Source organism: Candidatus Blochmannia festinatus (nom. nud.), assembly GCF_059936355.1.
Map to the genome: position 1 here is coordinate 606,128 of NZ_CP012116.1, position 57,671 is coordinate 663,798.

Annotated in this window: 42 protein-coding genes, 7 tRNA genes, 2 rRNA genes and 1 other RNA gene (2 of these 52 running past the window's edge); 11 read left to right on the top strand and 41 right to left on the bottom strand. The window is 29.7% G+C overall.

All coding sequences use genetic code 11. The features are described from left to right. A protein-coding gene (gene grpE / locus Bfest607_RS02750; protein ID WP_500838216.1) for a nucleotide exchange factor GrpE crosses the window boundary here: on the bottom strand, positions 1–529 show its 5' portion. It extends 62 nt beyond the left edge of the window; the window shows 529 of its 591 coding nt (coding positions 1–529); the start codon lies at positions 527–529; the stop codon falls past the left edge of the window. Between the two features lie 124 nt (positions 530–653). Here grpE and nadK point away from each other — a divergent pair, with 124 nt between their 5' ends. Continuing rightward, complete coding sequence (gene nadK, locus Bfest607_RS02755; RefSeq protein WP_500838217.1) at positions 654–1,529, top strand: NAD(+) kinase; 876 nt, start codon at positions 654–656, stop codon at positions 1,527–1,529. Between the two features lie 173 nt (positions 1,530–1,702). Further along, positions 1,703–2,011, top strand: a complete 309-nt coding sequence (bamE, locus tag Bfest607_RS02760; protein WP_500838218.1) for an outer membrane protein assembly factor BamE domain-containing protein — start codon at positions 1,703–1,705, stop codon at positions 2,009–2,011. Positions 2,012–2,074: 63 nt separating this feature from the next. Here bamE and Bfest607_RS02765 read toward each other — a convergent pair whose 3' ends face one another. Continuing rightward, complete coding sequence (locus Bfest607_RS02765) at positions 2,075–2,509, bottom strand: type II toxin-antitoxin system RatA family toxin (protein ID WP_500838219.1); 435 nt, start codon at positions 2,507–2,509, stop codon at positions 2,075–2,077. 142 nt (positions 2,510–2,651) lie between these two features. Here Bfest607_RS02765 and smpB point away from each other — a divergent pair, with 142 nt between their 5' ends. The 4 genes from smpB to pssA all read left to right on the top strand — a co-directional run bounded on the left by smpB (position 2,652) and on the right by pssA (position 5,607). Then, entirely contained in the window at positions 2,652–3,110 is a 459-nt protein-coding gene (gene smpB, locus Bfest607_RS02770) for an SsrA-binding protein SmpB (RefSeq protein WP_500838220.1), read from the top strand. A gap of 48 nt (positions 3,111–3,158) precedes the next feature. Further along, positions 3,159–3,572, top strand: a transfer-messenger RNA (tmRNA) gene (gene ssrA / locus Bfest607_RS02775). Positions 3,573–3,790: 218 nt separating this feature from the next. Then, positions 3,791–4,120, top strand: coding sequence for a DMT family transporter (locus Bfest607_RS02780; RefSeq protein ID WP_500838596.1), 330 nt, complete (start codon positions 3,791–3,793; stop codon positions 4,118–4,120). Between the two features lie 107 nt (positions 4,121–4,227). After that, positions 4,228–5,607, top strand: a complete 1,380-nt coding sequence (pssA, locus tag Bfest607_RS02785) for a CDP-diacylglycerol--serine O-phosphatidyltransferase (protein ID WP_500838221.1) — start codon at positions 4,228–4,230, stop codon at positions 5,605–5,607. A 95-nt stretch (positions 5,608–5,702) separates the two neighbouring features. Here pssA and Bfest607_RS02790 read toward each other — a convergent pair. From Bfest607_RS02790 to Bfest607_RS02800, 3 genes are all read right to left on the bottom strand, one after another. Beyond that, positions 5,703–8,747, bottom strand: a 23S ribosomal RNA gene (locus tag Bfest607_RS02790). A 257-nt stretch (positions 8,748–9,004) separates the two neighbouring features. Then, a tRNA-Glu gene (locus tag Bfest607_RS02795) sits at positions 9,005–9,077 on the bottom strand. A gap of 139 nt (positions 9,078–9,216) precedes the next feature. After that, positions 9,217–10,841, bottom strand: a 16S ribosomal RNA gene (locus Bfest607_RS02800). The 16S and 23S rRNA genes sit together here with 1 tRNA gene alongside, the layout of an rRNA operon. Before the next feature lie 486 nt (positions 10,842–11,327). Here Bfest607_RS02800 and purH point away from each other — a divergent pair. Beyond that, on the top strand, positions 11,328–13,010 hold the full coding sequence (gene purH / locus Bfest607_RS02805; RefSeq protein WP_500838222.1) for a bifunctional phosphoribosylaminoimidazolecarboxamide formyltransferase/IMP cyclohydrolase: 1,683 nt from the start codon (positions 11,328–11,330) through the stop codon (positions 13,008–13,010). A gap of 224 nt (positions 13,011–13,234) precedes the next feature. On the opposite strand, the gene rpoC is transcribed toward purH, so the two are convergent. The 17 genes from rpoC to aroK form a co-directional block, all read right to left on the bottom strand. Beyond that, complete coding sequence (rpoC, locus tag Bfest607_RS02810) at positions 13,235–17,506, bottom strand: DNA-directed RNA polymerase subunit beta' (protein WP_500838223.1); 4,272 nt, start codon at positions 17,504–17,506, stop codon at positions 13,235–13,237. A 98-nt stretch (positions 17,507–17,604) separates the two neighbouring features. Next, the gene (gene rpoB / locus Bfest607_RS02815; protein WP_500838224.1) at positions 17,605–21,636 is read right to left on the bottom strand and encodes a DNA-directed RNA polymerase subunit beta; all 4,032 of its coding nucleotides are present in this window, start codon (positions 21,634–21,636) and stop codon (positions 17,605–17,607) included. Positions 21,637–21,839: 203 nt separating this feature from the next. Next, positions 21,840–22,220 (bottom strand): 50S ribosomal protein L7/L12, encoded by a 381-nt coding sequence (gene rplL, locus Bfest607_RS02820; protein ID WP_500838225.1) that lies wholly within the window; start codon positions 22,218–22,220, stop codon positions 21,840–21,842. A gap of 84 nt (positions 22,221–22,304) precedes the next feature. After that, positions 22,305–22,814: a 50S ribosomal protein L10 gene (gene rplJ / locus Bfest607_RS02825; protein ID WP_500838226.1), complete on the bottom strand. Its 510-nt coding sequence runs from the start codon at positions 22,812–22,814 to the stop codon at positions 22,305–22,307. 236 nt (positions 22,815–23,050) lie between these two features. Beyond that, complete coding sequence (gene rplA / locus Bfest607_RS02830; RefSeq protein ID WP_500838227.1) at positions 23,051–23,743, bottom strand: 50S ribosomal protein L1; 693 nt, start codon at positions 23,741–23,743, stop codon at positions 23,051–23,053. A gap of 17 nt (positions 23,744–23,760) precedes the next feature. Further along, positions 23,761–24,207 (bottom strand): 50S ribosomal protein L11, encoded by a 447-nt coding sequence (rplK, locus tag Bfest607_RS02835; RefSeq protein ID WP_500838597.1) that lies wholly within the window; start codon positions 24,205–24,207, stop codon positions 23,761–23,763. 136 nt (positions 24,208–24,343) lie between these two features. Further along, positions 24,344–24,898, bottom strand: a complete 555-nt coding sequence (gene nusG / locus Bfest607_RS02840; protein WP_500838228.1) for a transcription termination/antitermination protein NusG — start codon at positions 24,896–24,898, stop codon at positions 24,344–24,346. After that, on the bottom strand, positions 24,898–25,269 hold the full coding sequence (secE, locus tag Bfest607_RS02845) for a preprotein translocase subunit SecE (RefSeq protein ID WP_500838229.1): 372 nt from the start codon (positions 25,267–25,269) through the stop codon (positions 24,898–24,900). The genes nusG and secE overlap by 1 nt, the downstream gene beginning before the upstream one ends. A gap of 104 nt (positions 25,270–25,373) precedes the next feature. Continuing rightward, positions 25,374–26,558: an elongation factor Tu gene (tuf, locus tag Bfest607_RS02850; protein WP_500838230.1), complete on the bottom strand. Its 1,185-nt coding sequence runs from the start codon at positions 26,556–26,558 to the stop codon at positions 25,374–25,376. 128 nt (positions 26,559–26,686) lie between these two features. Then, positions 26,687–28,831, bottom strand: coding sequence for an elongation factor G (gene fusA, locus Bfest607_RS02855; protein ID WP_500838231.1), 2,145 nt, complete (start codon positions 28,829–28,831; stop codon positions 26,687–26,689). 154 nt (positions 28,832–28,985) lie between these two features. Continuing rightward, a complete protein-coding gene (gene rpsG, locus Bfest607_RS02860; protein WP_500838232.1) occupies positions 28,986–29,456 on the bottom strand; it encodes a 30S ribosomal protein S7 in 471 nt (156 codons plus the stop codon). A 144-nt stretch (positions 29,457–29,600) separates the two neighbouring features. Then, entirely contained in the window at positions 29,601–29,972 is a 372-nt protein-coding gene (gene rpsL / locus Bfest607_RS02865) for a 30S ribosomal protein S12 (protein WP_500838233.1), read from the bottom strand. A gap of 1,357 nt (positions 29,973–31,329) precedes the next feature. Further along, positions 31,330–31,914 carry an anthranilate synthase component II gene (locus Bfest607_RS02870; protein WP_500838234.1) on the bottom strand — a complete coding sequence of 195 codons (585 nt, stop codon included), beginning with the start codon at positions 31,912–31,914 and terminating at the stop codon, positions 31,330–31,332. Between the two features lie 195 nt (positions 31,915–32,109). Further along, positions 32,110–33,108: a tryptophan--tRNA ligase gene (gene trpS / locus Bfest607_RS02875; RefSeq protein ID WP_500838235.1), complete on the bottom strand. Its 999-nt coding sequence runs from the start codon at positions 33,106–33,108 to the stop codon at positions 32,110–32,112. Positions 33,109–33,349: 241 nt separating this feature from the next. Next, entirely contained in the window at positions 33,350–34,039 is a 690-nt protein-coding gene (gene rpe / locus Bfest607_RS02880) for a ribulose-phosphate 3-epimerase (protein WP_500838236.1), read from the bottom strand. Positions 34,040–34,208: 169 nt separating this feature from the next. Next, positions 34,209–35,306: a 3-dehydroquinate synthase gene (gene aroB, locus Bfest607_RS02885; RefSeq protein ID WP_500838237.1), complete on the bottom strand. Its 1,098-nt coding sequence runs from the start codon at positions 35,304–35,306 to the stop codon at positions 34,209–34,211. Between the two features lie 66 nt (positions 35,307–35,372). After that, positions 35,373–35,927, bottom strand: a complete 555-nt coding sequence (gene aroK / locus Bfest607_RS02890) for a shikimate kinase AroK (RefSeq protein WP_500838238.1) — start codon at positions 35,925–35,927, stop codon at positions 35,373–35,375. A 684-nt stretch (positions 35,928–36,611) separates the two neighbouring features. Here aroK and Bfest607_RS02895 point away from each other — a divergent pair. Next, positions 36,612–37,208, top strand: coding sequence for an NfuA family Fe-S biogenesis protein (locus Bfest607_RS02895; RefSeq protein ID WP_500838239.1), 597 nt, complete (start codon positions 36,612–36,614; stop codon positions 37,206–37,208). A 109-nt stretch (positions 37,209–37,317) separates the two neighbouring features. On the opposite strand, the gene asd is transcribed toward Bfest607_RS02895, so the two are convergent. Further along, entirely contained in the window at positions 37,318–38,433 is a 1,116-nt protein-coding gene (asd, locus tag Bfest607_RS02900) for an aspartate-semialdehyde dehydrogenase (protein ID WP_500838240.1), read from the bottom strand. A gap of 224 nt (positions 38,434–38,657) precedes the next feature. On the opposite strand from asd, the gene Bfest607_RS02905 reads away from it, so the two are divergent. Further along, positions 38,658–39,251 carry a YhgN family NAAT transporter gene (locus tag Bfest607_RS02905; protein WP_500838241.1) on the top strand — a complete coding sequence of 198 codons (594 nt, stop codon included), beginning with the start codon at positions 38,658–38,660 and terminating at the stop codon, positions 39,249–39,251. A gap of 387 nt (positions 39,252–39,638) precedes the next feature. On the opposite strand, the gene Bfest607_RS02910 is transcribed toward Bfest607_RS02905, so the two are convergent. The 4 genes from Bfest607_RS02910 to dapF all read right to left on the bottom strand — a co-directional run bounded on the left by Bfest607_RS02910 (position 39,639) and on the right by dapF (position 43,989). After that, positions 39,639–40,445 carry a Cof-type HAD-IIB family hydrolase gene (locus tag Bfest607_RS02910; RefSeq protein ID WP_500838242.1) on the bottom strand — a complete coding sequence of 269 codons (807 nt, stop codon included), beginning with the start codon at positions 40,443–40,445 and terminating at the stop codon, positions 39,639–39,641. Positions 40,446–40,653: 208 nt separating this feature from the next. Then, positions 40,654–41,592 carry a magnesium/cobalt transporter CorA gene (gene corA, locus Bfest607_RS02915; RefSeq protein ID WP_500838598.1) on the bottom strand — a complete coding sequence of 313 codons (939 nt, stop codon included), beginning with the start codon at positions 41,590–41,592 and terminating at the stop codon, positions 40,654–40,656. 787 nt (positions 41,593–42,379) lie between these two features. Beyond that, complete coding sequence (yigB, locus tag Bfest607_RS02920; protein WP_500838243.1) at positions 42,380–43,114, bottom strand: 5-amino-6-(5-phospho-D-ribitylamino)uracil phosphatase YigB; 735 nt, start codon at positions 43,112–43,114, stop codon at positions 42,380–42,382. Positions 43,115–43,155: 41 nt separating this feature from the next. Then, the gene (gene dapF, locus Bfest607_RS02925; protein ID WP_500838244.1) at positions 43,156–43,989 is read right to left on the bottom strand and encodes a diaminopimelate epimerase; all 834 of its coding nucleotides are present in this window, start codon (positions 43,987–43,989) and stop codon (positions 43,156–43,158) included. Between the two features lie 375 nt (positions 43,990–44,364). Here dapF and hemC point away from each other — a divergent pair, with 375 nt between their 5' ends. After that, a complete protein-coding gene (gene hemC, locus Bfest607_RS02930; protein WP_500838245.1) occupies positions 44,365–45,279 on the top strand; it encodes a hydroxymethylbilane synthase in 915 nt (304 codons plus the stop codon). A 47-nt stretch (positions 45,280–45,326) separates the two neighbouring features. Continuing rightward, the gene (hemD, locus tag Bfest607_RS02935; protein WP_500838246.1) at positions 45,327–46,085 is read left to right on the top strand and encodes a uroporphyrinogen-III synthase; all 759 of its coding nucleotides are present in this window, start codon (positions 45,327–45,329) and stop codon (positions 46,083–46,085) included. 41 nt (positions 46,086–46,126) lie between these two features. Here hemD and Bfest607_RS02940 read toward each other — a convergent pair. From Bfest607_RS02940 to Bfest607_RS03005, 14 genes are all read right to left on the bottom strand, one after another. Continuing rightward, a tRNA-Pro gene (locus Bfest607_RS02940) sits at positions 46,127–46,200 on the bottom strand. A 64-nt stretch (positions 46,201–46,264) separates the two neighbouring features. Next, positions 46,265–46,351: transfer RNA gene (locus Bfest607_RS02945), tRNA-Leu, on the bottom strand. 70 nt (positions 46,352–46,421) lie between these two features. Continuing rightward, positions 46,422–46,494, bottom strand: a tRNA-His gene (locus tag Bfest607_RS02950). 93 nt (positions 46,495–46,587) lie between these two features. Further along, positions 46,588–46,661, bottom strand: a tRNA-Arg gene (locus Bfest607_RS02955). A 197-nt stretch (positions 46,662–46,858) separates the two neighbouring features. After that, positions 46,859–48,118, bottom strand: a complete 1,260-nt coding sequence (gene rho, locus Bfest607_RS02960) for a transcription termination factor Rho (protein WP_500838247.1) — start codon at positions 48,116–48,118, stop codon at positions 46,859–46,861. Positions 48,119–48,479: 361 nt separating this feature from the next. Further along, positions 48,480–48,821, bottom strand: coding sequence for a thioredoxin (gene trxA, locus Bfest607_RS02965; RefSeq protein ID WP_500838248.1), 342 nt, complete (start codon positions 48,819–48,821; stop codon positions 48,480–48,482). A gap of 219 nt (positions 48,822–49,040) precedes the next feature. After that, positions 49,041–50,522: a ketol-acid reductoisomerase gene (ilvC, locus tag Bfest607_RS02970; RefSeq protein WP_500838249.1), complete on the bottom strand. Its 1,482-nt coding sequence runs from the start codon at positions 50,520–50,522 to the stop codon at positions 49,041–49,043. Between the two features lie 63 nt (positions 50,523–50,585). After that, a complete protein-coding gene (ilvA, locus tag Bfest607_RS02975; protein WP_500838250.1) occupies positions 50,586–52,133 on the bottom strand; it encodes a threonine ammonia-lyase, biosynthetic in 1,548 nt (515 codons plus the stop codon). A 41-nt stretch (positions 52,134–52,174) separates the two neighbouring features. Then, on the bottom strand, positions 52,175–54,031 hold the full coding sequence (gene ilvD / locus Bfest607_RS02980; RefSeq protein WP_500838251.1) for a dihydroxy-acid dehydratase: 1,857 nt from the start codon (positions 54,029–54,031) through the stop codon (positions 52,175–52,177). 114 nt (positions 54,032–54,145) lie between these two features. After that, positions 54,146–55,069 (bottom strand): branched-chain amino acid transaminase, encoded by a 924-nt coding sequence (locus Bfest607_RS02985; protein ID WP_500838252.1) that lies wholly within the window; start codon positions 55,067–55,069, stop codon positions 54,146–54,148. A gap of 53 nt (positions 55,070–55,122) precedes the next feature. Next, positions 55,123–55,359 (bottom strand): acetolactate synthase 2 small subunit, encoded by a 237-nt coding sequence (ilvM, locus tag Bfest607_RS02990; protein WP_500838253.1) that lies wholly within the window; start codon positions 55,357–55,359, stop codon positions 55,123–55,125. A gap of 50 nt (positions 55,360–55,409) precedes the next feature. Continuing rightward, on the bottom strand, positions 55,410–57,080 hold the full coding sequence (gene ilvG / locus Bfest607_RS02995) for an acetolactate synthase 2 catalytic subunit (RefSeq protein ID WP_500838254.1): 1,671 nt from the start codon (positions 57,078–57,080) through the stop codon (positions 55,410–55,412). A 398-nt stretch (positions 57,081–57,478) separates the two neighbouring features. Further along, positions 57,479–57,551, bottom strand: a tRNA-Trp gene (locus Bfest607_RS03000). Between the two features lie 55 nt (positions 57,552–57,606). Next, positions 57,607–57,671: transfer RNA gene (locus Bfest607_RS03005), tRNA-Asp, on the bottom strand (it continues 9 nt past the right edge of the window).

Consider the following 57,671-nt stretch of genomic DNA (forward strand, 5'->3'; position numbering starts at 1 on the left):
ACCCTTTCTGAATAATTGTTAATACTTGATTAGATTTGCATTCCTGAGATTCTACTGCAGAAATTGCTTGATGTATTTCAGGATTAAAATCAACATGAACTTCATGTATAGACTCTACTCCAAACTTACGTATTGTATCTAAAAACGATTTTAAAGTTAAATCAATACCCTCTGAAATCACAGACAAATTATTATCTGTTCGATCAATGATACTCAATGTACGTTCTAAATTATCAATTACAGGTAATAATTCCAGAATAAATCTTTCTAAAGCAAATTTATGTGTCTTTTCTATTTCCTGTGTATTTCGCCGACGAATATTTTCTATTTCGGCTTTAAGACGTAAAACAGTATCTCTTTCGTGTTCTTTAAGTTGAGCTAATTTCATTTCCAATTTAATGATTTGATCATTTTTTAAATCAATAATATTATCCGTATTGGAGATAGATTCTGATGACTCTTCTTTTGAATTTATTGTATTAATACAAGAAATACTATCATCAAGATTATCTTTGTTATTATCTGTCATTAATTTTCTCCGTTTTCTTATTTATATATTTTATAATGCAATTATTATAAGGATGAATAACAGGTATTCAATACTCATTTACAATGAATAAAAATTATCATTTATACAGAAAGGATTCAACAGCATGACTATTTCTATTTTCCATACTATCGGTCTTATAGGGAATGTTCATTATCCTCAAGCAATTAATATATATTATACTTTATACCAATGGTTATGTAATCAAGGTATAAAAGTAATAATAGAACAACATATTGCTAATTTATTACATATACGAAAAGCAATTATAGGAAATTTAGAAGACATAGGAAATCTTGCTGATTTAGCAATAATTATCGGCGGAGATGGCAATATATTAAGAGCTGCAAATATTCTTGTTCGACATAATATTAAAATCATTGGAATTAATCTAGGAACTTTAGGATTTCTTGCTGATTTAAATCCTAGATCTGCATTAACAGAATTATCAAAAATACTTTCAGGATATTTTATTAATGAAAAACGATTTTTATTAGATATAAAATTAAAACAAAACGATACTTTATTTAAATTAGGTACTGCTGTTAATGAAGTAATTTTACATACTAATACAATTAAACATATAATTGCATTTAAGTTATATATCAATAATAAATTTGCTTTTTCTTCTAGATCAGATGGATTGATTATTGCTACCCCAACCGGATCTACAGCATACTCTCTTTCTGCTGGAGGACCAATTTTAACTCCTACAACAAATGCTATTGTTTTAGTTCCAATATGTCCGCATGCCTTATCATCACGTCCAATTGTAGTCGATAATAAAAGTACAATTTCTTTAAAATTCTCTAAAATTATATCTAAAATAAAATTAGGATGTGATAATCAAACACCTATTAATATTTGTGGAAAAAAAGAAATCGTAGTACAACAAAGTAATTATTTCCTTGATTTAATTCATCCAAACACTTATAACCATTTCAAAAATTTAACTCTTAAACTAGGCTGGGCAAAAAAATAATTAAATTACATTATTTAATTTGACTAAATACTACTTATTTATCATTATAGAATAAATTTTACAATACTATTATATGTAATTAAAAATTCAAAAAATTGATTAAAATAATATATACTGATTTTATAAAAAAAATAAAAACACTGAATACCATCCATACATATTATTATATATGGATGGTATTCAGTGTTAATTGTAGTTGTATTCATCAATTCAATTATTCAAATAATTCACATACAGAACAAGGATCATATCTTACAAAACAAGATATCCAAAAAATTCATATCGGTATGACAAAATCTGAAATTCTTTCAAATATTAATATCACACCTACATTACAAAACTGTTTTGGATCAAACATATGGTATTATGTATATCATAATCAAAATAATAATGATACATTACAATATCAAACTACAATTTTAACATTTGATCAAAAAGATATACTAATCAATTTACATATCCTAAGCAATATAAAAAAATGAATTAATAAAGACTATTATATTTATTTCATTTAAATTTACATTATTAAAAATTAAAATTATCTATCAATAACCATAGATCTTTTCAGCTCTTAAAACAAATATTTTAATTATATTTTTATATAATTTCTGAAAAGAGCAATGAAAAAGTTTTTTGTTTAAAATAGATTTAAATTCATAACAAGAAATATATTCAATATTACAAATTACATTAGTTATAGGAATAAATTTCCAACATCCATAAAACGATTTAAATGGGCTATTTACTAAAAAAATTAAAATACTTTTATTTTTTACAAAAAAATTATGAGTAGTTATAGATTGAGCTATTCCTTTAGAAATTAAATGAACTTCAGCAATTAACTCGGTACTATTTTGTAGTATAATATCTACTTCTCTGCAACCTGGAATAAATTCAGTATAAGAACTAACATCATTTACTAAATTGAACATTTGTTCTACACTGTAAGGAACAACAGACAAACATTTTATATAATGCATGTTCACCTTATTTTCATATTTATATATAATTCATTATTTAACAATAAGTATTTTAAAATAAATAAAACACAATAACATTTATATAGTTATATGCTCCACATTATAATATAAAAATTGATGTTTTTATTGATTAAGATAAAAAATGAACCAATCAAATTCTAATAAAATTATACAAAATAAAAGTATATACTATAAATATTCTATTGAAAAGACAATAGAATCTGGATTAGTATTATTAGGATGGGAAGTTAAATCAATACGATTCAAACAAGTTATTATTGATAACAGTTATGTGTCTTTTCAAAACCAAGAAGCATATATGTACAATTCTTTTTTTCAAAAAAATACTAATAATACTTCCGTTTATGAAACTAATCGTATCCGAAAATTATTATTAAAAAAAAAAGAATTACTATTTTTAAAAGAACAAATTAAACGTTACAACTATACTATAGTTATTTTGGATTTATTTTGGAAAAATTCTTGGGTTAAAGCCAATATTGGCTTAGCTAAAGGAAAAAAAAATTATGATAAAAGACATATTAGAAATAAAAATCAATGGAAAACTGAAAAACGTAACTATATTAAATATATTAAATAATGTTGTATTTGTATAATGTTAATGATACAATGATACTGCTGTGATAATGGGGCTGATTTTGGATTCGACGGGATATCCAAAATTTATAGTGCATGTCGAGGGGAGATAGGCCTCGAAAAAAAATCTCAAAAAAATAATTGCAAATAATAAATATACTGAATCTGTTGCATTAGCAGCTTAACCAAACTAAACCATTGGAGATTCCCTTTTACACTTAAAATTACTCTTAATTTTAAGTGTGTACAAATGAATTAAATTTTATATGTATATAAAAAGGTCATAATAATAAGAGTACTCGTAAATGTGTAGCTTTTCACACTACGTTTAAAATAATTAAAGCTAATTGAAAATTAATAACTGATCTTAGTTTGTTTTCAATGAATATATTTTAAGATCTAAACATGTAGTAACTATAAATTAACAGAATTCTGGACGCGGGTTCGATTCCCGCCAGCTCCACCATTATTCATATTTAATGACTTAATTAATTTTTTAAATTTAAAAGTAATTATGTATTTTTTAAAATTAATTAATCTCAAATCATTTTTTGTTCTATTCACTTCCTACAACATGATATCTTTACAAAGATATCATGTTGTAGGAAGTGAAACAAAGATATCATGTTGTAGGAAGTGAATAGAACTTACTTTCAATCATTAACAATAAAAAATCAAAACTATATGGATTATTTATATTTATTTGTTGCTATTATTTCAGAAGTAATTGCTACAACTTCATTAAAAGCTTCTGAAGGATTGAGTAAATTTTATCCTGCTGTTGTTGTAATAATAGGTTATTCTTTGTCTTTTATACTACTGTCATTAGTATTACGTACTATACCAATGGGCATCGCTTATTCTTATTGGGCTGGATTAGGTATAATATTTATTACTTTTGTAGGATACTTTTTTTACAATCAAAAAATGGATATTTATTCTATTATTGGTATTATTTTAATAATTATTGGCATCATTTTAATTAATATCTTTTCTAAAACAATACAACATTAATAATATTAAAAATATTTATTATAAGAGAATATTTATCTTTTGATAAAAAAAAATACATATAGTACTATCTATTGATTGTTATATATTTTTATATATAGGTATGTTTTGTGCTTTACAATATAAAAAAAAATAAAAATCAATTTGAGTACGATAAACACGATCGATTTTTAATAGAATTGCCAAAAATTACTCAAGAATCTAAATATTTTACAACTTTGTATAATCCTAAAGAATTTCATTCTGAATTACTAAACTCCATTTCTCAAGCTTATCAATATATTTATCTTGTTTCTTTGTATTTAGAAAATGATCAAGGAGGTCAAAATATTATCAATGCTGTACTAAATGTCAAAAAAATTCGACCAACAATAAAAATCAAAATTATAGTTGATTGGTATAGAGCTCAAAGATCCAGATTTGGAGAATCTACGTATTACACTAATGCATATTGGTATAATGATATATTCCAAAAATATCCAAATATTGAAATTTCAATATTTGGAATCCCAATAAATATTAATGAAGCATTAGGAGTATTACACTTAAAGGGTTTTATTATTGATGATAAAATAGTATATAGCGGAGCTAATATAAACAACGAATATCTACATATATATAATAAATATAGACATGATCGATATCATGTAATAAAAAACAAACACCTAGCTGATATAATGTTAGAATATATTGATAATGTATTATTAAATTCAAAAGTAGTTAAAAAATTTAATCAAAAAAATTTTTCAAATAAATTAAGTAAAAATCATATTCTTACATTTAGAAATAAATTAAAAAAATCCTCCTATGCATATCAAAATAATGCTAATTTTAATGAATTATCGATTTCACCGTTAGTTGGATTAGGAAAAAATAGTATACTTAATCAAACAATATATCATTTGATATCTTCAGTGAAACATAAAATGGTGTTATGTACCCCTTATTTCAATATACCCAATATACTAATGCGTGTAATATATGCTTTATTATATCAAAACAAAATTATAGAAATTATCGTAGGTGATAAAATTTCAAACGACTTTTATGACCCTAATCAAGAATATAAACCATTTAAGTTTATTAGTGCTCTACCGTATTTATATGAAGTTAATTTGCGTTTTTTTCTAAAAAAACTACAAAACTTTATTGATAACAAACAACTAATTATTCGATTATGGAAAGAAGGTGATAATGGATATCATATCAAAGGAATATGGGTTGATAATGAGTGGCAATTACTTACTGGAAGTAATATAAATCCTAGAGCTTTAAGATTTGACTTAGAGAACGCCTTATTAATTCATGATCCACTACATGAATTAATACATCAAAAAAAACAAGAATTAGATAAAATAAAATCTTGCACGTACCTCATTAATCATTATACATCTTTACAAGAAATATCTGATTACCCCGTAAAAATCAAACGACTCATATTAAGAATACATAAAATCAAATTTGATAAATTAATTAAAAATTTATTATAAAACCAATAATCATAACACAATATAATTTGTGTATAATATGCATCTATATTGTTTTAAATATTTATTATCATGATATAAAAATTTCAAGTATTGCGAAGTTAAGTTCTCACGGGTCATTAGTATCGGTTAGCTCAACGCTTCGCAACGCTTACACACCCGACCTATCAACGTCATCGTCTTTAACGTCCCTTTAGGAGGATAAATAAATCCTCAGGGAAGACTCATCTTGAGGCAAGTTTCCCGCTTAGATGCTTTCAGCGGTTATCTTTTCCGCACATAGCTACCGGGCAATGCCATTGGCATGACAACCCGAACACCAGAGGTGCGTCCACTCCGGTCCTCTCGTACTAGGAGCAGCCCCTCTCAATCTTCCAACGCCCACGGCAGATAGGGACCGAACTGTCTCACGACGTTCTAAACCCAGCTCGCGTACCACTTTAAATGGCGAACAGCCATACCCTTGGGACCTGCTGCAGCCCCAGGATGTGATGAGCCGACATCGAGGTGCCAAACACCGCCGTCGATATGAACTCTTGGGCGGTATTAGCCTGTTATCCCCGGAGTACCTTTTATCCGTTGAGCGATGGCCTTTCCATACAGAACCACCGGATCACTAAGACCTGCTTTCGCATCTGCTCGAACCGTCATTCTCGCAGTTAAGCTAGCTTATGCCTTTGCACTAACCTCACGATTTCCAACCGTGATTAGCTAACCTTTGTGCTCCTCCGTTACTCTTTAGGAGGAGACCGCCCCAGTCAAACTACCCACCAGACACTGTCCTTAATCCGGATAACGGATCAAAGTTAGAATATCAAACATTAAAGGGTGGTATTTCAAGGATGGCTCCATAAAAACTAGCGTCTTTACTTCTTAGCCTCCCACCTATCCTACACATCAAAATTCAAGATTCAGTATCAAGCTATAGTAAAGGTTCACGGGGTCTTTCCGTCTTGCCGCGGGTACGCCGCATCTTCACGGCGAATTCAATTTCACTGAGTCTCGGGTGGAGACAGTCTGACCATCATTACGCCATTCGTGCAGGTCGGAACTTACCCGACAAGGAATTTCGCTACCTTAGGACCGTTATAGTTACGGCCGCCGTTTACCGAGGCTTCGATCAAGAGCTTCTTTTTTTATCAAAAATAACCCTCTCAATTAACCTTCCGGCACCGGGCAGGCGTCACACCGTATACTTCCACTTTCGTGTTTGCACAGTGCTGTGTTTTTAATAAACAGTTGCAGCCAGCTGGTATCTTCGACTAACTTCAGCTCCAGAAGTATATAATAAATATATTCCTTCACCTACATATTAGTGTGCCTTCTCCCAAAGTTACGGCACCATTTTGCCTAGTTCCTTCACCCGAGTTCTCTCAATCGCCTTAGTATTCTCTACCTAACCACCTGTGTCGGTTTATGGTACGATTAGATATAACCTGAAGCTTAGAGGTTTTTCTTGGAAGCATAGCATCAATTCCTTCACCAATTAAATGGCTAGTCATCACATCTCAATGTATAAAGATTGGATTTTCCTAATTCTTCCATCTACTTGCTTAAATCGAGACTACCGATCCTCGACGAACCTAGCTTTCTCCGTTACCCCATCGCAATTATATCTAGTACAGGAATATTAACCTGTTTCCCATCGATTACGCCTATCGGCCTCACCTTAGGGGTCGACTTACCCTGCCCCGATTAACGTTGGACAGGAACCCTTAGTTTTTCGGCGAGCAGGTTTTTCACCTGCTTTATCGTTACTTATGTCAGCATTCGCACTTCTGATACCTCCAGCATGTTTTACAACACACCTTCTCAGGCCTACAGAACGCTCCCCTACCCAATAAAATACTTATTTTTCTTCTCATCTTCTTATCATTTATTTTGCATAAAACACAAAATAAAACGACAAAAAACTTACATAAAACTTAACAAGCATATTACTGTCGCAGCTTCGGTGCATGATTTAGCCCCGTTACATCTTCCGCGCAAGCCGACTCGACCAGTGAGCTATTACGCTTTCTTTAAATGATGGCTGCTTCTAAGCCAACATCCTGGCTGTCTAAGCCTTCTCACATCGTTTTCCACTTAATCATGACTTAGGGACCTTAGCTAGCGATCTGGGTTGTTTCCCTTTCCACAACGAATGTTAGCACCCGCTGTGTGTCTCCCGTAATAACATTCTTTGGTATTCGCAGTTTGCATCGAGTTGGTAGCTCGGTTTGAACCCCTAATCGAAACAGAGCTCTACCCCCAAAGATGAATTTACGAGGCGCTACCTAAATAGCTTTCGGGGAGAACCAGCTATCTCCCGGTTTGATTGGCCTTTCACCCCTAACCACAAATCATCCGCTAATTTTTCAACATTAGTCGGTTCGGTCCTCCAGTTAGTATTACCTAACCTTCAACCTGTTCATAGTTAGATCACCGGGTTTCGGGTCTATATCCTGCAACTCACAACGCCCAGTTAAGACTCGGTTTCCCTACGGCTCCCTTAATCAGTTAACCTTGCTACAGAATATAAGTCGCTGACCCATTATACAAAAGGTACGCAGTTGCAATTTTTACTAATAAACAACATTAGTAACTTAACTTGCTCCTACTGCTTGTACATATACGGTTTCAGGTTCTATTTCACTCCCCTAACCGGGGTTCTTTTCGCCTTTCCCTCACGGTACTAGTTCACTATCGGTCAGTCAAGAGTATTTAGCCTTGGAGGATGGTCCCCCCATCTTCAGACAAGATACCACGTGTCCCGTCCTACTCATCGAGCTTACAAACTTAAATATTTTCAGATACGGGGCTATCACCCTATATTGCTGATCTTTCCAAATCATTCTCTTAATATATAAATCGTAATACTACACGCTCTGGGCTAATCCCGGTTCGCTCGCCACTACTGCGGGAATCTCAATTGATTTCTTTTCCTCAGAGTACTAAGATGTTTCAGTTCCTCTGGTTTTCCTCATTTAGCTATGAATTTACTAAATGATAATGCACTATTTAAATTGCATTAGGTTTCCCCATTCGGATATTATCGGTTAATAACGCTCCAAATCAGCTCGCCGATACTTTTCGCAGATCTGCACGTCCTTCTTCGCCTTTGACTGCCAAGGCATCCACCGTATACGCTTACATCACTTAACTTCGCAATACTTGAAATCTCTATTGTAATAAATTATACATAATATCATTCACTATTAACAACAATAACAACAAATTTACCTATTTTGCATTTTATATAATATAAAAAATATATTATACTTATACATTAAATAAAAAATTTATATATCCAATTTGTTAAAGAACAAAAATAATACAAAGTAAAACTAATAAATATCCACTCGATTTATTCTACATTACCACTCACTACCACTACTACTTCTAACTACTAGTTTACTAATGTCCCCTAGGGGCTTCGAACCCCTGTTGCCGCCGTGAAAGGGCAGTGTCCTAAACCTCTAGACGAAGGGGACTCTTCTATATCTAGATTAATACTCAACAACCCTTCATTCAATAAAAACATTATAGACTATCACTACTACTTCTTTTATAAAAAGATTACGAATTCATTTATACTTGTAGACACTTTACTTACACACATTATCTTAAATGTAAGGAGGTGATCCAACCGCAGGTTCCCCTACGGTTACCTTGTTACGACTTCACCCCAGTCATGAATCACAAAGTGGTAAACGTCCTCCCTTTTTCAAGGGTTAAACAACTCACTTCTTTTGCAACCCACTTCCATGGTGTGACGGGCGGTGTGTACAAGGCCCGGGAACGTATTCACCGTGACATTCTGATCCACGATTACTAGCGATTCCGACTTCATGGAGTCGAGTTGCAGACTCCAATCCGGACTAAGACGCACTTTATGAGGTTTGCTAACTTTCGCAAGATCGCTTCTCTTTGTATACGCCATTGTAGCACGTTTGTAGCCCTACTCATAAGGGCCATGATGACTTGACGTCATCCTCACCTTCCTCCGGTTTATCACCGGCAGTCTCCTTTGAGTTCCCGACTTTACTCGATGGCAACAAAGGATAAGGGTTGCGCTCGTTGCGGGACTTAACCCAACATTTCACAACACGAGCTGACGACAGCCATGCAGCACCTGTCTCAAAGTTCCCGAAGGCACCCATATATCTCTACATGGTTCTTTGGATGTCAAGAGTAGGTAAGGTTCTTCGTGTTGCATCGAATTAAACCACATGCTCCACCGCTTGTGCGGGCCCCCGTCAATTCATTTGAGTTTTAACCTTGCGGTCGTACTCCCCAGGCGGTCGATTTAACGCGTTAGCTCCGAAAGCCATAACTCAAAGTCACAACCTTCAAATCGACATCGTTTACAGCATGGACTACCAGGGTATCTAATCCTGTTTGCTCCCCATGCTTTCGTACCTGAGTGTCAGTTTTCGCCCAGGGGGCCGCCTTCGCCACTGGTATTCCTCCAGATCTCTACGCATTTCACCGCTACACCTGGAATTCTACCCCCCTCTACGAAACTCTAGTCTATCAGTTTCAAATGCAGTTCCTAAGTTAAGCTCAGGGATTTCACATCTGACTAAATAAACCACCTACGTACTCTTTACGCCCAGTAATTCCGATTAACGCTCGCACCCTCCGTATTACCGCGGCTGCTGGCACGGAGTTAGCCGGTGCTTCTTATATAGGTAACGTCAATTAATTTTGGTATTAACAAAACTAAATTCTTCCCTATTGAAAGTGCTTTACAACCCTAAGGCCTTCTTCACACACACGGTATAGCTGCATCAGGGTTTCCCCCATTGTGCAATATTCCCCACTGCTGCCTCCCGTAGGAGTCTGGACCGTATCTCAGTTCCAGTGTGGCTGGTCGTTCTCTCAAACCAACTAAGGATCATCGCCTAGGTGAGCCATTACCTCACCTACTAGCTAATCCTGTCTGGGTTCATCCAACGGCATAAGGCTTATTTCAATCCATTCCCTTATATCATTTTTTTAATATACAAAAAAGAATAAAAACAAGTCCCCTACTTTGGTCTCATCGACTTTACGCGGTATTAGCTATTGTTTCCAACAGTTATCCCCCTCCATTGGGCAGATCCCCAGATTTTACTCACCCGTTCGCCGCTTGCCGGACAGAACACATATTTCATCTTTTACAACAAAACATGCCTCCCCGTTCGCCGCTCGACTTGCATGTGTTAAGCTTACCGTCAGCGTTCAATCTGAGCCATGATCAAACTCTTCAATTTTTAAAAACTAACACACCATTCCTCAATTAATACAGAATGGCAATTATAAAACCCATTCACTTTATTTTCAATTTACTCAAATGCATATGTTCAAGTGTCTACACAAACCTCTTTACTATTCTATCCTTCTTGTAATATAAGAACTCCTTTCAAACACTTTTAAATTATCATCTCCATATCATAAAAAATTCACTATACACTTCAATTGTCATTTAACAATATAAAGTTTCCTATTATTAACACACTTCATTAATACTGTCAACAATATTTATATAACTTCTTGATTTTTAAAGATTAATAAATTATAAATTTACAATAAGATAATAAATTATTTTTATTTAACTTATCTATTGATTTCATAGTACTATACTTCTTTTCTTACAAAAATTAATATTTTTAAAAACTTTATAATAATTATTATTAACACATATCAATACTTAATAATATATTATTAACAATAATCTAAAAAACGGGAAGACAATTACCATGTCGTCATTATTACCTATCCATCAAGCACTCATTAGCGTATTTGATAAATCCGGTCTGGTAGATTTTTCAAAATCCTTATCTAAACAAGGAATACAATTACTATCTACTGAAGGTACAGCGCACATGCTGACAAACTCTGGACTTAAAGTATATAAAATATCCAATTATACTAATTTTCCTGAAATTATGAATGGACGAGTTAAAACACTACATCATAAAATATCTGCTGGAATATTAAGTAGAAAAAAATTAGATGATGCAACTATGCGTAAATATAATATACGTCCTATTGATATGGTAATAGTAAACTTTTACCCCTTTGATAAAATGCTTGAAAAAAATAATCACTATTACTATTCAGATGAAATATTAGAGTACATAGATATTGGTGGACCTCATATGGTAAGAGCAGCTGCAAAAAATTATAAAAACACAGTTGTTATAATCAGTCATCACGATTATAAAATGATTTTAAATGAAATGATTATGCATAATGGTTCCATTAGTTTAAAAACTAGATTGACTCTCGCTCAAAAAGCATTTACATACATAACTAAATATGATTCTATCATCTTAGATTACTTTAATAAAAAATCAAAAAAACACCCTAACTTTAACAAATCTATTTCTAAAAATACTAATAAAAATATTCCAATTTTAAATCATCTAGAATTTCCTGAAATTATAAATTGCATGAATTCAAAATTTATAAAAAAACAAAATATGAGATATGGCGAAAACCCACACCAACGTGCTGCACTGTATCAAGAAGAACAATACTCTCAACAAAAAATAACTGGTTTTGTAATTACTGCAAAACAACTTCAAGGAAAACCATTATCTTATAATAATATTATAGACATGGATACTGCTTTGGAATGTGTAAAAATGTTTAGTCAACCAACTTGCGTAATCGTTAAACATACAAATCCATGTGGTGTTGCAACAGCTGATAATATTAACACAGCCTACCATAAAGCTTATCAAGCGGATCCTATATCTGCATATGGAGGAATTGTTGCTTTTAATCAATCCCTACAAGATAAAAAAACAGCAGAATCTATTGTTCAACAACACTTTGTAGAAGCTATTATTGCTCCAGATATTAACCAAGATTGTCTTCAAATTTTATCTACAAAAAAAAACATAAGAGTATTAAAATCAGGTATGTGGAAAAATTCTAACATTTCATCAACAAATACAACAAATAATATAGACTTTAAACGAATTTCAGGAGGTTTATTAATACAAGACCATAATTATAATATTAAAAACGATTTACAAAACTTAGAAGTAGTAACTACTTCTCATCCTACTGATCAAGAAATGAAAGACTTATTATTTTGTTGGACGATAGTAAAATTTGTTAAATCCAATGCTATAGTTTGTGGTAAAAATTATCAAACTACTGGAATAGGAACAGGACAAACAAACAGAGCATTCTCTGTAAAAATAGCAACCTCCTTCAGAGAACATCATATATCAAATAATATAAAAGGATCCGTTTTGGCTTCTGATGCTTTTTTTCCATTTCCAGATGGAATACTTATAGCTGCTGAAATGGGAATCCGATGCATCATACAACCAGGAGGATCTATTCGAGATAAATCGATTATTAACACAGCTAATCACCATAACATTGCTATGATTTTCACTCATGTCAGACACTTTAGACACTAAATATTTATGCCAAGTCTTTTAATTTCTCTCTTTTAAAATTTAATATTTATTAAAATTAATATAGCACAAATACAAACCTAATTTACTAAAAACACTTTAATAACCCTATTCAATTTATTTCCTATAATACACATCAATCTTAAACAATTTAAGATAAGGTATTAAAAATAAATATTATATTAATTTCTATCAATAATTATTGATATTGAGCTGGATAATAAATATTACGTCGCATTCAACAATTCAGTTAAATTTGCAGATGCTTCATCTGCCGTCACTGAAATAACCTCAGGTTTAATCATGTTTGTATTAATAATATCTTCATTATATTTTTTATATACAGGATAACGTTTTAATATACGCTCTTGATGATAAGAATACCCAGTTCCAGCCGGTATTAAACGTCCAACAATTACATTTTCCTTCAGCCCTTTTAAATCATCTCTTTTTCCAGCTACAGAAGATTCTGTTAATACACGAGTTGTCTCTTGAAAAGATGCTGCAGATATAAATGATTCTGTAGCTAATGATGCTTTAGTAATACCTAATAAAACACGTACAAACTCAGCTTTTAATTTCCCTTCACTTTCTAATCGTCTATTAGCAATTTTAATACGAGAATACTCTACTTGTTCTCCTATTAAAAAATCTGAATTACCAGATTGAGTAATTATAGCCTTTCTTAACATCTGTTTAATAATCACTTCTATATGCTTATCATTAATTTTTACCCCCTGTAATCGATAAACTTCCTGAACTTCATTTACAATATAACTAGTAACAGCATGTATTCCCCTTAATCTTAAAATGTCATGAGGAGATTCCGGTCCATCAGAAATCACATCCCCTCGATCTACATATTCTCCTTCAAAAACATTCAAATGACGCCATTTAGGAATCATTTCCTCATAACTCTCTCCATTCTCCTCCCCATCTACAGGAGAAATCATTAATCGACGCTTTCCTTTAGTTTCTTTACCAAAAGAAATTACTCCACTAACTTCTGCCAAAATCGCAGATTCCTTCGGTCGACGTGCTTCAAACAAATCAGCAACTCTAGGTAACCCACCAGTAATATCTCTAGTTCCACTAGTTTCATGAGGTAATCTAGCTAATATATCTCCAGATACAACTTTAGATCCATCCACTAATTGCACTACACTCCTTCCAGGCAAAAAATATTGAGCTGAAATATCTGAACCTATAACAAGAACATCATTGCCATTACTATCTACAATTTTTATAGCAGGTCTTAAATCTTTAGCACTACTCACCCGTTCAGAAGTATCCAATACCACAATAGAAGTCAACCCAGTTAACTCATCAGTTTGATTCACAACACTTTGACCATCTATCATATCAACAAATTTAACAAACCCACTTACCTCTGAAATTACCGGCATAGTATGAGGATCCCAATAAGCGATTACTTCTCCGCTAATCGCTAATTCTCCATCTTTTTTTATTACCGTAGATCCATATGGTATTTTATAACTTTCCTTAGTTCTATCAAAATTATCTACTATTTTCAATTCAGCATGCCTAGAAGTAATAACAAGTTTTCCTTGACTATTTAAAACAAATTTAATATTCTTTAAGCGGATGGTTCCTTTATTTTTAATTTGAATACTAGATTCAGATGCAACACGAGAAGCAGCTCCACCAATATGAAAAGTACGCATAGTCAGTTGAGTACCTGGTTCTCCTATGGATTGAGCGGCTATTACTCCTATTGCTTCACCTTTATTAACTAATTGCCCTCTAGCTAAATCACGACCATAACATCTTGCGCACACCCCAAAATCTGTATCACATGTCACAACAGAACGAACTTTTACTATATCAATAGAATATTTATCTAATACATCACACCAAAATTCATCCAGTAAAGTATTACGTTTAATCAAAATTCTAGTTCTATCACCCTCACTTGCTGATTCAAATACGTCATCTAATAATACTCTGCCTAACACGCGTTCTCTTAAAGACTCTTTTACATCGCCTCCCTCAATAACAGCGCTCATAGTAATTCCAGAAAAAGTATTACAGTCATCCTGAGTAACTACTAAATCTTGAGCAACATCTACTAAACGACGAGTCAAATAACCAGAATTTGCAGTTTTTAAAGCAGTATCAGCTAATCCCTTGCGAGCACCATGTGTAGAAATAAAATACTGCAATACATTCAATCCTTCTCTAAAATTCGCAGTAATAGGAGTTTCAATAATTGACCCATCTGGTTTAGCCATTAAACCCCTCATTCCTGCAAGTTGTCTAATTTGAGCAGCTGATCCTCTTGCTCCAGAATCCGCCATCATAAAAATATTATTAAAAGATGCTTGAATCTCTTCCTCTCCATTGCTATTGATTACAGTTTCGGTTGCTAAATTATCCATCATTGCTTTAGATACTCGCTCATTAGCTGAAGCCCAAATATCAATAACTTTATTATAACGCTCTCCAGCAGTTACCAACCCTGTTTGAAATTGTTCTTGAATCTCTGATACTTCAGATTCTGCTGCATTAATTATATCAACTTTTTTAACAGGAATAATCATATCATCAATTCCCACAGAAGCTCCAGAACGAGCAGCATACAAAAATCCAGTATACATAATTTGATCAGCAAAAGTTACAGTAGATTTCAAACCTAATAATCTGTAACAATAATTTAACATGACAGATATAGATTTTTTTCCTAAAACTTGATTAACTAAAGAAAAAGGCAACCCTTTTGGAACTATCATCCAAAAAATTGCACGACCTATTGTGCTGTCAATAAAATTTTTCTTACTTGACCACATTCCATTTTCCTTTAAATCATATTCAACTATACGAATTTTAATTTTTGCATGTAATTCCGCTATACCTAAACTATATAATCGTTCTGCCTCTTTTGCACTAGATAATACCATTCCCTCTCCTTTAGCATTAATACGTTCTCGGGTCATATAATATAAACCTAATACTACATCTTGAGATGGCACAATAATAGGCTCACCATTCGCAGGAGATAAAATATTGTTAGTAGACATCATTAACGCTCTAGCTTCTAGCTGAGCCTCTAAAGTCAACGGTACATGCACCGCCATTTGATCTCCATCAAAATCTGCATTATAAGCAGCACAAACTAATGGATGTAATTGAATAGCCTTACCTTCTATTAAAATCGGCTCAAACGCTTGAATACCTAATCTATGTAATGTAGGAGCTCTATTCAACATAATTGGATGTTCTTTAATAACATCTTCAAGAATATCCCACACTATCGATTCTTCTCTATCTACCATTTTTTTTGCAGCTTTGATTGTACTAGCCAACCCTTTTAATTCTAACTGCCCATAAATGAATGGCTTAAATAACTCTAAAGCCATTTTTTTCGGTAATCCACATTGATGTAATTTAAGATATGGACCAACAGTAATTACTGATCTTCCAGAATAATCCACACGTTTTCCTAACAAATTTTGACGAAAACGACCCTGTTTTCCTTTAATCATATCTGCTAAAGATTTTAAAGGACGCTTATTAGCTCCAGTAATCGCTCTTCCTCTACGTCCATTATCTAATAATGCATCTACTGCTTCTTGTAACATTCTTTTTTCATTACGTACTATAATTTCTGGAGCAGATAAATCTAATAAACGTTTTAATCTATTATTTCGATTAATCACCCTACGATATAAATCATTTAAATCAGAAGTTGCAAAACGACCTCCATCTAATGGAACTAATGGTCTTAAATCAGGAGGAAGCACTGGTAGAACACTTAATACCATCCATTCTGGTTTATTATTAGAATATAAAAACGACTCAATTAATTTTATCCGTTTAGATATTTTTTTACGCTTAGTTTCTGAATGATTCTCTTCTAATAATTCTCTTAAGTACTCACATTCATTTTTTAAATTTATATTTTTTAACAAAATTTGAATTGCTTCTGCTCCCATTTTAGCTTCAAATTCATCACCAAATTCTTCTAAGGCATCTAAATATTCCTCTTCAGTTAAAATTTGACGACATTCCAAACTAGTCATTCCACCTTCAACCACTACATATGATTCAAAATACAAAACACGTTCAATATCTCGCAATGGCATATCTAATAATAAACCAATACGAGATGGCAATGATTTTAAAAACCAAATATGTGCTGTAGGTGAAGCTAATTCTATATGACCCATGCGCTCTCGACGAACTTTACTTTGAGTTACTTCAACTCCACATTTTTCACACACTACCCCTCTATGTTTTAAGCGTTTATATTTACCACATAAACATTCATAATCTTTAATAGGACCAAAAATTCGAGCGCAAAACAAACCATCCCGTTCAGGTTTAAAAGTTCTATAATTAATAGTTTCTGGTTTTCTCACTTCTCCAAATGACCATGATCTAATCATATCTGGAGAAGCTAATTCAATCTTAATCGCATTAAATCCCTCTATTTTACTTATATTATGTGTCTTATTAAAAAAACTAAATAAATCTTTCACAACTATCCCTTATTGATAATTATATTACATTACAATTATACTTTAATTGTCTTATTCATTTATATATACGTATTAATATATTTATACCCATTCATATCTCATTCTTCTAATTCAATATTAATTGCTAAAGAACGAATTTCTTTTAACAAAACATTAAAAGATTCAGGCATTCCAGGTTCCATCATATAATTACCATCTATAATGTTTTTATACATCTTTGTTCTACCATTAACATCATCTGATTTTACTGTTAACATTTCCTGCAATGTGTACGAAGCTCCGTATGCTTCTAACGCCCACACTTCCATTTCTCCAAAACGTTGACCACCAAATTGAGCTTTACCGCCTAACGGTTGTTGAGTCACTAAACTATATGATCCAGTAGAACGCGCATGCATCTTATCATCCACTAAATGATTTAATTTCAACATATACATATACCCTACAGTAACTTTTCGTTCAAATATTTCCCCAGTGCATCCATCAAATAAAGTAATCTGACCAGATTCTGGCAATCCAGATAATCCTAACAAATCTTTTATTTCCTGTTCCGTTGCACCATCAAATACTGGAGTAGCAATCGGCATACCTTTCTTCAAATTTTTAGCCAATTCTAAAATCTCTAAATCCGAAAAATTATCAAGATTCACATGCTGTCTTACTCCTCTTCCTAAATCATAAGCTCTTTGAATGAACTGTCTTAGTTGACTAACTTCCTTATGTTGTTTTAGTAAATTATCAATCTGATCACCTATACCTTTCGCTGCCATTCCCAAATGAGTTTCTAAAATTTGTCCAATATTCATCCTTGATGGAACTCCAAGAGGATTTAATACTATATCAACAGGAACTCCATATTCATCATACGGCATATCTTCTACAGGATTAATTTTTGAAATAACTCCTTTATTTCCATGTCGCCCTGCCATTTTATCTCCGGGCTGTATGTGACGTTTTACTGCTAAATATACCTTAACTACTTTTAATATTCCTGGAGCTAACTCATCTCCCTGAGTAACTTTTTTATACTGTGTTTCAATTTTTTTTTCAAATAAATTTTGTAAATCTAAATATTGATCAGATAATTGAGCCAATTGGTTTAATTTAATAGGATCATTTAATTTTATGTTTAACCAAGATTTACGACTTGCTTGTAATAATTGTTTTTCTTTTACTTCCCCACTAGACATTAATAATTCATAAACACGAGAAAATAACGCAGACTCGAATATTCTTAATTCCTCTAATAAATCTTTCTTAATTTGATTTAACTTCATTGATTCAATTTGCAAAGCACGCTTATCTTTATGAACCCCATCTCTAATAAACATCTGCACATCGATAACGGTTCCACACACTCCATTAGGTACACGTAAAGATGAATCTTTAACATCAGAAGCTTTTTCACCAAAAATAGCACGCAATAATTTTTCTTCTGGTGTCAATTGAGTTTCTCCTTTAGGAGTAATTTTTCCAACCAAAATCTCTCCCCCTACCACTTCCGCACCTATATAAACAATACCAGATTCATCTAATTTAGATAATGCTGATTCCCCAACATTTGGAATATCAGCCGTAATTTCTTCAGGACCTAATTTAGTATCTCTAGATATACAAATTAACTCTTGAATATGTATACTAGTAAACCTATCTTCCTGAACAACTCGCTCTGAAACCAACATAGAATCTTCAAAATTATATCCATTCCACGGCATAAAAGCTATACGCATATTCTGACCCAACGATAATTCACCCAAATCAGTAGATGGACCATCCGCTAGTACATCTCCCCGATGTACTACTTCTCCTAAAGAAACACAAGGTCTCTGATTAATACAAGTATTTTGGTTGGATCGCATATATTTTGTTAAATTATAAATATCAATTCCTGATTCTTCAGAATGCACTTCTCTTAAATTAACATGTACTATAATTCTAGATGAATCTACATATTTAACTACTCCACCTCGATTAGCTACTACAGTTACTCCAGAATCTATTGCTACAGCACGTTCCATACCAGTTCCTACTAAAGGCTTTTCACTTCTTATTAATGGAACAGCTTGACGTTGCATATTTGCTCCCATAAGCGCCCTATTTGCATCATCATGCTCAAGAAATGGGATTAATGATGCTGCAACTGAAACGATTTGCTGTGTAGAAACATCCATATAATCAATTTGATCTTTTCTAAATAATCCAGATTCACCTTTATTACGACAAATAATAAAATCATCAATAAATTGACCTTGCAAATTAAGATTGGTATTTGCTTGAGCAATAATAAAATCACCTTCTTCAATAGCAGATAAATAATGAATATTATTACTGACCACTCCATTATTAACTTTACGATAAGGAGTTTCTAAAAAACCATACTCATTAGCCCGAGCATATACAGATAAAGAGTTAATCAAACCAATATTTGGCCCTTCTGGAGTTTCAATAGGACATACTCTTCCATAATGAGTAGGATGAACATCACGTACTTCAAATCCAGCACGCTCTCGAGTTAATCCTCCTGGTCCTAATGCGGAAATACGACGTTTATGAGTAATTTCAGATAATGGATTATTCTGATCCATAAATTGAGATAATTGACTAGAATTAAAAAATTCCCTAACTGCTGCAGAGATAGGTTTAGCATTAATTAAATCTTGAGGTGTTAATACATTTATATCTCCTAAAGATAACCGTTCTTTCACTGCTCGCTCTACCCGTATTAATCCAATTCTAAATTGATTCTCCACCATCTCTCCAACAGAACGTATCCTCCTGTTTCCTAAATGATCGATATCATCTACATCTCCTTTTCCATTTCTAATATCAATTAATTTCTTTATCACATCAATAATATCGTTGTTTGTTAAAATACCTATTCCTTTAATACTTTTACGCTGTAATGATCGATTAAATTTCATTCGACCTACATCAGATAAATCATAACGCTCTTCTAAAAAAAACAAACTAGAAAATAAATATTCAGCTGCTTCTTTGGTAGGTGGTTCTCCTGGACGCATAACTCGATAAATTTCTACTAACGCATCAAATTTTGTAATGGTAGTATCAATACGTAAAGTTTCAGAAATATAATTACCACAATCTAAATCATTGCTAAATAAAACCTCAATTACTTTAAATCCTAATCTAATTAAATTATTTAATATTTCGTAAGAAATTTCCGTATTAGCAGAAACTACTAATTCTCCAGTATTTTTATTTATATAATCTTTTATAAGTACTTTTCCTAATAAATATCCAATAGGGACCTCAATTCTAGAAATATTATCCAACTTTAATTTATTAATATGTTTAGTTGTAATACGACGACCTTTTTCTACATATACAATATTATTTACTTTAATTTCAAATAATGCTGTTTCACCTCGTAATCTATCAGGCACTAAATACATATACCATTGGTTATCAATAAACTCATAAACCACTACATCGAAAAACATCTTTAAAATCTGATCATTAGTATAATTTAATGCTTTTAACAGAACAGTTACTGGCAATTTACGTCTACGATCAATTCTAACAAATAAATTATCTTTTAAATCAAATTCAAAATCTAACCAAGACCCCCTATATGGAATAATACGCGCAGTATATAATACTTTTCCAGATGAATGCGTTTTACCTTTATCACTATCAAAAAAAACACCTGGACTTCTATGTAATTGAGATACAACAACTCTTTCAATCCCATTGATAATAAAAGTTCCATTATTAGTCATAAGTGGAATTTCACCCATATACACTTCCTGTGATTGCATTTGTTTAGTTGTTACATTACATTCATTACCTTGTTCATAAATTATTAAACATAATTTCACTCGTAACGGAGCAGAAAAAGTAATGCCACGAGTTTGACATTCCTTTACATCAAAAATTGGATCTTCTAATTTATAATCAATATACTGTAATTCAGAATTTCCATTATAACTTTTAATAGGAAAAACAGATTTAAAAGCAGCATCTAATCCATGTCGGTCATTTAAATCTTTTTTAATAAATTTTTCAAAAGAATCTAATTGAATAGAAAGAAGATATGGAATATCCAAAACTTTAGGTCTCTTTCCAAAATCCTTGCGAACACGTTTTTTTTCGGTATAAGAATACACCACATTTTTCCTCAATTAAAACACTATCATCATTTACACATAAAAATGTAAAAATTAAATTTATTTAAATTTATGTAAAACAATCACTATCTTTATTACATAACAACATAATCAATTTCATTTATTAAACATTCAACACTAACTATTTTGACAAACAATCCAATTATTAATCAAATTAAAAAATATTAAACATGACTAGCATATATTTATTTAATTTCAACTTTTGCTCCAACTTCTTCTAATTTTTTCTTTAAATCCTCTGCATCTGATTTACTTACTGATTCTTTCAATGTTGCTGGAGCAGACTCCACTAATTCCTTAGCTTCTTTTAAACCTAAACCAGTAACACTACGTACCATTTTAATAACAGGAATCTTATTATCTCCAATAATACTTAAAATAACGGTAAATTCAGTTTGTTCTGGCTGTGCTGAGTGTGAAGATTTCACTACTTTATCTTCACTATTAGCAACCAATTGCCCTGCAACTACTCCAAATTTTTTTTCTATCATAGAAACTAACTGCATTACATCCATAACAGACATCTCTGAAATAGCTTCTAAAACTTCTTCTTTTTTAAGCGACATAAACATTCCTAATATAAAGTATAAAAGAAAAATACAAAATAAAGTAAATAAAAATTATTCATCATATCTACATATGATTCATATTTATACTGAATTATGATTTAATTTGCGATCAGATAATATTTTCAATATATTAATTAAATTTCCTATACTAATTATTTTTAAAACCAACATCAATTTCAACAAAGATTCTTCTTTATGACTAGGCAACTCAGACAGTAAATTAATCTGTTCTGAACTTATAAAACTGCCTTCAAAAGCTGCACCTACTATCTTGAAATATTCATTATCTTTAGAAAATTTTACTAAAATACGAGCAGCATCTCTTGGATTATGAACAGAAAAAGCTACTACATTGTTTCCAAAAAAAACTTTAGACAAACACCCGTATGATGTATCCTGAACAGCTCTACTTAATAAAGAATTAGGTATAACCTTTACAGATACACCCAAATCACGAGATTCTTTTCTTAATTCATTCATCACACACGCCGTCACTCCATTAAGAGAAGCCACAACTACAGATAAAGCATATTTAAAATCCTTTTTAATTCTGTGTACAATTTCTTCTTTTTTTTTAATACTTAAAATCATTTACTATATCACCCAATTATTTCTAATGAATAATCTACCTGACTACCATAACACAACTATTAATATATTATATATATTAATTATACCTCTAATTATTGTTAGATACTAACAAGTTTTTTCTTATACAGCATATTCAAAACTCAAAACCTAAACTATTCTTAAACATAACCACAAACATCCGATACATACCATAACAATAAAAAAATAAAGTATCACTATTATAATCACTATTAAAACTAATATATTGATATTTTAAAACTATTTTTATCTAAAATTAACGATCTGCCCATAGTAGTAGAAATAAATATTTTTTTTATATACGTCCCTTTCAATTGAATTGGTTTAATCTGTTGTATAGAAATAATTAAAGCTTCCAAATTTTCTTGTAAATCTTTAACATTAAAATTTATCTTTCCAATAATTGAATGAACAATTCCATTTTTATCATTTTTATACCGAATTTGTCCTGATTTAAAATTTGTAATAGATTCTTGTATATTATGAGATATGGTACCCATTTTAGGATTAGGCATTAAACCCCTAGGTCCCAAAATAGAACCTAACTTACTGACTATATGCATAACATCAGGAGAAGCAAGAACTACATCAAATCCTACACATCCATCCCTTTTGATTTTATCACATAAATCTTCTAATCCTACTAATTCTACACCTAATTCCTTGGCTAATTCTATATTGTTCCCCTGAGTAAAAACAGCTATTCTAACTTTTTTACCAATCCCATGGGGCATCAAAACACTATTACGTATATTTTGATCAGATTTACGAGCATCAATACCCAAATTAATTGCAGTTTCTACACTCTCTACAAATTTAGCCCTTGCAGTTTTCTTTAATAACTCAAATCCATCTGCAACATTATACTGAATCGATCGTCTATTTTCATGACATAATTCCATCTTTTTCATTTTATTTCTCGTTCTATTTATGAATTATCTTCTGCCCCAACTATTTCTAACCCCATAGATCGAGCAGTTCCCATAATGGATTTAGATATCGCTTCTAAATTTGCACCTGTCATATCAACTAATTTAATTCTAGCAATATCATTAATTTGAGTTCTAGATATCTTTCCAGAATTTATAATTTTAGGTTTTCCTGACCCTGACTGAATTCCAGCAGCTTTTTTTAACAAAAAAGAAGCTGGAGGTGTTTTAATAACAAACAAAAAAGATCGATCTACATATACAGTAATAACCACAGAAACCAATAATCCAGACTCAAAATTAGTAGTCCTAGAATTAAATTCCTTACAAAACTGCATAATATTCACTCCATGTTGACCTAAAGCCGGTCCAATAGGAGGGCTAGGATTTGCTGAGCCAGCAACAATTTGCAATTTAATACAGGCTTGTATTTTTTTTATAATCATAATATATAAATCACTAAAACCAAAATAATCAACAATGTTCTTTGAATTATAACCAAACATTTACTCTTAGAAACAACATCAACTAATCTTAACTCCTTCTTTCATAAAATATGAAATAATTTCCTACGTTTAAAAATTAAGATTTTTCAACTTGAGAAAAATCTAAATCTACAGGAGTAGATCGACCAAAAATAGATACCGATACTTTCAATCTATTTTTTTCATAATCTACCTCCTCTACTACTGCATTAAAATCCGAAAAAGGACCATCACTAACACGAATTAACTCACCAGGTTCAAACAAAGTTTTAGGACGTGGTTTATCTCCGATTTGTTGCAATCTATATATAATAGATTCAACTTCCTTATCTCCAACAGGAGCCGGTTTATCACATGTACCCCCAACAAACCCCATAACCTTTGGAATACTCCTTACTAAATGCCAACTAGCATCATTCATAATCATTTGTATCAACACATATCCAGGAAAAAATTTACGCTCACTTTTTCTTCTCTGACCAGCTCGCATCTCAACTACTTCTTCTGTAGGAATTAATATATCTCCAAACATAGTCTCCATATTTTTTATTTTAATATATTCATTTAACGAATGAGATACACTATTTTCAAACCCAGAAAACACTTGAATAACATACCAACGTTTCTTTGATATATTCGTTATATCATTCATTATAATTTTAATCCAAAAGATATTAAATATAAAAAAACAGCATCTAATCCCCATAACACTAAAGACACAATCACTGTAACTATCACAATAACTAAAGTAGTATTTAAGCTATCCTGACAAGTCGGCCAAACTACTTTTTGCAACTCAACACTAGACTCTTTTAAAAAAATAACCATTACTTTGCCTATCTTTGTAGTTAAAAAAATACCAATCGCTATCGATAAACAAAAAAACATTCCTACACTTTTTATATAAAAAGTACAATCATGAAAAAAATAACTCTCCATAAAAGAAAAAACTAGTAACGAAACAACTCCAATCCATTTAATTATTTCTATGAATTCTACTTTTTTTATTTCTTTGATATTCATTTTTATTTCAATTCTTATCTAATTTCAATACCTTTACATAAAAAATACATTTATATTATATAATCACACTACTCTAAGAATTTTAATTTAACTAAATTATCTTATCATCCTATCACTTTAGATACTATTCCTGCTCCCACAGTACGACCTCCTTCTCTAATTGCAAAACGCAAACCATCGTCCATCGCTATAGGAGAAATTAAATGTACAGTCATTTTCACATTATCTCCAGGCATAACCATTTCTATTTCCTTTGGCAACTCAATAGTTCCAGTTACATCAGTGGTACGAAAATAAAACTGAGGTCTATATCCTTTAAAAAAAGGAGTATGTCTTCCTCCTTCATCTTTATTAAGAATATATACTTCTGATTCAAAATTAGAATGAGGCTTAATACAACCCGGCTTAGATAATACTTGACCTCTTTCTACTTCATCTCTTTTAGTTCCACGTAACAGAACTCCAACATTCTCTCCTGCTCTACCTTCGTCTAACAATTTTCTAAACATTTCTATTCCAGTACATGTAGTTTTAATAGTTTCTTTTATTCCTACTATTTCTACTTCTTCTCCAACTCGAATAATTCCACTTTCAACACGACCAGTAACAACTGTTCCTCTGCCAGAAATAGAAAATACATCCTCTATTGGCAATAAAAACGGTTTATCTATTAATCTTTGAGGCTCAGGAATATAATTATCAAGAGCATTAGATAAATCTAATATCTTACTGGCCCATATCTCCTCACCTTCTAGTGCTTTTAAAGCAGATCCTTGAATAATTGGCGCACTATCTCCAGGAAAATCATATCTTGATAGCAATTCTCTAACTTCCATTTCAACTAATTCTAATAATTCTTCATCATCTACCATATCGCATTTGTTTAAAAATACTACAATATGAGGAACTCCTACCTGACGTGCTAATAATATATGTTCACGAGTTTGAGGCATAGGTCCATCAGTAGCAGCCACAACTAAAATCGCTCCATCCATTTGTGCTGCTCCAGTAATCATATTTTTTACATAATCTGCATGACCAGGACAATCAACATGAGCATAATGTCGAAAAGCAGTATCATATTCAACATGAGATGTATTAATAGTAATACCTCGAGCTTTTTCTTCAGGAGCATTATCTATTTGATCAAAAGCTCTAGCACATCCTCCATATTTTTTAGACAAAACAGTCGTTATAGCGGCAGTTAAAGTAGTTTTGCCATGATCAACATGACCAATAGTACCTACATTTATATGAGGCCTAATACGTTGAAATTTTTCTTTAGACACCTCTACGCTCCTTAATCTTTATTTATTTTAACACTTATTTAACAAAAAATATTATGCTTATACACAACACAATAAACTAATTTATCATAATTAAAATAGACATACTATATAATAATACTTTAATTTCATTATCTAATTCTACGAGCATCTATAATTGATTGCGCTATATTATGAGGTACCTCATTATACTTTAAAAATTCCATAGAATGCGAGGCTCGTCCCTGCGTCTTAGAACGTAATGAAGTGGCATAACCAAACATTTCAGACAAAGGCACTTGAGCACAAACAATTCTTCCATTTCCAACAACAGTAACACCACCACTTTCTAAATTCATTATGACACCTCTACGACGATTTAAATCAGAAATAACATCACCCATATATTCTTCTGGAGTTTCAATATTCACCTGCATAATAGGCTCTAATAAAACAGGATGTGCTTTCATAAAACCCTCCTTAAAAGCCATAGACCCCGCTATTTTAAAAGCTATTTCTGAAGAATCAACCTCATGATAAGAACCATCAAATACAGTTACACAGACCCCTACAATAGGATAACCTGCTAAAACTCCATTACTTATTTGCTCTTGAACTCCCTTATCTATAGCAGGAATAAACTCTTTAGGAATAGCCCCACCCACAATTTCACTAACAAACTTATAGGGCACACTTACCTCTTTTTCTACATCTAAGTCAATAATAGGCTCAATACGTAACCATACGTGACCAAATTGACCTCTTCCACCTGATTGACGAATAAATTTACCTTCTTGTTTTATTGAAGAACGAATTGTTTCTCTATAAGCAACTTGAGGCCTTCCTACATTAGCTTCTATATTAAATTCTCTTTTCATTCGTTCTACTAAAATTTCTAAATGCAATTCACCCATACCTGCAATAATAGTTTGCCCTGAATCCTGATCTATCCATACTCTAAAAGATGGATCTTCCTGAGACAAACGATTCAAAGCTACCCCCATCTTTTCTTGATCTAATTTAGTTTTAGCTTCAACCATTACAGAAATAACAGGTTCTGGAAACTCCATACGTTCTAAAATAATAGGATTCATTGGATCACATAATGTATCCCCAGTAGACACATCTTTTAACCCAATAGCTGCTGCAATATCTCCTGAATACACCGATTTAATTTCTTCTCTCTTATTTGCATGCATTTGCACAATTCTTCCAAATCTTTCTCGTTTTCCTTTAACAGAATTAAAAATATTATCTCCAGAATTTACTACTCCAGAATACACACGAAAAAAAGTTAAATTACCTACAAACGGATCATTAGCTACTTTAAACGCTAATGCTGAAAAAGGTTCATCATCTCTAGAATAACGTTTTACTGTAGTGAATCCGTCATCTAAAACTCCTGTAACTGATACAATATCAATAGGAGACGGCAAATACTCTACCACAGCATCTAAAATAGCCTGAACACCTTTATTTTTAAACGAAGAACCACAAGTTACTAAAAGAACTTCATTTTTTAATACTCTCTTACGCAATGCTTTTCTTATCTCATCTTCAGTAAATATATCACCATTAGATAAATACTTATCTAATAATTCTTCCGACTCTTCAACAGCAGATTCTACTAAATTTTTACGCCACAAATTTGACAATTCAACCAAATTCTCTGGTACATCCTCATAAAAAAAATTCATTCCCTGATCATGATCATTCCATTTAATCGATTTCATTTTTATTAAATCAATAATTCCAGTAAATTTATCTTCTGAACCTAAAGCTAACTGTATAGGAACAGGATTAGCACATAATTTAGTTTTTAATTCCTCTACTACACGTAAATAATCAGCACCTATACGATCCATTTTATTTATAAACGCTATTCTAGGCACCTTATATTTATTCGCTTGACGCCATACAGTTTCTGATTGTGGTTGTACTCCTCCAACAGCACAATATACCATTACTACTCCATCTAAAACACGCATTGATCGTTCCACTTCAATAGTAAAATCAACATGTCCAGGAGTATCGATTATATTTATCCGATGTAATGGAAATTGATTTTCCATACCAGACCAAAAACATGTAGTAGCAGCAGATGTTATAGTAATACCACGTTCCTGTTCTTGTTCCATCCAATCCATAGTAGCAGACCCTGTATGTACTTCTCCAATCTTATGATTTACTCCAGTATAAAATAAAATTCTTTCAGTAGTAGTAGTTTTACCTGCATCTATATGAGCACTAATACCAATATTACGATAATATACAATTGGAGTTATTCGACTGTTCATTATATCCCTCAAATACATCTAAAATTATAAACCATACTAACAGAAACAAATATTATTAACACATTAAATGAAAATCATCTATACTCAAAATAAATATATATAAACTACTTGCATATATTTAATGCACTCATATACATAATTTTCTATAAACAATTTACCATCTATAATGAGCAAATGCTCTATTAGATTCTGCTATACGATGAACTTCTTCACGCTTTTTCACCGAATTTCCTCTGCCTTCTGAAGCATCTAACAATTCATTCGCTAAACGAATTTCCATAGACCTATCTTGTCTTTTTCGAGCAGATTCAATAATCCACCTCATGGCTAAAGTATTTCTACGAATCATTCTAACTTCTACTGGAACTTGATATGTCGATCCTCCTACTCGCCTAGATTTTACTTCTACCACAGGACGAACATTATCTAAAGCTATTTCAAATAGCTCTATACAATCCTTTCCGGATTTACTCTTCAAAATATCTAACGCAGAATATACTATAAACTCTGCTACAGATTTCTTCCCATTATACATTAATATATTAATAAACTTTGCCAAAAGATTTGATTGAAACTTTGAGTCAGGAATAATCATACGCTTTTTAGTAACACGACGACGAGACATATACCTACCATCCCTTTCATATATCAACTAAATACAACATAAAACTGCACTGTTCAATTAATTATAAACCTTAATGAATACGAGATCTTCTCCCTTATTCAGAAAACAAAAAATCAACATAACACAACCTATAAACTTCTATTGCTATTTCGGTTTCTTAGTACCATATTTAGATCTTCCTTTTTTTCTATCTTTCACTCCAGAACAATCTAAAGCCCCACGTACAACATGATACCTTACTCCTGGTAAATCTTTAACTCTTCCTCCCCTAATCAAAATAGAAGCATGTTCTTGTAAATTATGACCTTCTCCACCAATATAACAAGTCACTTCCAATCCATTAGTCAAACGAACTCTGCACACCTTTCTAAGAGCTGAATTTGGCTTTTTTGGAGTTGTAGTATATACACGAATACATACTCCTCTTCTTTGAGGACATCCACCTAAAGCAGGAACATTACTTTTTGACATTCTAACAGAACGGGAATTACGAACAAGCTGATTTATAGTAACCATCTTCTTATTATCTTATTTTACATCCTAATTGTTTATATCTACATCATTACTATTAGTTTTCATAATGAAATACATATCAACAACATTTAAAAATGTACTTCACAATGCTAACTTGACTTAATTTAGTACTAGCTAACAGTAAAGTCAAGAAAAATTAATACAAAACTCCTACTTACACATAAGTAGCTTAAATACCACTAATATTATGATAATCACCATTATCATAATATTCAACCATGAAACTTATCAACATCATTGACATCATTATTATTTATTCAAAAATTTCATGCTTATTTTATCATCTAACACAAACATTAATAAACTACCACCAATCAATAATTATATACTGCACTCAATCTAATTTAATTAAATTAAAATATAAATATATTCAAATCAACAAATAATACCAGTTAAAGCAATAGAAATAATTGACACAAACAAAATAAATTTAATAAACAACGGTTTCATTATCTTTCCTATTCATAATAATTATTAAAAATCAAAATTCTATTAAAATAATTAAAATATGCTTTATATGTAACAATATTTTTTCATTCTAATACATCTATCGCTATTCTGATAATTTAAAATTAATACACACTCTTATATAACATATATATATATAAAATATAACTAATATTACTCTAGTTTATGTAAAATGCATCATGTTAATTAATATATTTCTATTCTTCAAAAATATTACTAAAATATCAACATACTATTACAAATAGTAACACATACTCATATATGTTAAATATCATAATTTATTTATTTATATATATAAATAAATAAACACACTATGCTTTTAAATATCTCTAATTACTTAAAATAAGTAATACATAAAATACTATGCAAAATTCAATTTTTGAATAAAAATATATCATATTATATAACTCAATAATTTTTAATATGCATTCATCTTACACTATATTATATTTATTACACAATAAATATAATTCATACACAACACAAAACCTTTATTTGATTGTATATATAAACATATCTATATCTATTATTCATTGCAACAAAACAATTTTTTTACTTCCATATGCTTACAAATCTATTGACATATAAATAATTGTATCGAAATTATATCTAATAAAATATAAATTTATAAAATAAAATACTATAATGTTAATACTACTTAATATCCACACAAATGCATACTTAATATGCACAATATATAAAAGAATTAAATTTTGATTATTTATATTATAAAATCACTGCACTGCTCATCATAAAATAAAAACCATTACTTACACCACATCTTGCATAACGAAAATATCTTCACTTATATCTTCTTTAGAAGAAGATATAAAAAATACCATAATTACTATAATGTTTATTATTTATTATTTCAATAATGCATAAAATTAAACAACATTTGATATCCTTGCTCAGTTAATACACTTTCAGGATGAAATTGCACTCCTTCTACAAATAAACTACGATGACGAATTCCCATAATTTCTTGATCTTTGCTAGCACTGCATACACTCCACGCTGTTACTTCCAAACACATAGGAATACTATTTATATCTATTAATAAAGAATGATATCTAACCACACATAAAGATTGCATTAATCCAGAAAATACTCCCTTGTTATTATGAAAAATAACAGAAGATTTTCCATGCATTATTAATTGAGCACACTTCAATTTAGCTCCAAAAAATTGAGCGATAACTTGATGTCCCAAACATATTCCAAAAATTGGAATTTTATTACAAAAATAACTAATTGCTTTCAGAGAAATACCTGCATTTCCTGGAGTTCCTGGACCAGGAGAAATTACTAATCGATCTGGAGTTAAATGATCTAAATCTGATAAATTAATGGAATCATGTCTTTTTACTTCCACGATTCCCCCCATTTCTCTAAAATACTGGTATAAATTCCAAGTAAAAGAATCATAATTATCTATTATCAAAATTTTATTCATACAATTGTACTATACATAATACATTTAAATCAAAACATCATACTTTCAATTATTTCTATACATACTAATTGCAATATTTATATTTTTAAAAATCACAAAAACTAAAATAATCTATTAAACTAATTTACATTTATTAATCAATTATTAAATTAATAATTTATCAATCGTTTTTATAAAAATATATTTTATATATTTTTATAAACCTATTGATTGATACACTTTTTTTAAGATGAAATTAGCTTTAAGACGTGCTTTTTGTGCACCAGTATATAATATACGATTTAATCTATTTTCATCAGAACGTTCATGACAATAACGTTTTTGTATTTGATTAAGAACCAAAAATAGTGATTGTATTAAATTACTCTTTAATTGGAAATACGTTTTCCCCTTAAAAACAGATTCTAGATGACTTACAGATTTTCCACTAATCCCAGAAAAAATAGTTAATAAATTAGAAATTCCCGGTTTATTGATAGGATCATAATAAATTGCTGGAGGTTGATCAGAATCCGTAATCGCAGATTTAATCTTTTTAGAAACAAGATCACAATTATCTAATAAAGAAATATAATTATTAACATTTTGATCTGATTTAGACATTTTTTTAGAAGGGTTTAATAATGACATAATACGAGATCCAAAATCTGGCACTAACACCTTCGGTATAGTAAAAATCTTTCCAAATTTTTTATTAAACCTTCGAGCAATACTACAAACTAATTCTAAATGTTGCTTTTGATCATCCCCAACAGGAACAAAATTAGTTTGATATAATAAAATATCAGCAGCCATCAGTATTGGATAAGATAATAATCCCACATTAATACTATCTTTTTTACACCTTGATTTTTCCTTAAACTGAATCATTCGATTCAATTCTCCATAGTACGTATAACAATTCAATATCCAATTTAATTGACTATGCTCAGGAACATGAGATTGTACAAATATTGTGCTAACATTAGGATCTATACCACACGCTAAATATAAAGCTAATGTATCTAAAGATCTTTCTCGTAAAGAAGTAATGCTGATGCTTGATGTAGTTGTAATTGAATGTAAATCAACTATACAATACATACATTCATAATACCGCTGCATTTTCACCCAATGACGGATAGTACCAATATAATTACCTATAGTCAACTTTCCTGACGGCTGTGTACCACTAAATACAATTAACTTAGCCATAATTATAGTATATATCTTTTAACTTTAATATATGAAATCTTATATATATGTTGATACACATTAAATCTATCCTATTCCACAATTTTACATTAATTAAAAACCTTGTCTAAACCAATAAACATATACTTCACTTAAAATGATCAAATAAAATAAATAATTTTTTAAATAAATTACTCAGTTTGTAACAATGATATTTAAAAAAATTTTTATATAATATTTCACAATATATATACAACAAAAACTATTTTGGTAACATTAATCGAAACATATGAATAACATCATGATAATTTGGAGAATTAAAAATTGCTGAACCTATAATAAAAACATTTGCTCCAGCTTGATAAACTAAATTAAAGTTTTGTAAATTAATTCCCCCATCTACGGCCAAATTTATACTACTATTTACTTTATCTATTAATTTTCGAGCATTATATATTTTATTTAAAGTTCCAGGTAAAAACGTTTGTCCTCCAAACCCTGGATTAACTGACATTAATATTATTAAATCAATTTTATTAATCACATATTTTAAACAATCAAGAGTTGTTCTAGGATTTAATACTAATCCTACATTACATCCATTCTCTTTGATTAATTGTATTGATTGATCTATATGTTCTGTTGACTCTGGATGAAAACTAATACAAGTTGCACCAGCATTAACACAATCTAGTATTAAATTATCTATTGGTTTCGCCATTAAATGCACATTAATAGGAATAGTAATACCATAATTACGTAATGATTTTAACACCATAGGACCAATACTTAAATTAGGAACATAATGATTATCCATAATATCAAAATGCAAAATATCTGCTCCAGCAGATATTAAACTTGATACTTCCTCTCCTAATTTTGAAAAATCAGCAGACAATATAGAAGGCTCTATTAAAAACTGAGTTACTATTTTTTTTTTACAATTATTCATATCCATTTAATATTACGTTTATTTTTGAATTAATAAATTATTATGATATTTCCTACATGCATATCAATTAATATATATTATAAAACTTACTTCTAAATTTTAATATTCGATATAAATAATTAACATAACAATAATAAAAATCTGAAAATATTATTAACAAGCTTTATATTCATTTAATTAAATTATTCTTTATAGAGTTTAATACTAAATTTTTTCCAATATCCATGAAAACCCTTGCACTACCTATCGCTGTAGGCAATACTAAATTAATTTTTCCTGATCTTGATTTTTTATCGCGTATCATATACTCAACATAATCCTCTGCTTTCATCTCTTTAGGACCACATACAGGAAGATGAGCTCGTTTTAATAACAATTTAACTCGTATAGCATCCCTAACATTTACAAATTTTTTAAAATGTAACGCAGTATTAATTGCCATCATTATTCCTGCTGATACTGCTTCTCCATGAGACCACGTGCTATATTTTAAATAAGACTCTATTGCGTGACCATAAGTATGTCCGAGATTTAATAGATTCCTCTTCCCTACTTTTGTTTCACGTTCATCTAGTGATACTATAGATGCTTTTAACTTACAACAACGATAAACACAATACATTAAAGATACAGGATTAAACTTCAATAAATCATTTAAATTATTTTCTAACCAATTAAAAAAATTAGAGTCAAAAGCAACAGCATACTTAATTACTTCTGCTAATCCAGAAGAAAACTCTTTTGTATGCAAAGTAAATAAACAATCCAAATCAATAACTACTAAAACAGGCTGATGAAAAGCTCCAATCATATTTTTACCAAGTATATGATTAATTCCTGTTTTTCCACCAATAGATGCATCTACTTGAGCTAATAAAGTTGTGGGAATTTGAATAAAACGTATTCCCCTTTGATATATTGCTGCAGCAAATCCAGCAACATCTCCAACTACACCTCCTCCTAATGCAATCAATACCGTGTCTCGATCACAATTATTATTTAATAATTTTGTAAAAATTTGATCTAAAGTAAACAAAGATTTGTTTTGTTCACCTATTGGTAAAACCAACTGATCAGTTATAATGCCAATTGAATTTAATGTACTACATATTTCATCCAAATATAAAGAGGCAACTTGAACATCCGTAATAAATACTGCTATATCTCCCTTTTTCAAAACCCTAAAAAAATTAGTATTTTTTAAAATACCATGAGCTATAAAAACGGAATAACTTCTTTCTCCTAATTTAATAATAATTTCTTTCATAATAAATAAACTATTTAAATTTTACTAAATAAAATACACCAATATTTTCATCAAAAATATCCTTTTTTAAATAGTATTCTTTTTTTTACATAACAAAAGAATCTTATTCACTACAAATCTAACATTTTGTTCATCAGTAGATACAATTATATTTGCGATTTCTTCATACAATGGATTTCGTTCTTTAGCTAAAGATTCCAATATCTCTCTAATATTTTTATCATTGGACACACCATTACTAGATAATTGCAACAATGGTCTTCTTTTATCACGCTTAGTTCTTATTAATTGTTTATCGATAGTTGTTTTTAAATATATTACTAACCCTCTAGTAGAAAGATTATTTCTAGTTACACTGGATATAATCGATCCTCCCCCAGTCGCTAAAACAATCCCATTTTTCTTGGTTAATTCATTAATTATCTTTTCTTCACGATCACGAAATCCAGATTCACCTTCTACATCAAACACCCAGCTAATATTTGCTCCTGTGCGCATTTCAATTTCTTGATCAGAATCAAAAAATAATAAATCTAATTGTTTAGCTAACTGACGACCCACCGTACTTTTACCAGCTCCCATAGGGCCAACTAAAAAAATATTTTGTTTTTCTACTAACATAATATGATTTCTATATATAAAGTATATTGATATGAATATTATTCATTCCAGCCTTAATATATTTTTATAACCTATATTAAAAATAACTTTTATATCAAAAACAAAAAATCAACTTAATATATATTGATATAACAAATAATACCATATCTTTTTTTTAAAGATATCAACTAATCAAATCACTTAAAGATATTTAAGCCATATTGTATTATAAATTGTTTATAAATTACAATTATAAAACTTACCCTTTATATCTAATATAACTACTCTAATTATCTAGCAGTTAAAAAACACATATAATATTATGTAATATATCTCAATAATATTGAAGATATATTTAATCAATATATATATGCATTATATATCTATTGATTTACTCAATTAACTGACCATTTATTCATTTTATGAAATATATTACATAATTTGTAAAAACAATAATACTAATTTGAATATTTATTGAATTAATTTTTATATAATTTTAAAAATAAAAATAATTTCACTCATTACTAATATAAAATATATAATATTTTCAATTTTTATTATTATCAGTATATTAGATATATATTTTATACACACATATATATATTTTTCTTAAATAAAATTCAATTTTTTAAAAAATATATATGATATCAATTTAAAATTTAGTAAAATTTATGTATGTAATTATTTAATAAATGAGATATAAAAATGTTATATATTACTGACTCTGCCCAAAAACATCTTGTTGATCTTTTAAGTAAACAAAATAAAAATACTCAAATACGTCTTTCTGCAAAAAACCCAGGAACATTATATGCGCAATGTAATCTTAGCTATTATATTCCAACACAATCATCTCATTCTGATAATGACTTAACAATTAAATTTGACCAATTTGATGTATATATAGAAAAAAAAATAATATCTTTCATTCAAAATACTAAAATAGATGTTATTTCTGATAACCTAGGAATTCAAATTACTATTCAATCTCCTAATCTAAAAAAATCAACTAACAATTCTAATAAGATAAATAATGACGATTCACTAGAAAATAAAATAAAACACGTATTAAAATATCAAATTAATCCACAGTTAGCAATGCACGGAGGAAGCATATCTTTAATAAAAATTACAGAAGATTTATTAGCAGTTCTTCAATTTCATGGAGGATGTAACGGATGTGCCATGGCCTTTTATACCATTAAAGAAAGTATAGAAACTACCTTAAAAAAACTTTTCCCAGAATTAAAAGGAGTAATTGATTCTACCTCACACCAAAGAGGAAAACATTCCTATTATTAAAACATAGATACTTAAACACTGCACTTTTATAAATCAAATGTAATATTATATACATAATATCTACTTTAAAAACTAAGACAATTATATATTATATATTAATAATATATAATTATAATAACCAACTTAATATTCTGCGTATAGGTTCTGCTGCCCCCCAAAGCAATTGATCTCCTACAGTAAAAGCAGAAATAAACTTATTACCTATATTCATTTGACGTAACCTGCCAATCGCAATCCTTAAAGTACCTGATACTGATAAAGGAGTTAATTTATCAATAGATAAATTAAATTGATTCGGAACAACATCAACCCAAACGTTATGAGATCCTATCAAGTTTTCTATTTCTGTTAAACATAATTTCCTTTTTAATTTAATGACTAAAGATTGACTATGACAACGCAATGAACACACACGTACACATAAACTGTCTATTGGAATTAATTCAGACGTATTTAAAATTTTATTAGTTTCTAACTGTCCTTTCCACTCTTCTTGTGATTGTCCTCCACATTGGATATATTTCTCTCCGATCCATGGCAATACATTTCCAATTAACGGTTTCTTAAAACAATCCGTCGTAATAGCATCAGTTTTACTAAATTCAGTAATACGACGTTCAATTTCTAAAATAGTCACTGATGAATTATTTAATACATCTGAAATTATATTATGCACTTGTCCTATTTGTACTAACAATTCTTTTATAGCTTGAGCTCCATAACCAGAAGCTGCCTGATAAGTAGAAACAGAGATCCATTCAACTAAATTTTGTTCAAATAAACCACCTAATGCCATTAACATTAAACTTACAGTACAATTACCTCCAACAAATGTTTTAATTCCATCGTTTATACTTCTTTCTATTACTAATTTATTTACAGGATCAAGAACAATTACAGCATCCTGATGCATTCTTAAATGGGAAGCTGTATCAATCCAATATCCAATCCACCCTCTTTTTCTTAATTTTGGATATATACACTTAGTATATGTGCTTCCTTGACACGTAATAATCACATCTAATGATTCTAAATATTCTATATCCCAGGCGTCTTGTAAAATTAAATTTTGTTGATTTTGAATTACTTCAGGCGCTTTTTCTCCTATTTGAGATGTAGAAAAAAAAATTGCATAAAAACGATTAAAATCATATTCTTCCTTCATGCGATTCATTAAAACTGAACCTACCATACCTCTCCACCCAATAAGACCAACCTTTTTCATTATTATTATCTCTTAAATTCTATTAAATATTTGATAAAACATAATTTACATATATCGTGATAATTAAAAACTAAATTTTGTTGAAAATAATAAACATATCTATGATATATATACAATATCTAATTACCAAAATTTTATATAACTATATATTAATATAATTAGTAATTTATCTTACATAAGAAAGAAAGTACATAAAATAAAAAATAACTTTTAGGAAAATAATAATGAATGAAATGATATCTGCTACAATTCTATTATTTTTAATAATGGATCCCATCGGAAATTTACCAATTTTTATGTCCATACTTAAAGATTTGTCACCAAAAAGACGTCAAATCATAGTAATCAGAGAAATGATAATTGCTTTATTACTAATGTTAGGATTTTTATTTGTTGGAGAACATATATTAACCTTTCTTAATTTACATACAGAAACTGTATCAATTTCAGGAGGAATCGTTTTATTTTTAATCGCTATAAAGATGATTTTTCCTGAACAAGAAGGAAATAATTCTGGATTTTCTAATGAAGAAGAACCTTTTTTAGTTCCACTTGCTATTCCATTAGTCGCAGGGCCATCAGTTTTAGCAACATTATTATTATTATCTCATCAATATCCTCACCATACTAATTTATTAATTATTGCATTAATTATTGCTTGGGGATTATCTATGCTAATTTTAATGTTATCCAATTTACTCTCTAAATTGTTAGGTAATAAAGGTATTAATGCACTAGAACGATTGATGGGATTATTACTAATTATGATCTCTACTCAAATGCTTCTGGATGGTATACGCAACTATCTTTATCCATAAATACTATATAGTAAGTATTATCACTATACACACAAACAATTAACCGAGCTTCTAAAAACACAACAACTTATAACAAAAAGTCGGTTAATTGTTAACTCTATATTTCAAATTATACAAAATTTATATTATAAATAATTTCTAATTTTCTATAACGAAGAATATAATAAGCCAATTAATTGTGTTCTTGCTTTGTATGCTCTATACTAAGATTAAATATACTACTATTAATATAATTTATCAAAAAAAATAATACATCTTCCTTTGAAGATATCATAAAAATAAAAACTATAAATTTTCTTTAAAATTAATTCTATATATACACAACAAAAAAAAGAACCCAATAATCATTTATTTTGCTATTTAATAATTTTTTATTTATTAAAATACTTAGTGAAAATACATATATTTTAAATAATAAGGTACTGATTCATTTGCATTACTTCCAATAATCTCAAGAAATGGTAAGGAATCTTTTAAAATCTTAGAGGCATTATACATTATACAACCTTTTCCAGTTATTGATAACATTTCCTGATCATTCATTCCATCTCCAAATGATATGCAATCTTTCAGTTGATATCCCAAAAAATTTACTACTTTCTTTAACGCAGATCCTTTCGATACTCCACCAGGCATTACTTCTAAACATGTCGGAAACGAAAAACTAACATTTACTCGATCATTCCAACGTTTAATTATTTTTTTTTTCAACAAAAGCAACTTTTGATGATTTTCACTAGTAAAATATATTTTATTAACATCATGTAAGGACAAGATTTTTTTTTCATATATTTCATAATATGAAACAAAATTTTTAAAAAAAAACATATGATTACATAAATATCTACTAATCACCCATTCATTGTCACATTTAAAAAAATTAGTAATTATTTTTGAATCATACTGCGCTATTTTCAATAAATCATATACAACTTCTAAATCTAAAACATGAGAAACAATTAACTTACTGTCAGCGTTATAAATACTTGATCCATTCGAAGTAATAACATAATCATAAATATTTAAATAATCACGTATTGCTGAAACATTAATATAATGTCTTCCAGTAGCCAAAATAAAATGAATTTTAAAAGTAGTAACCAATAAATTTAAAATTTTTTTAGTGAAATACGTTAATTGATTACTTGGTGTTAATAAAGTACCATCCAAATCTGATACAATAATACAAAACATATACAATCTCTATCTAATAATTAACAAATTTAATTACAATACTATTAAAAAAAGCAAACAATACATATATAACACTACTTAAAAGCAATATCAATTATATATCTCATATATATATGATTTAAATAAATTTAAATCTATTTTTATACTTGTTTATATCAAATATGTTATAACTAAAGACTATAGCAAAACATACAGTTATATAATAAAATTATAACCAATTTTTATATTTAAAATATAAATATGGAACTAATCCAGTTAAAATCATTAAAATAATCGCGCTAGGATATCCAAATGACCATTTTAATTCTGGCATAAACTCAAAATTCATCCCATAACTAGATGCTATCAAGGTAGGTGGTAAAAAAACAATTGAAAATATTTTTATAATACGATTTTGCTCAATATTAATTAATCCCATTACTGATTGAGTCAAAAAACTGACTTTTTGAAAAATACATTCATTATATGGTAATAACAAAGTTATATCACGCAAAATTTCATTAACATATTGTTTTTGAGTAATAGGAAGTTTCGATTGTCTGGACAAAAATTTCATTGCTCTTTCAGTATCTAATAAATTTATACGAATTTTCCAGCTCATACTTTCTAATTCAGCTAAATTAGAAAGTATGCTATCATATTCGTCAATTTGCTGACCTCCCATAATCACAAAACTTAATGCTTCTAAAGTAGAATAAATATGCTCTATTTTATCTGTTAAATCATCAAGTTTTAATGAAAACAAACTTAATAGCAATTCATATGCATTCCCATCAATTAATAAACGATGATGTAAAGATTGTTGGTACATACAAAATACTGGAAATCTTGATGTACGTAATGTATATAAACAATCATTATATATAACAAAAGATACAATTGTATTATTTATTTGATCATGATCGTATGAAAAAAAGAAAGATTGAATATACATCCAACATGAATCATTAAAAAAACGTTTATTTTTTATATTATTAAATTCAAAAAAATTTAACTTATATCGTTCTAATATATGTTGTATATAATGATTTTCATTATCACTTGATTGAACTATATCCACCCAAATAACATTATTAACTGAATTAAATACATCTTTTTCATCAATACGACATAAACGATTATTTTTCAATTGAAATACCTTAAGCATATTCATACTATCACTTCTTCATTATTACTAATATATATTTGAATTAAATTTAAAATAATCAACAATTAAACAATAGGATCAACGGCAGGTTATATCATATACAATTATCATATGAAATAAATTCAAAAACACATTCACAATAAATACAACAAAATCAAACAACACATATAGCTTAATATGTTATATAGATATATAACTCTATTACAATCATCTATATTTAATAAAAATATTCCATTTAATTTACTCTCATATTTTAATCAAACTATATATATTTTTATTTCCAATAAAACAATAACTTTTTTAAGTTAATTAAAAAAGTTATCAAAATAATCACCTGAATTCTTTTTTATCTCATTTTATAAAAAATTATTTAAATTAATTTAAATAAAAAAATTAACCTAAATACAAATTAATCATGATATATTATATCTAATTTTATTTCAATTTTCTTAATAAAAATACAAACACTTACTGTTATAGTAATCTATACATAAAATATTAATACATTGATTATATCAATATAAATTTAAATTATTATAAATATAATATTGACACCCTATAAAAATATAGAATAAAAGTTTTTAGTTATATTTAATAATACAAAAATACAAATATGTATAATTACTACAGAATATATGAATATAAAAATCATAAAGAAAGATATTATAGTGAAATACTTTTATTTTTAATTAATCAACTAACGTGTATCCAATTATCCCAATATTCATCTAATATATCTATATCGATATTTCAATATTTTATCTTTTCTACAAATAAATTTGAATTTTTATAAAAAATGAGTTAAAGACATCAAGTCAGAAATTACCAAATGTGGTAATAATTTAGTTCTGCACAACATACTACCTTCTGAAGTTACATTATATTTCTGAATCCAACAAGATTGCATCCCAGATAATATTGCACCTTTAACATCAGATTGTAAATCATCTCCTATATGTAGAATATATTTACAAGAAATACCAAAATATTTTGATGACAAGAAATACATATCTTCATGAGGTTTAGATCGACCATGTACGCCAGCTCTTAAAATATCACTAAAATATTTATTTAAACCGCACAATACAGGATTTACATTTCCATTAGTAATTGCAATTAAAGGCCAACTAGAACTTAATACTTCTAATGCTGAAATTGTATTCGCAGAAATATTAATTTTATTTCTCCAATACATAATTATCTCCATTGCATAATCTGCTCCTAATTGTGCATCATGTTTAGAAAGACCAAATTTTAATAAAACATTTTCTATAGATTTCCATCGCCAATCATTTACATCATGATAAATTTCAGGATCTAGCAATTTTACTATTTTTTTAGAAAAAGAAAAATCTACTTTTTTTACATCAAATAAAGCAGGATGATATTTTTTTAAAAAAGATATTGACTCTTCTTCAGCTCTAAAAATAATTGGATTATTATTATACAAAGTATTATCTAAATCCAAAGTAATAGCATAAAAAGGCTTAATAGATCGATAAAATTGAATCAATTTTTTCAACTTCAACATTCCTAAATTAATAATGAATATTACAAATTATTTTAAAAATAAATACATCCATCATATATATATGATGTAGGCCCCATCATATATAATGAATGACCTATACCTTTCCAAGATATAAATAAATTTCCTCCTGGTAGAGATACTTGTACTGATTTTTCTTGTTGTACTAATAATCCTTGTTGTATTCCAAAAGCAACGGCTGCACACGCAGCACTACCACAAGCTTGAGTTTCTCCTACTCCACGTTCGTACACCCGAAGCTCAATACTCTCCATATTAATAACTTTCATAAAACTTATATTAGATTTTTTAGGAAAACAATGATGATTTTCCAAAGCAAACCCTAATGTATCTACAGAAATTGATTGAGTCGATTCTACTAAAACAATACAATGTGGATTACCAACTGAAACTACTCCACATAATATTGTTTGTGTTGGCAAATACAAAATATAATTTTTTTGATATTGAGAAAAAACAAAGGGTATTTTATTTGGATCAAATATTGGTTCCCCCATATCTACGGATACAAAATTATTATCTATAACAGATACATGCATATTTTCAGAATAAGTACTAATCCTCATGTTTTGTTTATTAGTTAATCTTTTCATATATACAAATCTAGCAACACAACGTATACCATTGCCACACTGATATACTTCTGATCCATCTGCATTATAAATTCGACAATGAAAATCAATAGTAGGATCATAAGGAGGTTCCACTATCAATAATTGATCAAATCCAATACCACGATGCCTATTAGATAACCATTGAATTTTGTCAAAAGTAAGATGCACCTTTTGAGTAATAGAATCAACAATGACAAAATCGTTACCTAATCCATGCATTTTTGAAAATTGCATACATCCTCATATAGTATTATTAAACTAAAACAAAGAACAAACTATAATAATATGTACTATCTTATTTCTTAATACTTTAATATTTAATTATATAACATTATAATCTATATTTGTAATATTATCACGACAAAATATAATACATTTCATATCATATTTAAATATATACTTATTTTATTCCTTATATTTTTAATTCTAACTATTGTATATATAAATCAATTATTTACCTAAATAAAAATATTTAATTTTACAAAATCTCCTTCTTCAGAATTATATTCTAAATAACATTTATATAAAAACACATATATTGTGAATAGTTAAAATAATTAAAAAATAAAATATAGTACTCTAACACACATTCGTAATATAATTATATTTATGAATATTAAAATTTTAAGAATTGCTACTCGGACAAGTCGATTGGCTATCTGTCAAGCAGAATATGTTTGCAATGAATTAAAACGTTTTCATCCAAATATAAAAACAAAATTAATACCTATTGTAACATCAGGAGATAAATTTTTTAATTTTATTTTAAAAAACAAAATTAAAAAAGGCGCATTTATTAAAGAATTAGAATATGCATTAATTAAAAATCAAGCAGATATTGCTGTACATTCTATGAAAGATGTAACCACATCACTACCTAATAAACTAATTCTTCCAGTATTATGTAAACGTAATGATCCAAGAGATGCTTTCATTAGCATCAAATATTCAGATATCACTCAACTCCCACCAGGCAGTATAATCGGAACATCTAGCTTAAGAAGACAATGTCAAATTCGATCCAAATATCCAAATTTAATATTACATGATCTACGAGGAAATATAGATACAAGAATTGAAAAATTACATCATGGACAATATGATGCAATAATTTTAGCAGTAGCTGGATTAAACAGACTACATTTAACAAAGTATATAAGAACATATATAGATCCAAAAGACTTATTGCCAGCAATGGGTCAAGGAGCAATCGCTATAGAATGTCGCATAGATGATGTTAATACTATATCCTTACTATCTCCTTTATGCCACGAAGAAACCTCTTTAAGAATTAAATCAGAACGAGCAGTTACTACTTACTTAGAAGGTTATTGCCAACTACCAATTGCTAGTTACTCTGAAATTAAAAATAACCAAATATGGTTAAGAGCTCTTATAGGTTTGCCCGATGGCAGTAAAATCATTCGAACTGAAGGTAATGCTCCATTAAATCAAGCAGAACAATTAGGATTATCTCTTGCTAAAGATTTACTAAATCAATTTAAAAAAATTACTCAAACTTGATATCGCATCATAAAAATCAACTATAACTCTACAAAACAGCAATCTTTATGAATATTCTAGTAACTCGACCTTCCCCTGATGGAGAAGAACTAGTAAATAAATTACTTTCCATCGGAAAATCCGCTCATCATTTGCCATTAATTTACTTTTCCTCTGGTCAAACCTTATCGATGATAAAAAAATATTTAAACTTACTCAGCACAGGAGACTTTTTATTTCTTTTATCTCAACACGCTGTTGAATATGCTCATTATGAATTACTAAAAACAGGAGGTCATTGGCCTTCTACAATAACATATTATTCTATTGGGGCAAAAACTAGTCTAAAAATGTATACATTATCAGGAATTCTATCTAAATATCCACATAATGAAGAAACTAGTGAAAACTTATTACAACTTCCAGAATTAATAAAAAACATCTCTGGACGACGAGCTCTTATTTTAAAAGGTAACAATGGACGAACTATCTTAAAAAAGACTCTAACAAAAAGAGGGGCATTAGTATTATCTTGTGAATGCTATACTAGAAATCCTGTTAAATATAACGGTCAAGAACAATTTAATTTAATGTTAACTCTGAATATCACTACTATAGTAATCACTACTAAAGAAATGTTAACGCAACTGTATTATTTAATTCCTCAATGCTATCGCAGCACATGGCTAACACAATGCCAATTAATTGTTGTAAGCACTCGATTAGCAAATCTAGCAAAAAATTTAGGATGGCATAAAAAAAACATAATTGTAACTAAATCAGCAAATAATAACACTATTTTTAATATACTTAAAAATCCTTTTTAAAACAACTTATTATATTATCTCTTAATAAAAAAATATTATTTTCGGCGAGAGAGGATTTGAACCCCCGACCTACTGGTCCCAAACCAGACGCGCTACCAAACTGCGCTACTCGCCGAAAATAACAGAAAGTATTTTTATTACACAATATAATTAATAATTTTTACTTTATTTAACTAAAATGCGAAGGAAGGGATTTGAACCCTTACGTCTTTATGTAAGACACTAACTTCTGAAGCTAATGCGTCTACCTATTTCGCCACCTTCGCGAATACATACTTATTTTATTAATCAAAACTATTAATGATTTATTTTATTTGTAATAAATAATTTTACATGGGTGACTGATGGGATTCGAACCCACGACTACTGGAACCACAATCCAGGGCTCTACCAACTGAGCTACAATCACCTGCTTTATCATAATATTCATAATTATCAATTTTTTAATCAATTATTTCAATTTTACTCATCTGTACACACAAACAAACACAAAAAATAAAAATGCGCCCGACAGGATTTGAACCTGAAATCTTTGCCTTCGGAAAGCAATGCTTTATCCATTTAAGCCACGGACGCTTAATCTAAAAATCATATCTTCATGAAAACACATCTTATATAAAAAGTCCTTTTTAAAATCAACCTTTTAAATACTACTTAAACTAAAAATAAAGATAACCTAATTTAAACTATTAAACCCAAATATAAAAATATAAAAACATATAACCTATAAAAATTAATTTTACATTATATACATAATTTTACTGATTATTATATTAACAACGTTTCATCATGTCAAAAAACTCATCATTAGTTTTAGTCATAGACAACTTGTTCATCATAAATTCCATAGCATCAATTTCCCCCATAGGGTGAATTATTTTACGCAAAATCCATATTTTTTGAAGTTCATCATGAGTAGTGAGCAATTCTTCCTTTCTTGTTCCAGATCTATTATAATCGATAGCAGGAAAAACTCGTTTTTCAGCAATCTTCCTTGATAAATGTAATTCCATGTTTCCAGTTCCTTTGAACTCTTCATAAATCACCTCATCCATTTTAGATCCAGTATCAATTAAAGCAGTAGCAATAATAGTTAAACTTCCACCTTCTTCCATATTCCTAGCAGCTCCAAAAAAACGCTTAGGACGATGTAAAGCATTTGCATCTACTCCTCCAGTTAATACTTTTCCAGACGCAGGAACTATAGTATTATAAGCTCTTGCTAATCGAGTAATAGAATCTAATAAAATAATTACATCTTTCCTATGTTCTACTAATCTTTTAGCTTTTTCAATAACCATTTCTGATACTTGAACATGACGAGAAGCAGGTTCATCGAAAGTTGATGCAATAACTTCTCCATGAACCAAACGTTGCATTTCAGTCACTTCTTCAGGTCTTTCATCAATTAATAATACCATCAACACACAATCTGGATAATTATGACTAATACTTTGTGCAATATTTTGTAACAACATAGTTTTACCAGCTTTCGGAGGAGCTACTATTAATCCTCTTTGTCCTCTTCCAATAGGAGAAGCTAAATCTAATACTCTAGCTGTTAAATCCTCTGTTGATCCATTTCCTCTTTCCATACGCAATCTGGAATTAGCATGTAATGGAGTAAGATTTTCAAACAAAATCTTACTCCTAGCATTTTCTGGTTTATCATAATTAACATCATTTACTTTTAATAAAGCAAAATAACGTTCCCCTTCTTTTGGCGGTCGTATTTTACCGGAAATAGTATCTCCAGTTCTTAAATTAAAACGTCTAATTTGACTAGGAGAAACATAAATATCATCCGGTCCTGCTAAATATGAACTATCACTAGAACGAAGAAACCCAAATCCATCTTGCAAAATTTCTAATACTCCATCTCCAAAAATATCTTCTCCAGTTTTAGCATGCTGTTTAAAAATTGCAAAAATAATATCTTGCTTTCTCATACGAGCTAAATTTTCTAAACCCATACTTTCCCCAAGCTTAACCAATTCAGACACTGGTATATTTTTTAATTTAGTAAGATTCATAATAGTGGATTCTTAATTTGAGACAATTTACACTATTGATTTTAAGATATGCATGTTATGCAAACAGTACATGCTGATTATAACGTATTTTATAAAACTCACCTTAATTCTTCTCTTAATCAAGAGAATATAAAAAAGCATTATTACAAATATAAATAATATTTATCTATTTAAATAGCAATGAAACCATTCAAACATAAACTCTTCAATACATTCAATTATTTATATACAACCCTAACTATACTGCTATTTACTATACTTATATAGTAAAAACTATAGCATGAAAGAACATTGTATCCTAATCTATAGAATACGTCTACTATGCTATAAATAATTTTATTCAAAAATATTAAAAACATAGTTATACATATGTATTTATAAAATCACATAATTGTTGCTTGGATACTAAACCTACTTTAGTAGCTAAAATTTCATTACTTCTAATAAGCAATAAAGTAGGAATACTTCTAATATTATATTTCTTAGTAATTATAGGATTATTATCTATATTTAATTTTGCTACCTGCACTTTACTGTCAAATTCAACAGCTATCTCTTCTAAAATAGGAGCAATCATCTTACAAGGATTACACCACTCTGCCCAAAAATCAATTAAAAATAAAACATCATTTTTAGTATCAACAGAATTCAAAACATGCTCTACAAAATTAGTATCCGTTAAACATAATATTTTTTGATTCATTTAATTTTATCCTATTATTATTTATTAATCATATTTAATATTGAATATATTATCTTATATCAGATAATATTAAAAAATACTTACAACATGCAAATTACCAACAACGATATTCAAAAACACAAAATAATTTCCTAATTATTAATACCAATCTAACAACATCAAATTAACATTTAAATCAATTAATTTATAATAATAAAATCATCAAACTCTTAACATTACTTAAAACTCTAAACTTATCATATTTGTCATATAACTTCTTAAATACACTCCAACTTTTTCAACAGGATGATTCCGTATCATATCATTTACATCACGCAACATAATATTATTAATTGAAATAACTGAATTATTACCATTAACTACATTTAAATCTGTCTCTTTTAAAATCGGTACAAACTCCTTCTTTAAAATAGGAAGAACAGTATTACTAAAGATATAACAACCATATTCTGCAGTATCCGAAATTATCATATTCATTTCATATAATCTGTTTCTAGAAATAGTATTAGCTATTAAAGGTAACTCATGCAATGATTCATAATATGCTGATTCTGGTTTTATCCCAGATTCTATCATAATATCAAAAGATAATTCTATCCCTGCTTTCAATATAGCTATCATCCAAACTCCATAATCAAAATATACCTGTTCCGGAATTTTCTTATCATATATAGGAGCCTGTTCAAATAATAATTTCCTAGTATCTGAACGCCAACTTAATAAATTAAAATCTTTATTTTTCCAATCTAACATCATTTCATTAGAAAAAAAACCAGTCAATATATTTTCCATATGTTTTTCGAAAATTGGTCTCAAAATTTTTTTTAATTTCTCAGACAATTCAAAAGCACGCAACTTATAAAAATTCGATAACCTATCCATCATTAATGTAACGCCACCTTGTTTTAATGCTTCAGTTATTACTTCCCATCCATTTTGAACCAATTTTCCTGCATACGCTGAATTTATACCATACTCAACCATTTGATCAAAACATAAAACCGAGCCAACTTGAAGCATCCCACACAAAATAGTTTGCTCCCCCATAAGATCTGATTTTACTTCTGCTATAAATGATGATTCTAATACTCCAGCTCTATGACTACCTAATGCAAAAGCCCAAGATTTAGCTAATTCTATACCTATACCATACATATCATTCTCTTCATGTACAGCGATTAAACTAGGCACCCCAAAACCTCTAATATATTCTTGACGAACTTCTGTTCCAGGACATTTTGGAGCTACCATAATCACTGTAATATCTTTACGAATCTTCTTACCAATTTCTACAATATGGAACCCATGTGAATAACCCAAAATTGCTCTATATTTCATTAAAGGTTCTATCTTCTGAATAACAAAATCATGTTGCTTATCTGGTGTCAAATTAATAATAAAATCTGCCTCAGGAACTAATTCATTATAAGTGCCTACAGTAAAACCATTCTGCACTGCATTAATATAAGATATTGTTTTTTTTGTAATAGATTCTGAACGTAAGGCATACATAACTTCCAGACCAGAATCACGCATATTTAAACCTTGATTTAATCCTTGAGACCCACAACCAATTATCACTATTTTCTTAGATACCAATAATTGAATTCCTTTAGAAAACTCACTTTGGTTCATTAATCGACATTTTCCTAAATGTTTTAATTTATTTATGAAACTCAATCTATTAAAATAATTACTCATAATAATATAACACCTCTATTTTAAACCCTAAAACTCATTAATTAAATATTAAATAATGTTACTCTAATTGATCTTTAAAAACTCGAATATTGGATTAGTTGTAACATCACGATATGTATATCCTAATTGGGATAAATATTGATCAAATTTAAATTCCTGATCAGTTAATTCAAACCCTGCCAAAACATGACCATAATCAGTGCCATGATTACGATAATGAAACAAAGAAATATTCCAATTACTACCTAAAGTATTTAAAAATTTTGACAAAGCTCCAGGAAATTCTGGAAATTCAAAACTGAAAATTCGTTCATGCAAAGAATATAATGAACGAGATCCTATCATATATCTAGCATGTAATTTAGCCATTTCATTATCAGAAACATCTATCACTGAAAAACCATTCTTTAGAATATTTTGTACTATACAATCTCTTTCATGATAGCCATTCTTCAAAAGTATTCCTATAAAAATACAAACACTACTAGTCCCACTATAACGATAATTAAATTCTGTTACTGATCTATCTTCCAAAATTTTAAAAAACTCTAAAAAACTACCTTTTTTTTCCGGAATAGTAACTACCATTAAAGCTTCTCTTTGTTCTCCTAATTCACAACGCTCCGAAATGTATCTTAATTCATGAAAATTAATATTAGCTCCTGACAAAATATGAGCTAATCTTTCCCCTTGTATCTTATTTTTTTGAATATATTTTTTCATTCCAGCTAATGCTAATGCTCCTGAAGGTTCAGCAATAGCTCGAACATCTTCAAATAAATCTTTTATAGCAGCACAAATTGCATCATTATCTACAGTAATGACATCATCGAGGTATTTTTTACACAAACGAAACGTTTCATTTCCCACTTGCCGTACGGCCACCCCTTCTGCAAAAGATCCAACTGTATTCAAACAAACAGGAGATCCAGCTAACAAAGCAGCGCATAAAGAAGCAGATTCCTCTGCTTCAACACCTATTACCTTAATTTGAGGCATAAGATATTTAATCAAAACAGAAATTCCAGCAGCTAATCCTCCACCTCCTACAGGCACAAAAATACGATCTAGATGAGCATCTTGTTGCAATAATTCCATTGCTAAAGTACCCTGACCAGCAATAACAAGTGGATGGTCGAAAGGAGGAATGAATACTAAATGATGCTTTTTAGCTAAACGCACAGCTTCTATTTTAGCTTCATCAAAATTTGAACCACATAACAAAGGTTTTCCTCCAAAATGACGCACCGCATTTACTTTAATATCAGCAGTATTAATAGGCATAACAATTAAGGAATTAATACCAAGATATTTAGCTGAAAAGGCTACTCCTTGAGCATGATTGCCAGCAGATGCTGTAATTATTCCAGAAGACTTCTGTGTTGAAGTAAGACTTGAAAGCATTGCATACGCGCCCCTCAATTTAAAACTATGCACTGGCTGTCTATCTTCACGTTTAACTAAAATTATATTTTTTAATCTTTTTGATAATTTATCCATAATTTGTAATGGAGTAACCTGAGCTACCTCATATACATGAGAATGTAAAGCGGTTTTTAAATACAACAATGGACATTTTTCTTCCAATAGAGAAAATGCATATTTATCCATTATTTTTTCTACTTATATGTATATGCTTTTTTATATTATCCTTATAATTGAGATCTATCACGTACAGCTCCTTTATCAGCACTAGTAACTAATTTAGCATACGCTCTTAAAGATATGGATACATCCCGATTTCTATTAATTGGAGTCCATGCTCTTATTCCACGATTCACTTCTAATTCATTACGTCTACCTATAACACAATCAGATACTTCTAATGTGATATTACGCTCATCAACATCAATATTAATCATATCTCCGTCACGCACTAAACCTATTAAACCTCCAGATGCTGCTTCTGGAGATATATGACCAACCGATAAACCTGAAGTGCCTCCAGAAAATCTTCCATCTGTAATTAATGCGCAATATAGATCTAAATTCATAGATTTTAAAAAAGAAGTAGGATATAACATTTCTTGCATCCCAGGTCCACCTTTTGGACCTTCATATCGAATAACTATTACATCTCCTGGAATTATTTTACCCGATAAAATCGCTTCTACAGATTCCTCTTGACTTTCATATACTTTAGCAGGTCCTCTAAATTTTCTTAAGTTTGCAGAAACAATCCCTGCTGTTTTTATTAGACAACCTTCTGGAGCAAGATTCCCGTATAATACAGCTAATCCTCCATCTTGATTATAAGCATAAGCACGACTTCTAATACATCCAGAGCAACGATCTATATCTAATGCGCTCCATCTTTTATTTTGACAAAATGCTTTAACCGTACGTATTCCAGCGGGAGCAGCAGCATACATTTTTTTTACTTTTACATCCTTACATGATATAATGTCGTATTTTGATAATGTTTCTAATAAAGATTCATTTAATATATTACGCACACTTGTATGTAATAAACCACAGCTGTTTAACTCACTAAGTATACCTATAACTCCCCCAGCTCTATGAAAATCCTCTACATAGTATCGTTGAGAATTTGGAGCAATTTTACATAAATAAGGTACTTTTTTAGACAACCTATCTATATCCTTCATAGTAAATTGTATTTCTCCTTCTTGAGCAGCTGCTAATAAATGCAACACAGTATTAGTAGATCCTCCCATAGAAATATCTAACATCATCGCATTCTCAAAAGCTAATCTATTTGCTATATTACGAGGTAAAACAGAATAATCATCCTTATCATAATACAGTTTAGATAATTGCATAATACTTTTACCAGCATTTACAAACATTTTTCTGCGATCACAATGTGTTGCTAATAATGACCCATTTCCAGGTTGAGCTAATCCTAATGCTTCCATTAAACAATTCATAGAATTTGCAGTAAACATCCCTGAACAAGAACCACATGTAGGACATGCCGATGACTCAATATTTTTCTTATCCATTGCAGCAATACTTGAATCAGCTGAAGAAACTATAGCATCAACTAAACTTAATTTAACACGATTATTATTACTTCCAGATAACTGTACTGATCCAGATTCCATTGGTCCACCAGATACAAAAACAGTTGGAATATTCAATCGTAGTGCTGCCATTAACATCCCAGGAGTAATCTTATCACAATTAGAAATACATACCATAGCATCAACACAATGAGCGTTAATTACATATTCTACAGAATCAGCAATTAAATCTCTAGACGGCAAGGAATATAACATTCCACTATGCCCCATCGCAATTCCATCATCAATAGCAATAGTATTAAATTCTTTTGCAATTCCTCCATTATTATTAATTTCTTTTGAAATTATTTTACCTACATCTCTTAAATGAATATGACCTGGAACAAATTGAGTAAATGAATTGACTACAGCAACAATAATTTTATTAAAATCTTTAGACGTCATACCAGTAGCTCGCCACAAAGCTCTAGCTCCAGCCATATTACTACCTTGAGTGGTAGTAGAAGAACGATATTTAGGCATACATTATTATCTCACATTAATAATTCTCATTTAATATAAACAATAAATACTTCAAAAATATAAGTGTCTACAAAATTGATACATATTCGTTTATAATGATCTTTAAAAAATTTTTTAATTTACTTGTTCTAACCAACCCCATTGATCTTTAATCTTTCCACTAAATAAACCAAAAAATAATTTCTGCAACTCTGAAGTAATAGGACCTTTCTCCCCTAATCCAATTTGTATGCCATCAATACTGCGCACTGGTGTAATTTCTGCAGCAGTACCAACCATAAAAACTTCATCTGCTATATATAAATACTCACGAGGTAACATGCATTCTCGTACTTCTAATCCAACACTCTTTGCTAATTTAATAATAGAATCCCGAGTTATTCCAAGCAATATAGAAGCGCCACATGAAGGTGTAAATATAATTCCATCTTTAATCACAAACAAATTTTCACCAGCTCCTTCTGAAATATAACCATGCGCATTTAAACCAATTCCTTCATGATAACCGTACCTATGTGCTTCATTGCTAATTAACATAGAGGATAAATAATTACCTCCAGCTTTAGCTAAATTAGGAATCGTATTTGCTGGAACTCTATTCCAAGAAGACACCATTACATCAACACCTAAATCTAAAGAATCTTTTCCTAAATATGATTTCCAATAAAAAGCAATTATAGCGAGATCAGCATTATATTGATCAATAGGATCAATTTCTATTCCCACATTGCCAACAAAAATTAAAGGTCGAATATATGCAGTAAGCAAATTATTATCTCGAATTACCATTTTACACGCTTTTATAATTTCTTGAATACTCCAAGAAATAGGCATATGATAAATTCTTGCAGAATTAATTAATCTTTTAATATGATCTTGAAGACGAAATATCACCGATCCTTTATATGATTTATAACAACGAATTCCTTCAAATACTGAAGATCCATAATGCAGCGCATGCGATGTAATATGTACATTTGCCTCATCCCATGGAACCATATTCCCATTTAGCCAAATAAAATTCGATTTCCTAATCATATTTATTACTCTACAAAAAATAAATTTCAATCACTCAATATTATTGAAGCTATTTATCTAATTTCAATATAATTTATATCTATTAACTTATGCAATTGATTAAATAATAAATGTATTGATCGATCACTAGTTACAGTTAACAATAAAGTTACCTGTTTATTATTTATAACATTGCACACAAGCATATTTAACGCATATAATTCAAATCCACGATGCCTAGCAACTCTAAGAATACGTTCAACTACTTCTGGACAAAACCTAGCTTTTATAAACAAAGAATGATACATCATCACCATTATAATTTTTAAATTCCTACTTTATTATTAAGATATATAATATATTATTTCGTTAACATAGCATCATTTGACGATCCAGGAGGTACTAATGGCCAAACATTAGCACTCTCATCAATTAATACATGCAATAAAAAAGGTCCTTCATGAGAAAATAACATATTTACTGCATCTAATACTTGAGATTGATTAGAAATATACATTCCACTAATATCAAATGATTTAGCTAAAGCTAAAAAATCTGGGTTATCGTTTAAAATAGTTTCACTATAACGTTTATCAAAAAACAATTCTTGCCACTGACGAACCATGCCTAAACGCTTATTATCTAATAAAACAATTTTTATAGGTAATTTCTTTCGTTTAATAGTGGCTAATTCTTGCATATTCATCATAAATGATCCATCCCCAGAAATACATATTACCATATGATCAGGACGTCCTATTTGAGCTCCTATAGCTGCAGGAGTACCAAAACCCATCGTCCCTAACCCTCCAGAAGTAATAAAATTTTCTGGACGACTAAATTGCATATGCTGTGCAGCCCACATTTGATGCTGACCTACATCAGTAGTTACCACTGTATCAACAGGTGCATTATCGCTAATTGTTTTTAACAAAATCGGAGCGGAAATCTTATCATTATAAGATTTATAAGACCAACGATATTGTAATTTTAATGATTTTATTTGTTTTTGCCATGCCTTAATCTTAATAGACAACGATTGAGTTAATGCTAATAATAAGTCATTCAAACTGCCTGATATAAAAACATGTGCTGTACGTAACTTATTAAATTCTGCAAAATCAATATCTAAATGAATTATCTTTGCATTTGAAGCAAAAGTTTCTAATTTTCCAGTAACCCTATCATCAAATCTTGCTCCTATTGCAATTAATAAATCACATTGTTGTACTGCTAAATTAGCTGCCTGATTACCATGCATACCCAACATACCTAAATAATAATCTTCAGTGTAATCTAAAGCTCCTAATCCCTTCAATGTTACCACAGTAGGTATGCCAGTATTAGCAATAAACTTCCGTAATGACAATACTGCTCCTGCCATGCCTACTCCACCACCTACATAAACTATAGGACACTTTGATCGAGATATTAATATACGAGCTAAATCAATGTTATCCTGTTTTTTACTACAGTTATTAAATATATTATACTGCTGATTCTTTATAACTTCTTTTGGAAAGTCACAAAAAACACCACGAGCTAACTGAATATCCTTCGGAACATCTATAAGAACTGGACCTTGTCTACCATATAATGCAATTTTAAACGCTTCATCAATAATTTTAGGTAAAATATTTAAAGAATTTACTAAAAAACTATGTTTAGTACATGCTAATGATAAACCTAAAACATCAATTTCTTGAAATGCATCAGTTCCAATCAATTCTAATCCAACTTGACCAGTAATAGCTATTATTGGAATTGAATCTAATAATGCATCAGCTAATCCAGTAATTAAATTAGTTGCACCAGGACCAGATGTAGCAAAACATACCCCCACTTTACCTGTAGCTCTAGCATACCCAATAGCTGCAATCACTGCTCCTTGTTCATGCCTACATAATAAATGTTTAATTTTAGAATCAAATAATGCATCATATATTGGCATAATTGCTCCTCCTGGATAACCAAAAATTATATCTACCCCTCGCTGTTGTAGCTCTTTAATTATCCACTGAGCTCCATTCATAATAATTTCTTCCTATTATCATAATTTTAATTAACAAAAACAAAACACCATTAATAAATACATTTAATTCACTTTAAATAAACAATATCATACATTGTTTTTAATTATACAACACAATGGAAATTATATACTGTTCAATAGTTTACAGTAAAAAAATTACTTTTATAAATAAAAATAATATAACTCACGACAACTTCTATATATATTGTAGAAAACACTTTAACTTTTTTAGTTACTACATCATATAAAAATCTTAATATACTAATTTCACCACATTTAGTTTGTTCTGAAAATTATTTATTAACCGTACCCCCTCTCTCTCTTGAACCCTTTCGATGCTATTAATACTTCCATATACTCATATATATGATAAATTTTTATTATTCATTCTATATAATCAGGGGTGAAGAGACTTGAACTCCTAATCCTCGGTTTTGGAGACCGATATTCTACCAGTTGAACTACACCCCTGATAAAATATAAAATCATATTTCGTCTAATAGCCTAATAAATAAAAATAACAAAACGGTGCGAACGGGACTCGAACCCGCGACCTCCGGCGTGACAAGCCGATATTCTAACCATCTGAAC

Excerpts from the sequence above, each read along its gene's own strand:
- nadK (WP_500838217.1), top strand. The coding sequence starts at position 654 with ATGACTATTTCTATTTTCCATACTATCGGTCTTATAGGGAATGTTCAT.
- bamE (WP_500838218.1), top strand. The coding sequence starts at position 1,703 with ATGGTATTCAGTGTTAATTGTAGTTGTATTCATCAATTCAATTATTCA.
- Bfest607_RS02765 (WP_500838219.1), bottom strand. The coding sequence starts at position 2,509 with ATGCATTATATAAAATGTTTGTCTGTTGTTCCTTACAGTGTAGAACAA.
- smpB (WP_500838220.1), top strand. The coding sequence starts at position 2,652 with ATGAACCAATCAAATTCTAATAAAATTATACAAAATAAAAGTATATAC.
- Bfest607_RS02780 (WP_500838596.1), top strand. The coding sequence starts at position 3,791 with ATGGATTATTTATATTTATTTGTTGCTATTATTTCAGAAGTAATTGCT.
- purH (WP_500838222.1), top strand. The coding sequence starts at position 11,328 with ATGTCGTCATTATTACCTATCCATCAAGCACTCATTAGCGTATTTGAT.
- rplL (WP_500838225.1), bottom strand. The coding sequence starts at position 22,220 with ATGTCGCTTAAAAAAGAAGAAGTTTTAGAAGCTATTTCAGAGATGTCT.
- rplJ (WP_500838226.1), bottom strand. The coding sequence starts at position 22,814 with ATGATTTTAAGTATTAAAAAAAAAGAAGAAATTGTACACAGAATTAAA.
- rplA (WP_500838227.1), bottom strand. The coding sequence starts at position 23,743 with ATGAAAAAGATGGAATTATGTCATGAAAATAGACGATCGATTCAGTAT.
- rplK (WP_500838597.1), bottom strand. The coding sequence starts at position 24,207 with ATGATTATAAAAAAAATACAAGCCTGTATTAAATTGCAAATTGTTGCT.
- nusG (WP_500838228.1), bottom strand. The coding sequence starts at position 24,898 with ATGAATGATATAACGAATATATCAAAGAAACGTTGGTATGTTATTCAA.
- secE (WP_500838229.1), bottom strand. The coding sequence starts at position 25,269 with ATGAATATCAAAGAAATAAAAAAAGTAGAATTCATAGAAATAATTAAA.
- fusA (WP_500838231.1), bottom strand. The coding sequence starts at position 28,831 with ATGAACAGTCGAATAACTCCAATTGTATATTATCGTAATATTGGTATT.
- rpsG (WP_500838232.1), bottom strand. The coding sequence starts at position 29,456 with ATGTCTCGTCGTCGTGTTACTAAAAAGCGTATGATTATTCCTGACTCA.
- rpsL (WP_500838233.1), bottom strand. The coding sequence starts at position 29,972 with ATGGTTACTATAAATCAGCTTGTTCGTAATTCCCGTTCTGTTAGAATG.
- Bfest607_RS02870 (WP_500838234.1), bottom strand. The coding sequence starts at position 31,914 with ATGAATAAAATTTTGATAATAGATAATTATGATTCTTTTACTTGGAAT.
- trpS (WP_500838235.1), bottom strand. The coding sequence starts at position 33,108 with ATGGCTAAGTTAATTGTATTTAGTGGTACACAGCCGTCAGGAAAGTTG.
- rpe (WP_500838236.1), bottom strand. The coding sequence starts at position 34,039 with ATGAATAATTGTAAAAAAAAAATAGTAACTCAGTTTTTAATAGAGCCT.
- aroB (WP_500838237.1), bottom strand. The coding sequence starts at position 35,306 with ATGAAAGAAATTATTATTAAATTAGGAGAAAGAAGTTATTCCGTTTTT.
- aroK (WP_500838238.1), bottom strand. The coding sequence starts at position 35,927 with ATGTTAGTAGAAAAACAAAATATTTTTTTAGTTGGCCCTATGGGAGCT.
- Bfest607_RS02895 (WP_500838239.1), top strand. The coding sequence starts at position 36,612 with ATGTTATATATTACTGACTCTGCCCAAAAACATCTTGTTGATCTTTTA.
- asd (WP_500838240.1), bottom strand. The coding sequence starts at position 38,433 with ATGAAAAAGGTTGGTCTTATTGGGTGGAGAGGTATGGTAGGTTCAGTT.
- Bfest607_RS02905 (WP_500838241.1), top strand. The coding sequence starts at position 38,658 with ATGAATGAAATGATATCTGCTACAATTCTATTATTTTTAATAATGGAT.
- Bfest607_RS02910 (WP_500838242.1), bottom strand. The coding sequence starts at position 40,445 with ATGTTTTGTATTATTGTATCAGATTTGGATGGTACTTTATTAACACCA.
- corA (WP_500838598.1), bottom strand. The coding sequence starts at position 41,592 with ATGCTTAAGGTATTTCAATTGAAAAATAATCGTTTATGTCGTATTGAT.
- dapF (WP_500838244.1), bottom strand. The coding sequence starts at position 43,989 with ATGCAATTTTCAAAAATGCATGGATTAGGTAACGATTTTGTCATTGTT.
- hemC (WP_500838245.1), top strand. The coding sequence starts at position 44,365 with ATGAATATTAAAATTTTAAGAATTGCTACTCGGACAAGTCGATTGGCT.
- hemD (WP_500838246.1), top strand. The coding sequence starts at position 45,327 with ATGAATATTCTAGTAACTCGACCTTCCCCTGATGGAGAAGAACTAGTA.
- rho (WP_500838247.1), bottom strand. The coding sequence starts at position 48,118 with ATGAATCTTACTAAATTAAAAAATATACCAGTGTCTGAATTGGTTAAG.
- trxA (WP_500838248.1), bottom strand. The coding sequence starts at position 48,821 with ATGAATCAAAAAATATTATGTTTAACGGATACTAATTTTGTAGAGCAT.
- ilvC (WP_500838249.1), bottom strand. The coding sequence starts at position 50,522 with ATGAGTAATTATTTTAATAGATTGAGTTTCATAAATAAATTAAAACAT.
- ilvA (WP_500838250.1), bottom strand. The coding sequence starts at position 52,133 with ATGGATAAATATGCATTTTCTCTATTGGAAGAAAAATGTCCATTGTTG.
- ilvD (WP_500838251.1), bottom strand. The coding sequence starts at position 54,031 with ATGCCTAAATATCGTTCTTCTACTACCACTCAAGGTAGTAATATGGCT.
- Bfest607_RS02985 (WP_500838252.1), bottom strand. The coding sequence starts at position 55,069 with ATGATTAGGAAATCGAATTTTATTTGGCTAAATGGGAATATGGTTCCA.
- ilvM (WP_500838253.1), bottom strand. The coding sequence starts at position 55,359 with ATGATGTATCATTCTTTGTTTATAAAAGCTAGGTTTTGTCCAGAAGTA.
- ilvG (WP_500838254.1), bottom strand. The coding sequence starts at position 57,080 with ATGAATGGAGCTCAGTGGATAATTAAAGAGCTACAACAGCGAGGGGTA.